This is a genomic window from Oleiphilus sp. HI0061 (genome assembly GCF_001635675.1).
Genome location: NZ_LWFE01001665.1, coordinates 1 through 43,206, shown reverse-complemented (window position 1 = coordinate 43,206; position 43,206 = coordinate 1). Strand labels below are relative to the sequence as shown.

The 43,206-nt window shown below is 44.3% G+C and carries 38 protein-coding genes; 34 read left to right on the top strand and 4 right to left on the bottom strand.

Features of this window, described 5'->3' with window-relative positions:
• Positions 1-55: 55 nt before the first annotated feature.
• Positions 56-1,753, top strand: coding sequence for a hypothetical protein (locus A3735_RS25775; protein ID WP_068634072.1), 1,698 nt, complete (start codon positions 56-58; stop codon positions 1,751-1,753).
• Between the two features lie 25 nt (positions 1,754-1,778).
• A complete protein-coding gene (locus tag A3735_RS25770) occupies positions 1,779-2,447 on the top strand; it encodes a hypothetical protein (protein WP_068634071.1) in 669 nt (222 codons plus the stop codon).
• 3 nt (positions 2,448-2,450) lie between these two features.
• On the opposite strand, the gene A3735_RS25765 is transcribed toward A3735_RS25770, so the two are convergent.
• Positions 2,451-3,413 (bottom strand): YheT family hydrolase, encoded by a 963-nt coding sequence (locus tag A3735_RS25765; protein ID WP_068510646.1) that lies wholly within the window; start codon positions 3,411-3,413, stop codon positions 2,451-2,453.
• A 449-nt stretch (positions 3,414-3,862) separates the two neighbouring features.
• Between A3735_RS25765 and A3735_RS25760 the strand changes: the two genes are divergently transcribed.
• Positions 3,863-4,903, top strand: a complete 1,041-nt coding sequence (locus tag A3735_RS25760; protein WP_068507260.1) for an alpha/beta hydrolase — start codon at positions 3,863-3,865, stop codon at positions 4,901-4,903.
• Positions 4,904-5,003: 100 nt separating this feature from the next.
• On the opposite strand, the gene serA is transcribed toward A3735_RS25760, so the two are convergent.
• Entirely contained in the window at positions 5,004-6,233 is a 1,230-nt protein-coding gene (serA, locus tag A3735_RS25755; RefSeq protein ID WP_068507262.1) for a phosphoglycerate dehydrogenase, read from the bottom strand.
• A gap of 275 nt (positions 6,234-6,508) precedes the next feature.
• Between serA and A3735_RS25750 the strand changes: the two genes are divergently transcribed.
• The 11 genes from A3735_RS25750 to secF all read left to right on the top strand — a co-directional run bounded on the left by A3735_RS25750 (position 6,509) and on the right by secF (position 21,610).
• Positions 6,509-7,906 (top strand): FAD-binding oxidoreductase, encoded by a 1,398-nt coding sequence (locus A3735_RS25750; RefSeq protein WP_068510644.1) that lies wholly within the window; start codon positions 6,509-6,511, stop codon positions 7,904-7,906.
• Positions 7,907-7,926: 20 nt separating this feature from the next.
• Positions 7,927-11,904: an FG-GAP-like repeat-containing protein gene (locus A3735_RS25745; RefSeq protein ID WP_068634070.1), complete on the top strand. Its 3,978-nt coding sequence runs from the start codon at positions 7,927-7,929 to the stop codon at positions 11,902-11,904.
• A gap of 196 nt (positions 11,905-12,100) precedes the next feature.
• Positions 12,101-13,111 (top strand): putative solute-binding protein, encoded by a 1,011-nt coding sequence (locus A3735_RS25740; RefSeq protein WP_068510642.1) that lies wholly within the window; start codon positions 12,101-12,103, stop codon positions 13,109-13,111.
• 49 nt (positions 13,112-13,160) lie between these two features.
• Positions 13,161-13,817 carry a fumarylacetoacetate hydrolase family protein gene (locus tag A3735_RS25735; RefSeq protein ID WP_068553251.1) on the top strand — a complete coding sequence of 219 codons (657 nt, stop codon included), beginning with the start codon at positions 13,161-13,163 and terminating at the stop codon, positions 13,815-13,817.
• A 90-nt stretch (positions 13,818-13,907) separates the two neighbouring features.
• A complete protein-coding gene (gene prmB / locus A3735_RS25730) occupies positions 13,908-14,876 on the top strand; it encodes a 50S ribosomal protein L3 N(5)-glutamine methyltransferase (protein ID WP_068510637.1) in 969 nt (322 codons plus the stop codon).
• A 58-nt stretch (positions 14,877-14,934) separates the two neighbouring features.
• Positions 14,935-16,020: a chorismate synthase gene (aroC, locus tag A3735_RS25725; protein WP_068634069.1), complete on the top strand. Its 1,086-nt coding sequence runs from the start codon at positions 14,935-14,937 to the stop codon at positions 16,018-16,020.
• A gap of 6 nt (positions 16,021-16,026) precedes the next feature.
• Positions 16,027-17,079 (top strand): tRNA preQ1(34) S-adenosylmethionine ribosyltransferase-isomerase QueA, encoded by a 1,053-nt coding sequence (gene queA / locus A3735_RS25720; protein ID WP_068553245.1) that lies wholly within the window; start codon positions 16,027-16,029, stop codon positions 17,077-17,079.
• A 25-nt stretch (positions 17,080-17,104) separates the two neighbouring features.
• Entirely contained in the window at positions 17,105-18,235 is a 1,131-nt protein-coding gene (gene tgt, locus A3735_RS25715; RefSeq protein WP_068510630.1) for a tRNA guanosine(34) transglycosylase Tgt, read from the top strand.
• 163 nt (positions 18,236-18,398) lie between these two features.
• Complete coding sequence (yajC, locus tag A3735_RS25710) at positions 18,399-18,668, top strand: preprotein translocase subunit YajC (protein WP_231872197.1); 270 nt, start codon at positions 18,399-18,401, stop codon at positions 18,666-18,668.
• Between the two features lie 154 nt (positions 18,669-18,822).
• Entirely contained in the window at positions 18,823-20,679 is a 1,857-nt protein-coding gene (gene secD / locus A3735_RS25705) for a protein translocase subunit SecD (protein ID WP_068553243.1), read from the top strand.
• A gap of 10 nt (positions 20,680-20,689) precedes the next feature.
• A complete protein-coding gene (gene secF, locus A3735_RS25700; protein WP_068510624.1) occupies positions 20,690-21,610 on the top strand; it encodes a protein translocase subunit SecF in 921 nt (306 codons plus the stop codon).
• A gap of 87 nt (positions 21,611-21,697) precedes the next feature.
• Here the strand turns inward: secF and A3735_RS25695 are convergent, their stop codons facing one another.
• Positions 21,698-22,492: an inositol monophosphatase family protein gene (locus tag A3735_RS25695; protein ID WP_068510623.1), complete on the bottom strand. Its 795-nt coding sequence runs from the start codon at positions 22,490-22,492 to the stop codon at positions 21,698-21,700.
• Positions 22,493-22,793: 301 nt separating this feature from the next.
• Here A3735_RS25695 and A3735_RS25690 point away from each other — a divergent pair, with 301 nt between their 5' ends.
• From A3735_RS25690 to A3735_RS25595, 20 genes are all read left to right on the top strand, one after another.
• Positions 22,794-23,441, top strand: coding sequence for a TetR/AcrR family transcriptional regulator (locus A3735_RS25690; protein WP_068510621.1), 648 nt, complete (start codon positions 22,794-22,796; stop codon positions 23,439-23,441).
• On the top strand, positions 23,428-24,333 hold the full coding sequence (locus tag A3735_RS25685) for an RNA methyltransferase (RefSeq protein WP_231872195.1): 906 nt from the start codon (positions 23,428-23,430) through the stop codon (positions 24,331-24,333). Before A3735_RS25690 ends, A3735_RS25685 begins: the two co-directional genes overlap by 14 nt.
• A 35-nt stretch (positions 24,334-24,368) precedes the next feature.
• Positions 24,369-25,142, top strand: a complete 774-nt coding sequence (gene cysE, locus A3735_RS25680) for a serine O-acetyltransferase (RefSeq protein ID WP_068510617.1) — start codon at positions 24,369-24,371, stop codon at positions 25,140-25,142.
• Between the two features lie 147 nt (positions 25,143-25,289).
• Positions 25,290-25,793, top strand: a complete 504-nt coding sequence (locus tag A3735_RS25675; RefSeq protein ID WP_068510615.1) for a Fe-S cluster assembly transcription factor — start codon at positions 25,290-25,292, stop codon at positions 25,791-25,793.
• Between the two features lie 128 nt (positions 25,794-25,921).
• Positions 25,922-27,070, top strand: a complete 1,149-nt coding sequence (locus A3735_RS25670; protein WP_068634068.1) for an aminotransferase class V-fold PLP-dependent enzyme — start codon at positions 25,922-25,924, stop codon at positions 27,068-27,070.
• 150 nt (positions 27,071-27,220) lie between these two features.
• Positions 27,221-27,649: a nucleoside-diphosphate kinase gene (gene ndk, locus A3735_RS25665; protein WP_068638899.1), complete on the top strand. Its 429-nt coding sequence runs from the start codon at positions 27,221-27,223 to the stop codon at positions 27,647-27,649.
• Positions 27,650-27,834: 185 nt separating this feature from the next.
• On the top strand, positions 27,835-28,971 hold the full coding sequence (gene rlmN, locus A3735_RS25660; RefSeq protein WP_068510609.1) for a 23S rRNA (adenine(2503)-C(2))-methyltransferase RlmN: 1,137 nt from the start codon (positions 27,835-27,837) through the stop codon (positions 28,969-28,971).
• Between the two features lie 89 nt (positions 28,972-29,060).
• Positions 29,061-29,888, top strand: a complete 828-nt coding sequence (gene pilW / locus A3735_RS25655) for a type IV pilus biogenesis/stability protein PilW (RefSeq protein WP_068554620.1) — start codon at positions 29,061-29,063, stop codon at positions 29,886-29,888.
• The gene (locus A3735_RS25650) at positions 29,885-30,862 is read left to right on the top strand and encodes a RodZ domain-containing protein (RefSeq protein WP_068634067.1); all 978 of its coding nucleotides are present in this window, start codon (positions 29,885-29,887) and stop codon (positions 30,860-30,862) included. Before pilW ends, A3735_RS25650 begins: the two co-directional genes overlap by 4 nt.
• 49 nt (positions 30,863-30,911) lie before the next feature.
• The gene (ispG, locus tag A3735_RS25645) at positions 30,912-32,024 is read left to right on the top strand and encodes a flavodoxin-dependent (E)-4-hydroxy-3-methylbut-2-enyl-diphosphate synthase (protein WP_068634066.1); all 1,113 of its coding nucleotides are present in this window, start codon (positions 30,912-30,914) and stop codon (positions 32,022-32,024) included.
• Between the two features lie 74 nt (positions 32,025-32,098).
• Positions 32,099-33,373 carry a histidine--tRNA ligase gene (gene hisS / locus A3735_RS25640; RefSeq protein WP_082880608.1) on the top strand — a complete coding sequence of 425 codons (1,275 nt, stop codon included), beginning with the start codon at positions 32,099-32,101 and terminating at the stop codon, positions 33,371-33,373.
• Positions 33,374-33,541: 168 nt separating this feature from the next.
• On the top strand, positions 33,542-34,201 hold the full coding sequence (locus A3735_RS25635; protein ID WP_068634064.1) for a tetratricopeptide repeat protein: 660 nt from the start codon (positions 33,542-33,544) through the stop codon (positions 34,199-34,201).
• Positions 34,202-34,361: 160 nt separating this feature from the next.
• The gene (gene bamB / locus A3735_RS25630; protein WP_068634063.1) at positions 34,362-35,606 is read left to right on the top strand and encodes an outer membrane protein assembly factor BamB; all 1,245 of its coding nucleotides are present in this window, start codon (positions 34,362-34,364) and stop codon (positions 35,604-35,606) included.
• Positions 35,607-35,616: 10 nt separating this feature from the next.
• Positions 35,617-37,059, top strand: coding sequence for a ribosome biogenesis GTPase Der (der, locus tag A3735_RS25625; protein ID WP_068510592.1), 1,443 nt, complete (start codon positions 35,617-35,619; stop codon positions 37,057-37,059).
• A 39-nt stretch (positions 37,060-37,098) separates the two neighbouring features.
• A complete protein-coding gene (locus A3735_RS32715) occupies positions 37,099-37,350 on the top strand; it encodes a cysteine-rich CWC family protein (protein ID WP_068510590.1) in 252 nt (83 codons plus the stop codon).
• 278 nt (positions 37,351-37,628) lie between these two features.
• Positions 37,629-38,705, top strand: coding sequence for a Glu/Leu/Phe/Val dehydrogenase dimerization domain-containing protein (locus A3735_RS25615; RefSeq protein ID WP_068510587.1), 1,077 nt, complete (start codon positions 37,629-37,631; stop codon positions 38,703-38,705).
• A gap of 10 nt (positions 38,706-38,715) precedes the next feature.
• Entirely contained in the window at positions 38,716-39,903 is a 1,188-nt protein-coding gene (gene pdhA / locus A3735_RS25610) for a pyruvate dehydrogenase (acetyl-transferring) E1 component subunit alpha (RefSeq protein ID WP_068510584.1), read from the top strand.
• A 1-nt stretch (position 39,904) separates the two neighbouring features.
• A complete protein-coding gene (locus A3735_RS25605; protein WP_068510657.1) occupies positions 39,905-40,966 on the top strand; it encodes an alpha-ketoacid dehydrogenase subunit beta in 1,062 nt (353 codons plus the stop codon).
• A 2-nt stretch (positions 40,967-40,968) separates the two neighbouring features.
• Positions 40,969-42,186 (top strand): dihydrolipoamide acetyltransferase family protein, encoded by a 1,218-nt coding sequence (locus tag A3735_RS25600; RefSeq protein WP_068634062.1) that lies wholly within the window; start codon positions 40,969-40,971, stop codon positions 42,184-42,186.
• A gap of 159 nt (positions 42,187-42,345) precedes the next feature.
• The gene (locus A3735_RS25595; protein ID WP_068510580.1) at positions 42,346-42,762 is read left to right on the top strand and encodes an MAPEG family protein; all 417 of its coding nucleotides are present in this window, start codon (positions 42,346-42,348) and stop codon (positions 42,760-42,762) included.
• 17 nt (positions 42,763-42,779) lie between these two features.
• On the opposite strand, the gene A3735_RS25590 is transcribed toward A3735_RS25595, so the two are convergent.
• Entirely contained in the window at positions 42,780-43,118 is a 339-nt protein-coding gene (locus A3735_RS25590) for a hypothetical protein (RefSeq protein WP_068507198.1), read from the bottom strand.
• Between the last annotated feature and the right edge of the window lie 88 nt (positions 43,119-43,206).

The following is a 43,206-nucleotide window of genomic DNA, read 5'->3' as shown; positions in this document are numbered from 1 at the left end:
TTAAAGCGGTTTTATTTTGAAACTTGATAATTACTCTTTGGACCGGAATTAGCTTATGGCCTTGTCATCTACGAGTCTAAGTTCTATTGAACTGGTTCAGCCGGAAATTGAAGCAACAATTCAACACGCAGAGCAAAGCCTGGAACGATTTCAGGAAAATCGCGACAGTGGAGAAGATCTTCAGAACTGCATCGATTACTTGAACCAATTGCGCGGTATCTTTGTGCTGGTAGAGGTACAGGGCTGCGTGCTGCTATGTCAGGAATCTGTTGCCTTAGCGAATGAAGTGCCTGTTGGTGCAAATGACGACAAAAATGGCCTGTTAACAAACCTAAGTAATGCTATTTTTATCTTGCGCCGTTATACCGAATATTTTTGTCAGAAGAAGCTTGATCATCCAGAGCTTCTTTTGCCGATTATCAATGAGCTTCGAATAGCCAGAAAAACCAAACCCTTTCCAGAGTCACACTTTTTTGACTTACCCAGCGATAGGGCATTTGACCCGAGCACTATATTTGGCCTATCGAGTAGTAATAAACTTGGTGACTTTGAACACCACGCTAAGCGCTTCAGGCATATGTATCAGGTTGGTTTGCTTGACATATTGCGTGACCGAAACAAGCAAATAGCGTTGCGGCTAATCTCTCGTGCCTCCAAAGGTGCAATGAAACTATGTGCTGGTGAGCCATTGGCGCAATTTTGGGCCTTAGTGAATATTGTCGCAGACACCTTGCTTGAACAAGATATGAGTACTCATGACCTTCGCAAGCGCTTGTTTATGAAGGTTGAAAAGTACCTTCGTGAGATGGCATTGGTTGGAACTGTGGTGACCAGTAAATCGGCACCGGAGTCTTTGCATAAAGAGCTTATCTACTTGTTAGCAATTAGTGGTTATTATTCTCAGCAAGTGAATGCAGTACTGGAAGGCTACAAAGTTTCCCTATTGGATTTTGATGAAAAGTCTTTATCGGCAGAAAGCAAGCGGTTGTTTGGCCCGGGTGCAGATGTTCTTAAGTCTTTGTCCAATGCATTGCAAGAAGAGCTAATTCAGCTTAAAGAAAAATTAGATATTCTTGAGCGTGGTGATGCGCCAAGCGATGAGGATATGCAGTTTATAGTGGGTGTCTTTGAACGCCTGAGCAGCACCTTGTCTATGCTCGACCTGAAGAAAATTAGCCTAGCTTGTGATCAGCAGATCGAAGCAATCAAAACTTGGCAAGGCACAGGGACGGATGTTGCCGAACAGGATTTATTTGCTGTAGCTGACGCTGTGTTAGGTATTGAGCAGGCGATTAAGCGCTTTGAAGAAACGGGTATTCAGGGTGAAGTAGAGTTGCAGTCGGCCCATAAAGATGGCGAAACGCCATATTTGAGCGAAGCGACTATCGTTGTTATTGATGAGTCAAAGTCCGGGCTAGGCTTGGCTAAACGATCAATTAGCTCCTACGTTGAATCCCAGGGTGATAAGCTTCACCTGGCAACAGTCTATACTGTCATGGACAGTATCCGTGGTGCAATGAGCATCATTGGTGAGGAGAGGTTAACGTCCTTGTTATTGAAGTGCATGTCCTGTATTCAACAGGAGTTGGTTGACGGTGATACGATGCCTGACCAGACTTTGTTAGAAACTCTGGCTGATGCACTGACTTCATTGGAATACTACATTGAGAGTATGACCAAGGCACAAACCCAGAATGATGCTTTGTTAAAGTTGTCAGAAGAAAGTCTGGCTTCAATTGGGTATGGTACTTAAGCTTATACAAGGGTAGGAGGTAATTATGTTCTTGCCCGTCTTGTCTATTGCTATTCTCGGCGCTCTGCTAATTGTTATTTCTTTCAAGTACCTGTTCCTTCGTACATGGTTCAAGGCATGGCTAAAAGCTACGCTTGCTATTCTAGCTATACTCTCTGCAATGGCCCTTCTTTACAGTTCCTGGGATTTGTACAGTTTTAAAGCACAAACTTCTGCTCAAAAGATAGCAAGCGTTGAAACATTTAGACTTGGACCTCAACGATATAATTTGGTTTTAGAGCTAAACGAACAGCCTCCTCTGCACTTTGAAATAGAAGGGGATGTGTGGCAGCTGGATGCTCGCTTGCTCGTCTGGGGAGATTTCTGGCGCTTTTTAGGGATGGAAGATGCATTTCGTTTTGACCGCTTATCTGGACGTTACCATTCAATAGATGATGAAAGAAATAAGCCCAGGACGCTGTTTAATCTTTGGCAGGCTGACAAGGGCTCAGAAAATACGCTGCCTGTGCTTAGAGATTTTAAGCAATGGCTAACTAGTTATAAGTGGCTGCCAGGGGCGAGCTTGGTTTACGGGAGTGGTACCTTTATTCCTATGAAAGACCGGGCTCGGTTTAGCGTTTATTTGAGTGAGGGTGGTTTGCAGGCTCGAGCGGAGAATGTTCAGGCACACGAGGCAATTGAGAGCTGGCTTTAAGCTTTAAAACCGGCTTAAGCGATTTAAGTATTCAATCGCACGTTCTTCTGACCAGTAGAGTCCTTCTTTGTTAAAGCCCATAAAGCCAACATGACCACCAAAACGTGGTGTTTCTAGCTCGAAGCAAGGGTTGCTCTTCGCTGCTTCATGTGGGAAACATTGCTTTGTGAGGAATGGGTCATCTAACGCGCTGATAAGTAGTGTTGGTGTATTTATCTGTTCTATATACCTGCTAGAACTCGATTTGTACCAGTATTCTTCTGCACTAGCAAAGCCGTTTAATGGTGCAGTGTAGCGCTGGTCAAAGTCGTAAAAGGTTTTCAGTTTTCTAAAACCTGTTAGGTCAACTTCTTGCGGGAAACGAAGCTTTTTTTCTTTAAGTTTTGCTTTAAGGCTGAACAGGAAATTTTTCATGTAAATTTTATTCTGTGGCAGCGCTAACTGTTTTGAGCTGCTAGTTAAATCACATGGAACAGAAAAGGTAACGGCGCCGCTGACTTCTTTGGGAACGTCTTCGGATTCGCGGCCAAGGTATAAAAGTGTCTTATTGCCACCAATGCTAAAGCCAACTAAGCAGACCTCTTCGTAACCTTGTGCTATGGCATGCTTAACAACGTATTGTAAGTCTCCTGTTTGACCGCTGTGGTATGACTGGAGCTTTCTGTTTGGTTCGCCACTGCATGAGCGGAAGTTCCAGGCAAGCACATCCCAGTTGTTCTGGAGCGCAATTTTCGCCATGCCGAGTATGTATGGACGTTTACTATGTCCTTCAAGGCCATGACTAAGCACCACAAGCCTTTTAAGAGGGCTTTGCTTGTTCTTGGCCCAATCCAGGTCGATAAAGTCTTGGTCGGGTGTTTCCAGGCGCTCACGAGTATAAAAGTCAGCTGATACCTTTCTGAAAACTGAAGGATAGACGCTCTGAAGGTGGCCATTTCTGGCCCACCAGGGAGGAAGGTATTCCATTTATTTATCACCCAGCAAAAAATATCTGGTGATTATGCGGCAAAACAGGCCGCTGTTAAATACTAAAAGTCGAGAAGCTGTTGAACGAGGAAGCCAAGCATGATGCCAGTGATGCTCATGGCCAATACGATGTCGATAAAGGTAAAAGGTTTACTTTCTTGTCTCATGATCTACTCTCTTCTTTATTTGCGACACTAATTACTCAGGTAATGAACCAGCAGCTAAGATAAGTTTGCTAGTTCACGGTAGGTCGCAATTTAAAATATCCTTGTAATGTCGTTGTGGTTATATTGTAACTAAATTATTGATGCTTTTTAGGGCTCTAATTTAAAACAATGTTAAATGTGAGTTTATGTATCTGAGCGTTTGTTAATTTTTAACAAAGCTAATAGAAACGTCTAATTGCGTCGTTTACATCTAGATACAAAGTAGTTAATTGAGGAAGTTGAATGAATTGGGATCGTGATCGCTTATTAATGGAGTTAGGTAAGTTTTCGTTTAAGTCGAAAGCTGCAGTTAAGGGGGAAATAGCGCATTACTATGACTTCTATGATATGGCTTTCTATCGTGAGTTCGACGGACTAGAGCAGCGTGCAGGTTGGCTTGATGCAAGTGACTTTCGTATCGTTATGCAAAGCTTTAAACCACTTGATGCTAAAGGTACCGTGTTTGTGTTTCATGGATACTTCGATCATGCCGGAATATATCATCACCTAATTCGCTTTTTAATAAAGTCGGGTTATGCGGTTGTTATCTATGATATGCCTGGACATGGATTATCAAGTGGCAAGCCTGCTTCAATTCAGTGTTTCCAGCAGTATCAAGAGGCGATCGATGCTTGTTTGGCGTCGTGTCGCGCTAATCTACCGCAACCATTCCACTGTGTTGGTCAGAGTACGGGCGGGGCAGTTTTGATTGACCGCTTAATGCATACTGAAACGCACGGTGAAGCTTTTGATAAGGTGGTTTTGCTCGCGCCGCTGGTGCGACCTAAAGGCTGGAGCTTTGTTAAAAAGGCTCACTCTTTGGTTAAACCGTTTTTCAAAGTGTGGCATCGCTCATTCTCACAAAATAGCGCGGATGTGAAATTCCTGAAGTTTCTGAAAGAACATGACCCCTTGCAGTCCAAGTGGTTGGCGGTTGACTGGATTAGTGCCTTACGCGATTGGGTTCCACGAATTGAAAGTGGTAAGAAGCTCAAACGAAAGGTATTGATTATTCAGGGCACTGACGACATGACAGTTGACTGGGAACACAATATCACGGTGCTAAAGAGAGTGTTTAGTGAGGTGAAAATAGCCTATCTAGAGGGTGCGCAGCATCATCTGGTAAATGAGTCGCTTCTCAAAAGGCAGAGCGTGTTTGACGCTTTGCTTAGTGAGTTTAATGCAAATTCCACGACGAGTATTGTTGAGGAAAAAAAGGCAGGCAAAAAAGTGACCAAGAAGGTAACTAAGGTTCGTAATAAAGGCTCAGCATCCAAGGCATAAGCGCTTTTCGTTAGAATTAAGTCTTAATTTAGAAGTAAAAAAGCCGCATTCAAATGAGATGCGGCTTTTTGCTTTTTGCTTTTTGCGGATCGAATTGTTTCTAGAACAGAACTCGACAACGAATCGTTCCGTTGACTGTTTTTAGCTTGTCTTTCGCTAGACCGCTGCACTCTTTATTAACATCAATTACAACATAACCCACGCCTTCGTTGGTTTGAAGGTATTGACCTAGAATGTTGATGTTGTTTTCAGATAGCACTTGGTTGATCTCGGACATAACACCCGGAATGTTCTCATGAATATGAAGAATTCTGTGGTTATCTGGGTGAGATGGTAGCGCAACCTCAGGGAAGTTAACCGAAGTGATAGAAGTACCAGTATCACTATAGGTAGCTAGCTTCTCACCAACTTCGAAACCAATGTTGGCTTGCGCTTCCATTGTGCTACCACCAACGTGAGGCGTTAGGATAACGTTATCAAACTCGCGAAGAGGAGAAATAAATTCTTCGTTGTTTGACTTAGGCTCTACAGGGAATACATCCACTGCGGCGCCCAATACTCGGCCAGACTTAAGTGCTTCACATAATGCGTCAATTACAACAACTGTTCCACGAGCTGCGTTAATGAAGATGCTGCCATCTTTCATTTGAGCAAACTGTTCTGGTCCCATCATGTCTTGTGTTGCACCGGTTTCAGGTACGTGCAGGCTGACAATATCAGACATGCCAAGCAAGTCTTCCATAGAATCAAGTTGCGTTGCATTACCCAAAGGAAGTTTGGTTACTACATCGTAGAAGTAGACCTTCATGCCCAATGATTCAGCAAGAACGCTCAACTGGCTGCCGATGCTGCCGTAGCCAACAATCCCGAGCTTTTTACCGCGAATTTCGTAGCTATTGGTAGCTGATTTTAGCCAGCCACCGCGGTGAGCAAGAGCATTCTTCTCAGGTACGCCACGAAGTAGTAGAATTGCTTCGGCAAGTACTAGTTCGGCAACACTTCGAGTATTTGAGTAAGGAGCGTTAAAAACAGCGATACCGTGTTTGGTAGCTGCTTTAAGGTCGACCTGATTGGTACCAATACAGAAACAACCAACTGCGATTAGCTTTTTAGCGGCTTGAAATACTTCCTCAGTCAATTGAGTGCGTGAACGAATACCGACGAAGTGAGCATCTGCGATCTTTTCGATCAACTCATCTTGAGCCAAAGAAGTTTTCAAATATTCAATGTTGGTATAACCTGCCTTTTTAAGTGTTTCCACAGCAGATTCATGTACACCTTCTAAAAGCAAAAACCTGATTTTACCTTTATCTAAAGACGTCGTAGTCATATTCGCAAAAAACCTTTTATCTAAGAATCAAAATACACTGTTAACAACAGATTATTTCAAGAATTTGTGTCTGGAAAAGCCGCGTATGATAACATATTCCGCTTTTTAGTCGTTCAAAATATTAAAACTCTTTTTAATTCTAGCTATATCAATTGTTTAGTTGCAATAGCTAGAATTAAATTTAACATTAAGCGCTGTTATTTCTTGCCTTTTAGCTAACTAGCCTTGGAAGTAAGAGTACAGTTATTAACAGATTTAGGTGGATTGATAAGCTTATGGCTTCGGAAACTCAGATAATTGATGCGTTAAAAGCAGTGGTAGAAGACGGGAAAGTTCGTACTGATGCGGAGACTCTAGAGTCTCATGGTAAGGATTGGACGAAAATATATGCGCCTAAGCCTCTAGCGATTGTATTCCCCAAAACAACTGAAGAAGTTCAGGCAATTGTTAAGCTAGCGAATGAGCACGAGTTTGCACTAGTACCTTCTGGCGGACGAACCGGTTTAAGTGCGGGGGCTGTGGCAAGCAATGGTGAAGTGGTCGTTTCTTTCGATTACATGAATCAGATCGTTGATTTCAGCGCCAGTGATCAGGCTGTACGTTGTCAGGCTGGTGTTGTTACACAGCAGTTGCAAAACTTCGCCGAAGAGAACGGTTTGTACTATCCGGTTGACTTTGCATCGGCCGGTTCTAGTCAGCTAGGAGGTAACCTATCGACTAATGCGGGCGGTATTAAAGTTATCAAATACGGCATGAGCCGTGATTGGGTCTTGGGTTTAACCGTGGTAACAGGTGCTGGCGAAATTCTTGAACTAAACCGAGACTTGTTGAAAAACAATACCGGATATGATTTGCGTCACTTGTTTATTGGTGCTGAAGGAACACTTGGTTTTATCACTGAAGCAACAATGAAACTAACGCGTCAACCGAACAATCTGACTGCTTTGGTTCTGGGTCTATCAGATATTGGTAACACCATGGATGTCTTGAAAGCATTCCAAGCAAAGCTGGACTTGACTGCCTATGAGTTTTTCTCGCACGAAGCGATGGGGCATGTCTTAGCGCACAACGATGTGCCTGCACCCTTTGAAACTGAAGCGCCTTTCTATGCATTGTTGGAGTTCGAATCGACGTCTGACCAGGTAATGGATGACGCAATGGCTTTATTTGAAACCTGTGTTGAAGAAGGGTGGGTTTTGGATGGTGTGATCAGCCAGAGTGAAACCCAGCTCAATAACTTATGGCGTTTGCGTGAAGGTATCTCAGAGTCGATTTCTGTGCGTACTCCGTACAAAAACGATATTTCGGTCGTGGTCTCTAAAGTTCCTGAGTTTCTAAATGAGATCAATTCAGTGGTGACTGAGCATTACCCGGATTTTGAAATTATCTGGTTTGGTCATATCGGTGATGGCAATCTGCATTTGAATATTCTTAAGCCTGAAGATTTAAGCAATGAAGAGTTCTTCTCGAAGTGCATTCAGGTAAATAAGTGGGTTTTTGATATTGTCGCAAAATACAATGGTAGTATCTCGGCAGAGCACGGCGTCGGAATGGTCAAGAAAGATTACCTGGGTTATTCGCGTTCGCCTGTTGAGATCGAAATGATGAAAGGCGTTAAGCGTGTCTTTGATCCAAAAGGCTTGATGAATCCTGGAAAGATTTTCGATCTGTAGCCTCTTTAATTAGATGGTGAATGTACGGTAATGAGAACAATATGCGGGTAGTCGATAAAAGGGGATTTCTTTGCTCTCTCATTCTGCTCGCCTTTATCTCATTGTTGTTCTTGTCCCAGTCGCGGCTTCCAGCGCTGGATGAAAAAGCTCAGATGGGCCAGCGCAACCATCTTAGTTCTCTCGCCTTTGATGTCATTTACCCGCTTAGTGCTGAGCAAGGGCATGCAGAGCGTATTCTCTATAGCTCGCTTAACTGGGCATATACCAACTGGCAAGGAATGACCTTTGGTTTTCTATTTGCTGCAGCTGTACTGACTTTAATATCTTTCCTTTCAATAAACTTGCCTAAAGTCGCAGATGGGCGAAATCCTTATAAACAAGCGTTTATTGGTGCCTTGCTCGGAACTCCTTTGGGTGTTTGCGCCAACTGTTCTACGCCCATTGCTTTTGGTTTATACCGGGGAGGCCTTCCTACTCCCACCGCTTTATCGATGCTGAGTAGTTCGCCAAGCTTTAATTTTATCGTGGTTGCGATGTCACTAAGCTTGCTGCCCATAGAGCTAGTTGCCATTAAGTACATCTTGATCGTATTTTTTGTCTTACTGGTAATTCCCTTTTTAAGTGCTCGTTTTCATGGCGAGGGTGGTAAGTTTAAAGGTAGTGGTATTGATCTCCCGCTAAATGCCTGTGCAATTACGCAACAAACTAGGGGGCTTCAGTTTGTCTTTGAATTTACCAAAGCATATTTGGGGCATTTAGGGTTTATCTTAAAAGGGGCGCTGCCTCTTATGCTTTTAGCTGGGGGGCTTGCTGCGCTTGTAGCAGAATTTGTTTCACTAGATAACTTAAATGGGTCGTGGACCTTAATAATACTAATTGTGGTGGCCTTGTGCGCTGCTTTTTTTCCGGTTCCTATTGCCTTCGATGTTGTTATCTCAGTTGGCTTGTTGGCAGCGGGGGTTGATATTGCCTATGTTGGCGCAGCCTTTTTTGCTTTAGGCGTTTTTAGTATTTATCCCGCGACGATGGTTGCACGAGATATCTCTCTGAAATTGAGCCTTGCCTTATTATTGAGTGTGTCTGTTTTAGCGTTACTGGCTGGTCTGACCGTCAGCGCATATACCGAGCAATCACAGGGCGCTAAGTTGCTATCGGTAACAGAAAAACTATCTCAGCTAGCGATGACTAATGATGCGGCTGAAAAGGAAGCAATAGAGCTTCACGGTTTACCGGAATATTCGGCACGCCCCCTGATGCGAAAAGCTGCCCGTGCCTGCCATGTTCTTGGTGAGTCTCGTCAGTATGACTGCTTTGAACGCTTCGTTGTTGAGCTATTATCGAAGCAATTTAGTGCGAGTGCCTGTGATTATCTGGAGGATGCAGCGAGCTATCGCCAGCGCTGTATGGAGGCATTTGATTATCTTAAAGTCAGGAAAGGCGCCTTAACAAACGAAAGTGTGGATCAGTGTAATAGTTTACCTACGCAATATAGGCAGCGCTGTCGTTATGACTATTTTTTCGAGAAGACACTTGAGCAACAAAGCTTATCGCCATGCTTGTCTTTAAATTCTCAAGAAGGTCAGCGCCAGTGTTTAGTTGAGAGCTTAGCGCTAAATACAGAACTTTATCCGGGCTATGCGCTATGCGCTTCACTTGAAGGTTCTGGAGCCGTAGAAGATTTGACGGCATTTTGCCTCAATGAACATAAGCTTATACGTCAGAATATATTGCTAGTACAGCAAGGAGACTTGAATGCTTGTTCAGGTTTGGAAAGCTCAGTCGCTGTGCAGCGATGTCAGGCGCTGCTAATCAATCACAAGCTAGAGCAGGGTGCAGATAAGTCATTCTGCACGCAGTTGAATGAGCCTGTTATTAAAGCGGCATGCGACGACTTTTCACGTTACTTTCAGGGCATCAATGTCGGTGATTCAGAAGCGTGCTCACTGATTAGTAATACAGCTCTTAAAGCACGATGTAACGAAGAGGCGATTCAAGCTTATTTAGCAGAGCTATTGTCAGATCTGAGCTATCAGTATTTAAATGAACAGCATGATCAGCTTGCGGGAGCGTTGCATAGTGAAGGTGAAGAGGTAGAGGCCTTACTAGCGAAAACCAAAGGGCTAGATTTAGTCGATACGCACCATCTTAAGTCGGAGCTTGGTCGGGACTTTGTGCTTAAGTCTTACGCTTTAAAAGGCCAAAATAGCGATGATTCTGTTGTTGGCTTTGAGCAGACTAAAGCCGCTTCTATTGGTCTGGAAAGTGCGCCTGCGATGAAAGCTGTCGAATTATTTGAGCCCTTCAGCTATGGCCGGGGTATTGCAACGGGGGATACGAACCAGGATCTATGGCCAGACCTGGCAATTGCTTATTCCGACCGCATACGACTTTATCAGAATATGGGGGGGCGCTTTGCTAAGCGAAAAACGCTAGAGTTTGGAAGTGAACTAAGCCCAGTATTGGTCAGTTTTGTTGATTTGGATGCAGATAGCTATCCTGACTTGTTTGTGTCGTTTTATGGTGCTGGTAATAGAATCTATTGGAACCAGGGCGGTAGCTTTGATCAAGGTCGCTATCAGGAGCTGATGCTTGAAAACAGTCAACTAGTGATGTCAGCGGCATTTCAGGATGTTGATCAGGATGGTGATATTGATATGGCTTTGGGTAGCTGGTTTGCTGGCGACTTAAGACATTTTAATCCGCACCGTTCCCAAAATTATTATATTGAGAATGCTGCCATCAAGAAGCATTCATCCAATAATACTCGCCGAGATTTTAAGCCACATGCATTACCTGGAGCGCAAGGGGAGACCTTGTCAGTACTTTTCTCGGATATTGATCGAGATGGTAAGCCGGAGTTGCTCGTGGGAAATGATATGGATGCCCCCGATATTATATATCGCTGGAAATCGGGGCGTTTCCAAGTAGCTAAAGCCGATAGTAACCTGCCAGCTTACAGTGCATTTAACACGATGAGTATCGCCAGTGGCGACCTCAATCGAGACCAGCTAATTGATTACTTTAGTGTTGATATGTCTTTTGGCCAAGAGGGTGGTTTGGACTATTGTCAGCAGGCTGGCATTGCAGACTTACAGGCGTGTAGAGCTTTGCTTTCACTTGATCAGGCTGTCAAATCTGGGCAAGTTGGTACCTGTCAATATTTGGCTGAGAGCAAGAGAAAACAAGACTGTCTTCAGGCGCAGCTTATTCAACTGGCCAGGCAATCAAGGCAAGACGATATTTGTAGTCTCATGACTCAGGAAAACAAAGTGGCTGAGTCTTTATGCCGAGCTGCCAGTAAAGTAATTCCCCCAAAGCAAGCTATCAACTATTCACTATACCCTAAGGGTGTTCAGCGCAATGTCTTGTCTATGTCCTCGATGGGCGGCTGGCAAGAACTTGCTGAAGACTGGGCTGTATCAGAAAGTTATTGGAGTTGGCACAGCAAGATAGCAGACTTGAATAATGATGGCTGGAACGATATTTATGTTGGCAACGGTTATATGTTTGGTGGAGCAGGGCGGCGTACCCAGACCAATGTTTTGTATATGAATAAGCATGGCGAAGGAATGTACCGAGCAGAAGCGGAAATGGGCTTGGAAGATTATCTAAATACCCCGAGCTTTGTGACGGTTGATTTTGACCGGGATGGTGATCTCGATATCATCTCCCAACGAGTTGCTGCCGACCATGGCGTCTTCATCAATCAGACTCGAGAGCCGGGTATATTGATCGATCTAAGACTTAATGGGCAAACGGTATTGGGCTCCAGCGTGCAATTGCTCGGTCATTCTCTTGAAGATGAAAGCGCGGCGCAGTTATCTCAGCAAGTTCTTGGAGGTGGTTTTCTTAGTTTTGATGAGCCTCTTGCTCATTTTGGTATGGCAGAAAAACAAAGCTATCAGCAGCTTCAGATAAAGTGGCTCAGTGGTAGCAGAGAAAAACTAGATTTCCTCTTTCTCCCTGCGCGTTATTACCTAATCGAGTTTGATAAGTAGCGATTCTAGAACAGTCTATTCCGGTTGAGTGCATGACTAATTGTTCCAAATTAGGTGAAAATCACAGTGTCTGAAATTGAAATGTGAATAATATTCAGATACTGTCTCGTTCTCGGTTTTTTGCTGTTCCATTTTGTCGTTCAAATTTCTGGATGGGTAAAGACCTTGTTCTATTGAAAATAATAAAGGAAGTACCATGAGTTCACGAATAACCCGACTATTCTTCTTTACGCTGATACTTGTCGCAAGCGCTCTGCCAGCGAATGCCAGTAATTTAACGCCGGTTAAATTTTGTGTCTGGGACCCTGTTGGTGCTAATGGGCCGTTTATTTCTTTTTTGAAGGAAACAAAGCTCAAGGCAATAAGTTGGGGGATTGATTTGCAAATGGAAGCCTATACGGATGAGAAAGTTGCTTCGAATGACTTCCGTTCAGGCGAATGCAGTGCCGTTTTATTAACCAATATTCTAGCAAAAGACTTCGTGCCTTTTACCGGGGCTTTTGGTGCTCCAGGCGCTATTCGTACTTTAAAAGAATTGAAAACATTGTCGAAATCCTTATCGAGTAAGAAAGCAGAGAAGTTGATTTCCAATGGCAAGTACCAGATGGCTGGGTTGTTTCCAATTGGCGAGATTTATACCTTTGTTCGAGATAAGAGTAATGTGGATATATCAGCAATTAGCGGCAAAAAAGTGTCTATTTTGAATGCTGATGTAGCCAGTGAGCGATTTGCCCAAGTGGTTGGTGCATCGCCGGTACACACTTCGTTGGCTACTTGGGGTGGGCAATTCAATAATGGCAACGTTGACGTAATGTTTGCGCCCGCGTTGGCTTACAACACGTTTGAGTTATACAAAGGTTTGGGCGAAACTGGCGGAATTGTTGACTTCAATATTCTTTATGCTGTGATGGAAATGGTCGTCAATACTGAAACAGCCCCAGCAAATTTTGCTCACAATATGCGCCAGCATGCGCTATCTCGATTTAATGAACTCGAGAATACAGTTAAGCAGGCACACAGTGAAATTCCACAGAAGTACTGGGTGAGTCTCGATGATGTAAGAAAGTCAGAGTATGAAAACCTTTCTAAGAAGATTCGTTTAGCCTTAAGAGATGAAAAAGCCTACGACGCAAAAGCTATCTCAATATTGTGGAAGATCCGTTGTAAATTTAATCCATCTGCGACAGAATGCGCGACTCCGGAGTAGTTGCGCAGAACACTGCTCCTAGAGACCTTGTAGCTTAGTAGGAGTAGTGATGCCTTATACAGCAAAATTTGTTGATGGAAGTTTATTCGAATCACCTATCACAAAAGTCGTTTGTGTCGGGCGTAATTACGCAGAACATGCCAAAGAGCTTAATAACCCCATACCTTCTGAGCCGATTCTGTTTATTAAACCAGGGTCGGCTGTCGTCTCTTTAAGTGAACCTTTCACTATTCCAGACACAGATTGCCACTATGAGGCAGAGATTGCCGTATTGATCGGAGAGACGCTATCTAATGCAAATGCCGAACAAGCGGAGCAAGGAATTGAAGGCTTAGGTTTGGCGCTTGATCTAACGCGGCGTGAGCTGCAGTCAAAGTTGAAAGAAAAATCCCACCCTTGGGAAGTCGCCAAAAGCTTTGATGGTGCTTGCCCGCTCAGTGAATTTGTTCCGTTAGGGAACTGTACAGCCTTAAACCAGCTTGAGTTTACCTTGAGTATCAATGGAGAGTTGCGACAGCATGGTAAGAGTAGCGATATGTTGAACCCGATCGCGCCACTTATTGCGCATATGAGTACCTTTTTCACGCTCAACCCAGGTGACGTTGTTCTTACCGGAACGCCGAAGGGGGTGGGGCAGCTACACAAAGGGGATCAGTTGTCGCTAAAGTTTGGCAAGAATTTAGCTTTTGATACTAAGGCAATCTAAATTTAGCTGCTGACTTCGGTGTCTCCCATTCCCCCAGCTGCCGATTCTCTATATAATTGCGGGCTTTTTCGATATTAGGAATTAGCCCGCGTGCCTCAGACTCAAACCCGTTCTTCTGAACTTGCTAGCAGTGCATCAAGTAGTGAGTCAAATTTGCAGACGATAGCTGATTTTATTCGTTACACTTTTTCGAGTTTGAATCGTGAACAGGTTTATTGTGGCCATGGTACTGACAACAACTGGGATGAGGCAGTCAGCCTGGTTCTTCAGTTATTAGATCTGCCTTGGGATTTTTCGACTGAACTATGGTCTTGTCGTCTGGCAGACGAAGAGAAGGCGCTTATCTTAGATGCGATTAAGCGCAGAACAAAAGGCCGAGAGCCACTGGCTTATATCACCAAACAAGCTTGGTTTTGTGGTTTGCGCTTCAATGTCGATGAGCGAGTGCTCATACCTCGCTCTCCGATTGCCGAACTCATCGGGCATCATATGGAACCTTGGCTATTAAATGAGCCTGAGCGAGTGCTTGATTTATGTACCGGAAGTGGTTGCATCGGCATCGCTGCCGCTTTGGAGTTTGAAGAGGCGCAGGTGGATTTGTTTGATATATCAGTCGATGCCCTGGCCGTGGCAAAGTCGAATATTGAATTGTATGAATTAAATGACCGGGTTCAGGCGTTTTCCTCTGATCTTTTCAGTGCTTTGAGCGATCCTTCGCAGTTCTCGGATGGTGAACATGTTCGTTACGATTTAATTTTGTCGAATCCGCCTTATGTTGATCAAAATGATTTTGACAGCATGCCCGAAGAGTATAGTGCTGAGCCTGTGTTAGGCTTGGTTGCAGGGCCTGACGGGCTGGATATTGTCAGACGAATTCTATCGGAAGGTGCGAAGCACTTAAGCGATGATGGCTTAATGATTGTTGAGGTTGGAAATAGTTGGGAAGCGCTAGAAGAGGCTTATCCTGATTTTCCCTTTACTTGGGTTGAGTTCGAACAGGGTGGGCACGGCGTGTTTGTGATTCGCGCACAAGAATTAAGAAACTACCCTTGGGTATAGAATTGAATATTATTGTTGAACGCTCAAAAGCGTTTAACTAGAGAAAGAGGCAGATAGTATGTCGGGTAATACGTTTGGAAAGCTTTTTACAGTCACTTCTTTTGGTGAGAGCCATGGAAAAGCGATAGGCTGTATTGTTGATGGTTGCCCTCCGGGGATAGAGCTTAGTGAAGAAGATTTACAGGTCGACCTGGATCGTCGGAAGCCGGGCACATCGCGCTACACTACGCAGCGTAAAGAGGCTGATGAAGTTGAGATCCTCTCTGGTATCTTTGAGGGGAAAACAACGGGTACGCCCATAGGTTTGTTGATTAAGAATACGGATCAGCGCTCAAAAGATTACTCGAATATCGCAACGACCTTTAGACCAGCGCATGCTGATTATGCTTACAACCAGAAATATGGCTTCAGGGATTACCGCGGGGGCGGTCGTTCTTCTGCTCGAGAAACAGCAATGCGTGTTGCAGCGGGTGCTATCGCCAAGAAATACTTGAAGCAATCGTTTGGTATTGAAATCAACGGTTACCTGTCTCAGCTGGGTCCAATTAAAGTTGAAAAAGTGGATATGTCTATCGTCAATGACAATCCATTTTTCTGCCCTGATGCCGGTAAAGTCGGTGAGATGGAAGATTATATGAAAGCGCTGAATAAAGAGGGTAACTCTATTGGCGCGAAAATTTCTGTTGTTGCACGCAATGTACCACCTGGTTTGGGTGAGCCAATCTTTGACCGGCTAGATGCCGAGCTGGCGCATGCCTTTATGAGTATCAATGCCGTAAAAGGTGTGGAAATTGGTGCAGGTTTTGATTGTATTGAGCAAAAGGGCACAGAGCATAGAGACGAGATGACGCCGGAAGGGTTTCTTTCGAATCACGCGGGCGGTGTCTTAGGCGGTATTTCAACAGGGCAGGATATTGTTGCGCATATGGCTTTGAAGCCGACCTCAAGCATTCATTTGCCGGGTAAAAGTATCGATACAGCAGGCAATCAGATTGAAGTATCAACCAAAGGCCGTCACGACCCATGCGTGGGTATTCGTGCTACGCCCATTGCTGAAGCGATGATGGCAATGGTTTTGTTGGATCACCTAATGCGCCATCGTGCTCAAAATGCTGACGTTGTCTGTGAAACACCGAGAATCTAAGACGGTATGAAAGTTTCTGATTTTGATTTTGACTTGCCGCCCGAGCTAATTGCTAACTACCCGACAGAAGAGCGAAGCCAAAGCCGTTTGTTGGTGGTCGAAGGTAGTGAGGGGAAACTAGCTCATCGATCCTTTGCTGATGTTTATGAGCTGGTTAATGAAAACGACTTACTGGTATTCAATGATACCAAGGTTGTTCCAGCGCGTTTGTTTGCGAAGAAAGAAAGTGGCGGCAAACTGGAAATTCTTTTTGAGCGAATGATTGATAGTCATACGTTTTTAGCGCATGTCAGGTCTAGCCGTTCCCCTAAAGAAGGTAGCAAGATTCTTGTTGATACCGACGATGGTAGCACGCAAGTAATCGAAATGAAGGGGCGACAGAATGCACTGTTTATTCTTGAGACCGAGTCTTTAGAGGTTTTTGATCTGCTTGAAAAGTACGGCCACATTCCTTTACCTCCGTATATTGAGCGTGGTGATGAGGATATGGATCAGGATCGTTATCAAACTGTCTATGCCGATAAGCCAGGCGCGGCAGCAGCGCCTACGGCAGGCTTGCACTTTGATGATGAGCTTATTGAAAGGCTTAAAGCAAAAGGCGTTGATACAGCTTTTGTTACCTTGCATGTTGGTGCTGGAACCTTCCAGCCAGTAAAGGTTGACGATATTAAAGACCACGAAATGCATTCGGAATGGATTGAAGTGACTCAAGACGTGGTTGATAAAGTGACTGCGACTCGTCGAAAAGGTGGTCGTGTTATTTGCGTCGGCACAACTAGTGTTCGTAGTCTTGAATCTGCCAGCCAGTCAGGCGAGCTTAAGGCTTTTACCGGTGATACTGAGATATTTATTTTCCCAGGTTATGAGTTTAAAAGTGTCGATGCACTGATTACTAACTTTCATTTGCCGAAATCGACCCTATTAATGTTGGTATCTGCATTTTCAGGCCAGGCAAATATCTTAAATGCTTATGAGCAGGCTGTTGCAAATAAGTATCGCTTTTTCAGTTATGGTGATGCGATGTTTCTAAATCCCTCTAGCGGGAATATTTCGGAGTAATACATTGAGTGAATCGAATTGTTGTATGTCCTTTAAGGTCAGCCAGACAGATGGCTTGGCTCGACGTGGAGAAATTGACTTTCCACGTGGGAAAATACAGACCCCTGCGTTTATGCCGGTTGGCACTTACGGTACGGTAAAAGGCATGCTACCTAAGGATATCGAAGAGATTGGCGCGGATATTATTCTCGGAAATACTTTTCATCTAATGCTAAGACCGGGCACCGACATTGTTGAGAAACATGGTACTTTGCATGACTTTATCCAATGGGATAAACCAATTCTGACTGATTCTGGAGGTTTTCAGGTTTTTAGCCTCGGAGATATGCGTAAGATCAGCGAGAAGGGTGTAACATTCAAGTCCCCTATCAATGGTTCTAAAGTAGAGCTGACGCCTGAAATCTCAATGGAAGTTCAGCGTAAGCTTGGTTCAGATATCGTTATGATTTTTGACGAATGTACGCCTTACCCTGCAACGGAAGAAGAAGCACGTAGTTCAATGGAGCTATCGATGCGCTGGGCTGAACGTAGTAAACAGGCTCACGGTGATAACCCTTCAGCTTTATTTGGCATTGTGCAGGGCGGAATGTATGAGCACTTGCGTGATGAAAGCCTGGAAGGCTTAGCCAATATTGGCTTCGATGGTTATGCCATTGGTGGCTTATCTGTTGGTGAACCGAAAGAAGAAATGATGAAGGTGCTTGATCATATCGGCTATAAAATGCCTGAAGATAAGCCTCGTTATTTAATGGGAGTAGGGAAGCCTGAAGACTTGGTTGAGTCTGTTCGTCGCGGTATCGATATGTTTGACTGCGTAATGCCGACAAGAAATGCTCGCAACGGCCATTTGTTTACTTCAACGGGTGTTATCAAGATAAGAAATTCAGCTCATAAAGAAGACCCATCTCCGCTCGATGAACAATGTGACTGCTATACCTGTAAGAACTTTAGTCGTAGCTATCTTCATCATTTAGATAAGTGTAAAGAGATGCTAGGCGCGCAACTCAACACAATTCATAACCTAAGATATTATCAGAACTTAATGAGTGGATTGCGTCAGGCCATCGAACAAGGTAAATTGTCGGCCTTTGTTGATACCTTCTATGCCCAAAGAGGCGAAACAACACCAGAATTAACAGCTGGCGCAGCAGAATAAAGTGTTGCTCAGTTAAAAAATTTTACTGCTAACTATTAGAACTAAACAAGGGGAACCCTTAATGAAATTAATCGCTAAAATTGGTCTGTTTCTGACTTTCTGCATGTACTCTGCGCTTAGCCTGGCTGAAGGCGCGCCTGTTTCACCTCAAGGCCCAAGTGCAATGATGCAGTTGGTATTCTTTGGTGGCTTTATCCTGATTTTTTACTTCTTGATGTGGAGGCCACAGTCAAAGCGTGCCAAAGAGCATAGAAATCTGGTTTCTGAATTAAGCAAAGGTGACGAGATTGTGACGAATGGCGGTATCGCTGGTAAGGTCACAAAAGTTTCAGAAGAGTTTGTTAAGGTTGAAGTTTCTGAGGGTGTTGAAATGAACATTCAGAAAGTAGCAGTTGCCTCAGCATTACCAAAAGGCACCTTAAAAGGTATCTAAATCAGTGTTAGTCGCTCACAAAGGGTGAGCGACTAGGCTAATCGAGATGTTTTTACGTTTGTTTAGGCTTTGTTCGCGTAACAGGGTCTGCGTCGTGATATAACACCTGCACACTCAATTACTTTGAATAATACCGAAAGGATCTGGAGCTAAGATGCTCAATACATACCCCGCGTGGAAATATATTCTCATACTGATCACCCTGGCATTGGGTGCAGTGTACTCATTACCTAATCTCTATCCTGATGACTTTGCTGTGCAGGTGACCGGAACGCAAAGCTCGCTAAAAGCAGACGATGCTCTACAGAAGCGGGTCGTTAGCGTATTAGAGAAAAATAATGTTGTTGTTAAGCATGCGGAGTTAAATGGTAATAACCTTTTGGTTCGTTTCTATGACAACGAAGCTCAATTATCTGCAAAAGAAGTCCTAAGCGATGTTTTGGGTAGTGATTATATTGCGGCGCTAAATATGGCACCAAGCACACCTGATTGGCTTAAGTCTATGGGTGCTGGACCTATGAAACTTGGTCTAGATTTGCGAGGTGGTGTTCACTTCTTACTCGAAGTTGATATGGATAAAGCTTTGAGTCAAAAGCTTCAAGTCTCAATGAGTGATATTAAAACAGCGATGCGTAGTGAAAAAATTCGCTATCGTTCGGTATTGGTTGAAGGCACTGATGGCCTCAAGGTTAAGTTCAAGTCTGAAAAGGAATTGGACAAAGCGGTTTCGCTTGCCGCATCAGAATATCGTCAGTTTACACGTACAACAATCGAAGAAGATGAAAGCTTCTTCTTATTGCTAAAACTATCTGAAGCGCGAATTAAAGAGATTGAAGATTATGCTGTTCAACAAAACCTGATTACGCTTAGAAATCGTGTTAACGAACTGGGTGTTGCTGAGCCTTTGGTTCAGCGTCAGGGGCGTAACCGTATCGTGGTTGAGCTCCCTGGTGTTCAGGATACGGCGGCAGCAAAACGTATTATTGGTAAAACAGCAAACCTGGAGTTTCGTCTAGAGGCTAAGTCGAGCGCTTCTAGCCGAGAAATGCAGCAGTTTGACTTCAAGAGTGAGAAAGGACGTACCGCTTACCTGGAAAAAGATATTATCGTCACGGGAAGCAATGTATCGAATGCTCGTGCGAGTTTTGATGAAAACGGAGTGGCACAGGTTAATATCGACCTTGACGGTAAGGGCGGTAAGTTGATGCTTGAAGTGACCAAGCGAAACTTAAAGCGCCGCATGGGTGTTTTATTTATCGAGCAGAAGTCTGAGCTAATTAAGAAAATAGTCGACGGTGAAGAAGTAACAGAGCGTCGTAACCGTGAGATTCGCCAGATTATTAACTTGGCAACGATACAGGGGGCGTTTGGTAACAGCTTCCGTATTACCGGTCTGGACTCAGCCACCGAAGCTGCTGAACTGGCATTGCTTCTTAGAGCGGGTTCGCTTGCAGCGCCAATTTACTTTGTTGAAGAGCGTACAGTTGGGCCTAGCCTGGGGCAGGCAAATATCGACGCGGGTTTGATGTCCGTTCAAATCGGTTTCGCTTTGGTCTTATTGTTTATGCTTGTTTACTACCGGGCATTTGGTGTTGTCGCGAATATTGCTCTAGCAATAAACGTCATTCTATTGTGTGCATTAATGTCGATGATCTCTGCCACACTTACCCTGCCAGGCATCGCTGGTATTGTACTGACTGTCGGTATGGCGGTTGATGCAAACGTGTTGATCTTTGCTCGTATCCGCGAGGAGCTGGCAAACGGTCTTTCTCCTCAGCAAGCTATTCATGCCGGCTATAGTCGAGCATTTGTAGCGATTTTCGATGCAAATATAACCACGTTGATTGCTGCGGTTATCTTGTTTGCGGTAGGAACTGGCCCGGTTAAAGGTTTTGCGGTGACATTGTCACTCGGTATTATGACTTCGCTCTTCACTTCTGTCGTACTGACGCGAGCGATTGTTAACTTGGCCTATGGCGGCCGTCAGCTGAAGAAAATTTCGATAGGGTAAGGTGCTCAGGATGAACAATACAATAGATTTTATGGGCAAACGTAAGATTGCCGCGGCATTCTCGATCATCTTATTGCTTGCCTCAATTACTTCGCTTGGTGTGAAAGGTCTGGCTTTGGGTTTGGATTTTACAGGGGGGACGCTGGTAGAGGTTGAATACCAAGAAGCGCCGAACCTTGAAGAAGTGCGTGAGCAGTTGCTTGCAGCGGGTTATGAGAAATTAGTTGTACAAAACTTTGGTGCAGCAACATCTGTGTTGGTTCGCTTGTCTGAGTCGTTTAACGATAAGGTTGGTGCGCAAGTCGCGAGCACCTTGTCTGCGAATGGTGTGCAGCTAGAGCTGACCAGAGCTGAATTTGTTGGCGCACAGGTTGGTGAAGAGTTAAGAGAGCAGGGCGGCATTGGCTTGCTGTTGGCCTTGGGTTTGGTCATGTTCTATGTTGCTGTCAGGTTTCAGTTCAAGTTCTCGGTAGGTGCTGTATCGGCTTTGATACATGATGTCATTATCGTTATTGGTGCTTTTTCCATTCTGGGTTGGGATTTCGACTTAACCGTATTGGCTGCTCTACTAGCGGTAATTGGTTATTCCTTGAATGACACGATTGTTGTATCCGACCGTATTAGGGAAAACTTCAGAAAGTTAAGAAAGTCAGAGCCTGATGAAGTCATTAACATTTCGTTGACACAAACTTTATCTCGAACCTTGGTTACATCGGCGACGACTTTGTTAGTGCTGTTTGCCTTGTACTTTCTTGGTGGTGAAATGATTAACGGCTTTGCTAAGGCGCTTTTGATTGGTGTGTTAGTGGGTACGTATTCATCTATTTATGTTGCTAGTAATGTCTTGTTGTCGATGGGTGTGAGCAAAGAAGATTTGATTGCTCCAGTTGTCGAGGACGAGGAAGGAAACGCTATTGATGACCAACCTTAAAGTCAGGTAGTCAAATACTAGCCATAAAAAAGGGAGCAGAAGCTCCCTTTTTTATGGCTAGTATTTAGCGCTCTCAAACGCGCTACCTTAGAGGCGTGTTTGAAAAGTATTAAAGCGCTGGACCAATGCTTTAAAGAGCTTTGGATTGGCAACGATGATTTTGTCTTCTTTATCGCTAAATACACCGCCGTTTAGTGTACCTGTCAGTGCGCCAGACTCCTGGCATAGCAGCAGAGCTGCTTCAAGCTCTTTAGCGTTTACCTTGGTTAGTATTGCTGCATCAATTTGGCCAGCGGCAACCATGGCGACATCAAGAGCATCGCAATTGCTAACCTGCATTTGACCGACATTGCTTCCCACTTCACTAATAAAGTCAGCAATGACGTGAGATTCGGCAGGTGAGTCGAATTGATTTATGGTATTGATTGCAACCGTCGCTTCAGCTAGCGATTTAGGAGAGGTACAACGAATTCTTCTGCCATTAAGTGCTGCTCCGCTTCCACGGCTTGCTGTGTATTCATCACCATTTGTCGGGTTAACAAGTAAGGCGTTTTGAGATTTTCCTGAAGACTTATGAACAAGTGAAAAAGCCGTTGCTGGGATTTTTCGTAGCAGGTTGTAGGGCGCGTGAAAGCCGTTAACTTGCCAGCTATCTTCTTTTACGTCGCTAGGTGTTTCATCGGGTGCGATAATGAAGTGGGTTGGGTTGGCTTTCTTTAGGCTATCAAAGAAGGTTTGAAATAAAGTAGATTCAAGATGGCTGACCAGCTTTTCATTAGCATTAGGGTCAGATTGGTTTGGATCATTTTTATCGATACTTTGATTAATATATTCGCATGCTTGACGAGAAGCGCGCAAAGCAATATTTAAAATAGGCTTCATAGTTACCACTTACATATAAAAAGTGAATGACAAAAGAACGAATTGATAAAGAGCGTATGGTGCAGTCCAGCGTACTGGAGACCAAGTGGGGCGGATCATAGCAAAAAAATGTGACAGAGGCACGCGAATATAGAAATCTCCAAGGTGCTATTCAGAGGGTCCCGGTGAGCAAATCTTGATTAGGTACTCCCATCTAGATTAAAACGGCGTTAAACTAGCGCTCTAGTTGGTGAATTTTCAGAGTGTGTACATCTAGCAGCCTGGTCACCTTATAATTTATTCGCAATTATATGGAACAACTTTGCAAGATAAAACAAATGACAGTCGTCGCAGGCCGACTCAGGCAAGAAGTAAAAAGCGTGTCGACGCAATTCTGAATGCAGCAAAATCCTTAATTTCTGAAAAGGGCAGCGCCCAACTTAAAATTCACGAAATTTCGGAGCGTGCTGGTGTTACCCCAGCTTCTATATATCAGTACTTTCCTAGTAAAAATGCGATTACCTTAGCGCTAGCTCAGGATACCTTTGATCAATCATTTAGCTCTTTGTCTGAAGCCTTGCCGGTGACGCGCTCAAAAGAAGAGGCATGCTTTGTGTTGCAAGAGGTTATTGAGAGCTACTATCAAGAATACCTTTCTGAGCCTGCCATGATGGATATCTGGGTAAGTGTTTCGGCAGACAAATCCTTACAGGATTTGGATATCGAAGATAGTCGCCGCGTAACGAAGCTAATTGTTGATTGTATTAAGCAATACTACGATGAACAGTATTGGGAAAAGTTACAACAGGTTGGTTTCCTACTTTCGCATATGGCAGGCTCTGCTGTTCGCATGGCTTTGTCGGTGCCTGCAAAAGAGGGGAGAGCGTTGATAGATTCCTTTAAGAGTCTGGTAAATCCAGCTTCTTTAGATAGTATGATATTTTTGGATATTGCCAGTGACTCAAAATAATATAGCGCTTAGTCGTGAAGAAAAACTGAGTGACCTGGTGACAGTTGTATTGGTTAGAACTAGTCATCCGGGAAATGTCGGTGCAGTTGCTCGTGCAATGAAAAATATGGGCTTAAGTCGCCTGGTCTTGGTCTCGCCATCAGAAGCCTATGAAAAAGATGAGCATGGTGAAATTGTTTATTTGTCTCCCTTAAATACTCACGATGCGATTAGGCGAGCTTCAGGGGCTGAAGATATTCTGGCAAAAGCAATGGTCTGCACTTCGCTTGATGAGGCTTTGGCTGGTAGTCAGATAGTGATTGGTGCTAGTGCCCGCAGTCGTAAAATGACTTGGCCGCTTATGAACCCTAGAGACTGTGCTTCCTTAGTGCTTGACAAGGTTTTAGCAGATGAAAACATCGACTCTAATGAGTGTGGCAGTTCGGTGTCGCTTATATTCGGTAATGAGGCGAGTGGCTTGAGTAATGAGGAACTGCACCGCTGTCATTATCATGTAAATATTCCAGCAGTAGAGAGTTTTTCCTCACTAAATTTAGCCATGGCGGTTCAGTTACTTAGCTATGAGCTGCGAATGGCTTTGCTATATCGACCAGATTGTTTGACCGAAAGCGTTGATAAATCTGTAACTGCCCCCAAACACCATTCATTGGCCAGTGTTTCCTCTCAAGATGAATCTTGGGATGAGCCGCTAGCAACTGTGTCCGAAGTTGAAGGGTATTTTAGTCATCTAGAAAAAACGCTAATAGAAGTAGGCTTTCATGACCCGGATAATCCTCGTCAGTTGATGACAAGGTTGCGGCGCTTATATCAGCGAGTTCACCTAGATAAGATGGAAGTTAATATATTACGCGGCATATTGACGGCAACGCTCAAGTTTGGTCGAAAAAAATAGAAGCTCCATATTTTCGGGGCTAGATAGGAAATTTTATGTTTGAAGGCTTGAAAGACGATATTCAGAGTGTATTTGATCGTGATCCTGCAGCAAGAAACACCTTTGAGGTGTTAACGAATTATCCTGGTTTACATGCCTTGCTGCTACATCGACTAGCCCATAAGCTCTGGCTCAGAAATTTTCGTTGGCTTGGGCGCTCCCTTTCAACTTTTAGTCGCTGGCTCACGGGAATAGAAATCCACCCGGGGGCACAAATAGGTAAGCGCTTTTTTATCGATCATGGCATGGGTGTAGTGATTGGCGAAACCGCAGTAATTGGAGATGATGTTACCCTTTACCAGGGGGTTACCTTGGGGGGCACAAGTTGGAACAAAGGTAAGCGTCACCCAACGCTTCAGGATGGTGTGGTGGTTGGCGCGGGTGCCAAGGTACTTGGGCCCTTTGATGTAGGGCAAAATGCTAAGATTGGTTCAAATGCAGTTGTTACTAAAGAAGTCCCGGCTGAAGCAACCGTAGTTGGAATCCCGGGACGAATTATTCTCAAATCAGTTCCTGAAACGGCTACCCCGGATGACAGTAAGCGTAAGAAAATGGAAGAGAACTTTGGCTTTGATGCTTATGGCTTAAGTGATGAGATGCCCGACCCGGTTGCGCGTTCGATTAGAAGTATGCTGGATCATATGCATATGGTTGATGAACGGATGAATGAAATGTGCAAATCCTTACGTAAGCTTGATGACGGTTATAACAAAGAGGCTGTACCTTCTATTGATGAAGATGACATGTGCTGTTTTAAAGATATTAAGTAATAGTTCGATTTGGTGAAGGGCTAATGTCTCAATTATTGGGGAGAGGCTTGAGAATACTTGATTAAATTACTCAGGTAATAGATAATTTTTCAGCAATGCATCGCTCCGATGCTGACTATAAACACTTCAAGAGACATGAATTAAGCAATGCGCCTAACCACAAAAGGTAGATATGCAGTCACTGCAATGCTTGATCTTGCGCTGCATGCTTGTCATAACCCGGTTGCCTTAGCAGATATCTCGCTTAGGCAGGGTATCTCTCTTTCTTATTTGGAACAGCTGTTTTCGAAACTTAGACAACGTAAGCTGGTTAGAAGTATACGTGGTCCGGGAGGCGGTTATCAGCTAAATGTTGAGGCTGCTGATATTTCAGTTGCCGCCGTTATTGATGCTGTTGATGAGTCAATTGATACAACTCGTTGCGGCGCCAAAAGCCGTGAGGGTGTGGAGGAAAAAGCTGAGAAAGGCGGTTGTCAGGACGGCGAGCAGTGCCTCACTCATCATTTATGGATGGATCTTAGCCAGCAAATACATAGTTTTCTAAATTCTATAAGTCTTCAAGACCTTATGAACAAACGAGAGGTTCAGGTTACTGCTATTCGTCAGAATGAAGCGGCAGAACTTATTAACTCAAGTTTATTAGATATATAGCATTCTGCGGGCTCTTTTCTATTGCAGTAGTTGTGCTTGTCGGTCAATTTACGTTCATGGTAATCAGAACTTCCTCTCTATATAATACGCGCAAAATTTAGTCTGTATTATTTTGTGAACCCTAATCTATGAATAAGCCTATTTACCTCGATTATGCGGCGACTACTCCTGTTGATTTGCGTGTAGCTGAAAAAATGTCCAAGTTTCTGACGATGGACGGTGTCTTTGCCAATCCAGCCTCCCGTTCTCATATATATGGTTGGCAAGCAGAAGCCGCTGTCGAGCATGGGCGAAAGCAAGTTGCCAGCTTATTATGCGCGGATACGCGAGAGATTGTCTGGACCTCTGGTGCGACAGAAGCGAATAACTTAGCAATTAAAGGTGCGGTGTTGGCGCGTAAGTCGCAGGGTAAGCATATTGTTACATCGATGACTGAGCACAAGGCAGTTATTGATAGCGTCAAGTTCTTAGAGTCGCAGGGTTATTCGGTGACTTGGTTGAAGCCTCGCGTCAGTGGGGGAATCTCAGTTGATGATGTAGCGCAGGCACTTCGCCCTGATACGGTTTTGGTCTCCTTGATGCATGTGAACAATGAAACTGGTGCGATTAATGATGTCTATGAAATCTCCAGACTTACGGAATCGAAGGGGATTCTTTTTCATATCGATGCTGCGCAGAGTGCAGGAAAACTAAAAGTAGACACGAACGAATTACGTGCCGATATGATTTCAATGTGTGCTCACAAAATCTATGGTCCGAAAGGTATTGGTGCCTTATATGTACGGCGCAAAGCTGATTTCACTCTTCCAGCGCAAATACATGGTGGTGGCCATGAGCGAGGAATGCGTTCTGGTACTTTACCTTCGCACCAGATCGTTGCGATGGGAGAGGCCTTCGAGATTGCAGCGGCATCAATGACGGAAGAACAGGTCAGTATCTCTGATCTTAAATCCCTGTTTATGGAACGTATTTCGGGCTTGGGTTGTGTGCGTGTAAACGGTCAGTTCGAGCATTCGATTTCAGGTATTTTAAATCTGTCATTTGAGGGCTTGGATGGGCAGGTCTTGCTTTCTGCTCTGCCACAGTTAGCGATTTCGTCAGGCTCCGCGTGCACCTCGGCTAGCATGTCTCCATCGCATGTGTTGACAGCTATGGGCTTGTCTGACGAATTGGCATTGAGCGCCTTGCGTTTTTCCTTTGGTCGTTTCACAACTAAAGATGAAGTGCTGAAGGCCGCTGAGATGCTCTGCTCGGCAGTCACGCGAATGAAGGGCTAGAGTTCGCTAGTTTATTGGGCTAAAAGGCTGCTAGAGTTCTTTGTTTTAATATTTTTTAATGGCGTTATTGGTGAGTGTCTTTTTTCTGCTTTGCCCTGTATAATCCCGCCACAATTTTTTAACTTTTAAACTTACTTTGGAGNTAAGCTCATGGCGGTAGAACGCACTCTTTCAATCATCAAACCTGATGCAGTAGCAAAANATGTAATTGGTAAAATCTACAGCCGTTTTGAAAAAGCTGGACTAAAGATTGTTGCTTCAAAAATGATCCACATGGATGATGAAAAAGCTGGCGGTTTCTACGCTGAGCACAAAGAACGTCCTTTCTATGGTGACTTGGTTTCATTCATGACGTCTGGACCGGTTGTTGTTCAGGTTCTAGAAGGTGAAAACGCAGTTCTTGCTCACCGTGACCTAATGGGTGCAACAAACCCTAAAGAAGCAGCAGAAGGTACAATCCGTGCAGACTTCGCAGAGTCTATCGATGCGAACGCAGTACACGGTTCTGATTCAACTGAATCAGCAGCTCGTGAAGTATCTTACTTCTTCGCAGATGCAGAGATTTGCCCACGCGGCTAAGGCTACATTAGCCTAAAGCAAGCAGGATACCATTCCCTGTAGCGCCTCAAATAGACGCTCAGAGAAAGGATCCTGCTTTTTGTCGTTATTATAGCCGGATTAATAACGAGTAGACTTCGCTCAATAATTTGAATGATTGGGTGAATAAACATGCAGTTCGGCAGTATTTTTACGCGAGAGAATTTATGAGCGCAGATGTAACACCAGAAACCAAAAAAGTTAATTTGTTGGGTCTTCCACGGCAAAAAATGCTGGATTTCCTGGAGGGGATCGGTGAGAAACCGTTTCGTGCCAAACAAATCATGCAATGGATTCATCAATATGGTGTGCATAACTTCGACGAAATGACCAATATCAGCAAAGCGCTGCGTGAAAAACTTTCAAAGATCGCAACGATTGAAGGGCCAGATATTATCTATCAGGATATCTCGTCAGATGGAACTCGTAAGTGGGTGATGCAGATGCCTGGCGGTAGTAGTATCGAGACGGTGCTTATTCCTGAAGGTGACCGTGGAACCTTGTGTATTTCTTCTCAAATCGGTTGCGCTCTGGATTGTAGTTTTTGTTCTACTGGTAAGCAGGGTTTTAATCGTAACTTGTCTACAGAAGAGATTGTTGGCCAGATTTGGAATGCTATTGCCTCCTTTGAAGAACTCGACCGGGTAAAAGATCGTCCCGTAACAAATGTTGTGTTTATGGGTATGGGCGAGCCGCTGTTAAATTTTGACAATGTCATGGATGCTGTAGACATCATGATGGATGATTTCGCTTACAGCATTTCCAAGAAGCGTCTGACAATCAGTACTGCTGGTGTCGTGCCAGCAATGGATCGAATGGGCGAATTTACCGATGCCTCGATTGCAATATCCTTGCATGCACCAAACGATGAGCTTAGAAACGAACTGGTGCCGGTGAACAAGAAGTATCCGATTAAGATGCTGCTTTCATCGCTAAAAAGCTATCTGGATCAGCTTTCGGATAAACGAAAAGCGACCATCGAATATACCCTAATTGCAGGAGTGAATGATCGAAAGATTCATGCAGATCAATTGATCGAGATTTTGCGTGGAATTCCCTGTAAGATCAACCTTATACCTTTTAATCCTTTCCCAGGCTCAGGGTATAAAAAGCCCTCAAACAACGAGGTCCGATGTTTTCAGGATTGGTTGATTGCGGGTGGTTATATCACGACCGTTAGAACAACGCGTGGTGATGATATTGATGCGGCTTGTGGGCAGCTTGTCGGTCAGGTTGAAGATCGAACGAGACGCAGTGCGCGCTACGCGGATGCAGCAAATACAATTGCTGCAAAACAGCTATAAAATATATTGGTTTGGTTAATTTTTATAGAAAAAGAGACCGCAATGAAAGCGGCTCGTATAAAAAATAGAAAAAGGCAGATTAAATTCGCATGCTGTTTTTGAATAAACAATACAGATTCTTATTGAAGGGCTGGCTGATAGTCTTCTGCCTTCTCTTGCAAGCTTGTGTGACGACGACCAATAGTTCGCTAACTGATAAGGCCGATCCGGTTGTCGCAGTAGGGCGTTATGTGACGCTTGGTCTTGAGTACATTAAGCGGGATGACCTGCATCGAGCTCGAAAGCACCTGAACAGAGCGTTGGAGATATCACCACTGGATGCCCCAGCTAACGCAGCTATGGGCTTGGTTTACCACCAGGAAGGGGAGACAGTTGCTGCTGAGAATTACTTTAAACAGAGTTTGGAAACCGACCCAAGCTATACGCGTGGAAGAAGTTATTACGGCGCGTTTTTGTATTCAGTTGACAGAATTGAGGCGGCGCTTGAACAGTTTAAACTAGCATCTGAAGATACGCGTTATGAAGGCCGTTCACAAATATTCTCTAATATCGCTTTATGCCAACTTAAACTAGGTAATAGTGCTGAAGCAATTGAAGCTTATACCAGTACTTTGCGCTTGGATCGTAGTAATGGTCGTGCGCTATCTGGTGTAACGGAGCTGCTGATCCAGTCCAACGATTTTGAAAGAGCTCAGCATTATTATAATCGCCTCGTACGGTTGATTCGTGAGCGCGGTATGCAACACTCAGCTCAGAGTTTATGGCTGGGAATCAGGATTGCCAATTATTATGATAGTTCTCAGCAAGTGATTACTTTGGCAGGCTTACTCGAGCAAATGTATCCCGATACTGAAGAAAACCAGCTTGCCAAGAGTTTACTTGGAAAAAAAATAACGCTAAATGGTGCTAGTCGATGAGTAAGGAAACAGCTGATATTTCGTCAAGCCCAGGCTTAATTCTCCGGACTGCACGAGAAGAGTTAAAATTTTCTATCGACCATGTTGCACATGATCTTCACCTAAGGGCAAGTGTTGTGCAGTCAATGGAGAATGAAGATTATGACGACTTCAGTAGCGATGTTTTCTTAAAAGGTTATTTTCGCTCTTATTGTCGTTTGGTTAACTTGCATGAAGAGCGAATGGTTGAGCTGCTTGAGGTTCAGTTACGTACTCGCAAGAATGAAATCGAGAATGTAGCCTTAAGCGCTAAAAAAGCCGAGAAAGCCAAGTTCCGAAAGAAACTGATCAGTGTAATGTTTGCATTGGCTTTAGTTGCTGGTTTGAGCGTGTATGTTTTAGGGTATTTACTGGTGGAAGATAAGCCTCTACAAGAGGGCAGCCCCTTACCTGAAAGTACGACTTCGGCGCCTAGTGATCAATCACTCAGTACTGAAACTGAAGGCCAACAGCTTATGCTTAATAAGCCAAAATCTGAAGCTCAGGACACGCTCGAAGACTCTCCCAAATCAGCGCTTCCAACTGCTACAAACGCAGCACAGACTCTGGCAAATGAAAAGATTGTGATCAAGGCTGTGCCAGAAGAAACTGAGGGAAATACTTCCACAGCTTCGCTTGAAGACGCGCCAAACATAGTTGAACCCGGTACTGATAGCGATAAGCCTCCAGTTGTTGAGGAGAAACAGTTTTTTAATGCAAGTTTTACTGCCGAGTTTAGTGGCGATTGCTGGTTCAAATTTACCAATGCAGAAGGTAAAACTGTATTTGCTGCTTTAAAACGTGCAGGCAATAAAGTCAATTATACGGGGCCAGCTCCTTTTACAATGGTTCTGGGCGATGCCAAGCAGGTTCAGGTTGAGTTTGAAGGGAAGGCGGTTGATTTAATACCGCATACTGCCAAGAACGGCAGGGCTCAATTGACCTTAAGCCCATAATGCTAATGATTTGTTATGAGTGGCCTTCTCAGGTCAAAGGATTAAATGAATGAAGTTTGAATCGCCTATAAAACGCAGAAAATCCAAGAAGATATGGGTTGGAGATGTGGCTGTCGGTGGCGATGCACCTGTTGCTGTGCAAAGTATGACCAATACTGACACCTGTGATGTTGACGCGACGGTAGCCCAAATAAAGGCATTGCAGGACGCAGGTGCCGATATCGTGCGTGTTTCGGTTCCTAGCATGGAAGCGGCAGAAGCATTCAAAGAAATTAAGAAGAAGACCTCTATTCCACTTGTTGCTGACATTCACTTTGATTACAAAATAGCCCTAAAAGTAGCCGAATACGGCGTGGATTGTCTGCGTATTAACCCTGGTAATATAGGTAAAGAGGACCGTATTAAAGCAGTAATTGACTGTGCTAAAGAGAAAAATATCCCGATTCGTATCGGAGTTAATGCGGGCTCATTAGAAAAAGATTTGCAAAAGAAGTATGGCGAGCCAACCCCTGAAGCCTTGGTGGAGTCGGCAATGCGTCATGTTAATATCCTGCGGGCTCATGATTTCGATAACTTTAAGGTCAGCCTTAAAGCTTCAGATGTTTTTATGACAGTTGCTGCGTATCGAATGATTGCTGATCAAATTGAACAGCCTTTGCATTTGGGTATTACCGAAGCCGGGGGTTTTCGATCAGGTGCGGTTAAGTCTGCCGTGGGTTTGGGGATGTTATTAATGGATGGCATTGGCGATACGATTCGAGTGTCGCTTGCTGCCGACCCTATTGAAGAAATCAAAGTTGGTTTTGATATTCTTAAAAGTTTAAAGATTCGCTCAAAGGGTATTAATTTTATTGCCTGCCCAAGCTGCTCTCGACAAAACTTTGATGTTGTTCAGACAATGAATGAATTGGAAGAGCGCTTAGAAGACGTCACGACGCCATTGGATGTCGCGATAATTGGCTGTGTTGTAAACGGTCCGGGTGAGGCTAAAGAAGTAGACGTTGGTCTGACCGGTGGCTCGCCGAATAATTTACTTTACCTTGATGGAAAGCCGGACCATAAATTAGCTAACACAACACTTGTTGATGATTTAGAGCGAAACATCAGGTCCAAGATCGCAGCCAAAGAGGCCCAGGAGTCTCAGGTGATTGCAAAAGCATAGAATTTAACACTGTAATTTTTCCTCTTGCTTGCTAAGTGAGCTCGAGAGAAGTTCTAGATAATAAGGATTAAACCTTGGCAAAAATACAAGCTATCCGTGGAATGAATGATTTGTTACCCGGGCAATCTGCAGTTTGGCAGTACTTGGAAGGGCATATAAAAGGTGTGCTCCAAAGTTATGGCTATCAAGAAATTCGCATGCCTATTGTCGAGCAGACAGAACTATTTAAACGCTCTATCGGAGAAGTTACCGATATCGTTGAAAAAGAAATGTATACCTTTGAAGATAGAAACGGTGACAGTTTAACCCTGCGCCCTGAAGGAACTGCATGCTGCGTTCGAGCAGCCGAGCAGCATGGTCTATTGTTCAACCAGACTCAGCGCTTGTGGTATACAGGGCCGATGTTCAGACATGAGCGTCCACAAAAAGGAAGATATCGCCAATTCCATCAGGTCGGTGTTGAGTGTTTTGGTTTTAAAGGGCCTGATATTGATGCTGAGTTGATCATGATGACTGCTCGCTTGTGGAAGCAGCTTGGTTTATCTGAACATGTGGTGTTAGAGATAAACTCTTTAGGCTTGCCTGAAGAGCGCAAGGCCTTTAAAGATGCATTAGTTGCTTATCTTGAAGGTTATGCTGATCAGCTTGACGAAGATAGTCTGCGTAGGATGAAAACCAATCCTCTAAGAATCCTGGATAGCAAAAATACTAAGACCCAAGAGATTCTCGCGAATGCGCCAAGTCTGTTCGATTTCTATGGAGACGAGTCTAAGGATGACTTTAACGAGCTGTTGTCGCTGCTGGATCATGCAGATATCAAGTATCGTGTTAATCATGGCTTAGTACGAGGTTTGGATTATTATTCGAAAATGGTCTTTGAGTGGGTGACAGATGCCTTAGGTGCTCAAGGCACGGTATGTGCTGGTGGGCGCTACGATGGTCTGGTTGCTCAGCTTGGCGGAAGGCCAACTCCGGGAGTTGGTTTTGCAATGGGGGTAGAGCGTTTAGTGCTACTGCTTGAAGAGCTGAAGCTTGTCCCTGAGTCGGTAAGCGAGCATGTCGATATTTTTATTGTGGCGGCAGGAGAAGGTACTTTACATAAAGCCTTTGAAGTTGCTGAGTTGCTTAGAAGTGAAACTTCCTTGAGAGTACTGCAGAATGCAGGCGGTGGTAGTTTCAAGAGTCAGATGAAAAAAGCTGATAAGTCTGGCGCACCTCTTGGTATCATTATTGGCGAACAGGAGCTGGAAAATGATACGTTGGTAGTCAAACGACTAAAAGGTGAGGGTGGGCAAAAGCTGGTTAGTTTTGCAGAGCTCTTAACAGAAGTGAATTCTGCATTTAGTTAAAGCTTGGGAGTTGCCGGGAATTTGGCTGTATTGCCAAAAAGTAAGCAACACTAGCTGTTTTTAATGCTGCGAACTCGACCGAGTCGGTTATAATGCAGCGCAATACAATGATAACGAAGGTGCCCTGTAAGGGTGCCAAGACAAAAACAAGGTAGACAGGAGCAAGACGTGGACAACCTTTCAACAGAAGATGAACAACTGGCGGCATTGAAAAAGTGGTGGAGCGATAACGGTAATTCACTATTGATGGGTATTGGTGCAGCGCTGGTTATTGTGTTTGGCTGGAAGGCTTACCAGAACAATGTGATTCAGGAAAAAACAGCAGCGTCTTTGCAGTATCAACAATTGGTAACAGTCGCTACGCAAAACGATTTTGATAGTGAAGACGAAGCGGAAACAGTCAGCTACTTGGCAGAGCAACTGAAAGATGAGTTTGAGGGCACTGAATACGCTTTGTATGCTGCGATGTTTATGGCAAAAGACCTGGTAGAAGACAAAAACTACGAAGGTGCAGCAGAGCAGCTAAATTGGGTTTTATCAAAAACAGAAGATGTTCGTCTTCAACATATTGTCACCGCTCGTTTAGCTCGTATTTTATCTGCGCAAGAAAAGCATGACGATGCTTTGGCCTTGCTTAAGCCAAGTGAAGAGGCGTTTAAAGCGAGCTACCTTGAAATAGAGGGTGACATTAAAAAGCGACAAGGTGATATCCCTGGCGCTATCGAGGCATACAAGAATGCTTTCGAACTTATTAAAGAAGAGCCTCAGGCGCAACCTTTGTTGGCGGTTAAGCTGTCAGACTTAGGTATCGATCCTAAGACCCTATAATCAATTTTGCCCCTTTTTGTCAGCCAGCATTGCCTAGGCTGAAAACTACAAAGGGGCGAGAATTTATCTTTCAAAGGCAGCTAAGCTCTGCCTTTTTTGTTTTTATATAGTGTTTGAAGTAATCATACAGAACGCTAAGTTGCATTAGGGATTTCATAGCATGGCGCTAGAGAAAATACATCGGTGGTGTAAAAAGGTCGCCTTTCTTGGCCTTTTGTCTTGTTTGCTAGCTGCTTGTAGTAGTTCGCCAGTAAATCAGCCTGCAGAGCTTGATATCGACTTCAAAGACCAAATTAACTTTAAACGTATATGGAAGAAGTCGGTAGGAGAAGGTGATCAAGAACTAAAGCTTCAGCTTTCACCTATCCTTAGAGATGATAAGATTTACTCAGTCGATACTGAAGGCTTACTTAGTGCTATAGATCGTTTATCCGGTAAGACTCTCTGGAGTCATGAGCTGGATGAGACTATTAGCAGCGGCTTAGCAGTTGACCGAGATAGCCTCTATGTTGTGACGTTTTCTGGTTATTTAGTGTCACTACAACTTGAAAATGGCCAAGAGAATTGGCGCTCTCCGCTAAGCAGTGAAGCAACGGCTCCGCCAGCAGTAAACGGAGAACTGGTGATCGTTCAAACTATTGATGGCAAAGTTGCTGCTTTCGGGGCACAAGATGGCAAGCAACGCTGGCGTCATGATAGTGTTGTGCCGATACTTTCCTTACGAGGTACTGCCAAACCTTTAGTATCGAGGAAGTATACGGTGACTAGCTTCGCCAATGGTGAGTTGCTCACATTGAGGAACGACATTGGTTTGCCTCTCTGGAAAGCAACACTTGCTCTACCAAAAGGGCGCACAGAACTAGAGCGTTTGGTCGACTCGGATGGTCAGCCTTTGCTTGATGGTGATACCCTTTATGCAGCCGCTTACCAAGGTAAAATATTTGCTTTAAGTGCGCTCGATGGGCAGGAAATTTGGTCTAAAGAAATTTCATCTTTTAACAAGCTCGCGTTAGGCTTTGGCAAGCTCTTTGTTACCACGGATAAAGGTGAGATTATTGCGCTTGATAAGCAAAGTGGAAAGGAGTTGTGGCGAAATGAAGAGTTCTTATATCGTCGTTTAGGCTCACCAGTGGTCTTTGACCAGTTTGTGATGGCCGCTGATTTCGAGGGCTATATCCATGTGCTATCAGTGCTGGATGGAAAAGTACTTGCACGGAAATACCCTGACAGTGATGGTGTCATGGGTGAGATGATTGTAAAGGGCGACCGGCTATATGTTTATGCACGTTCTGGTGACATAGTATCGTATCAGTTGAATTCGAAGGTAAAGGACCTTAGACCCTTGGGTTCGAGGTTTAGAAATAGAAGACTTTTCGAAGAGTCGTCTAACGAATATAGAGATTAAAGGTAGATAGATGGTTCCTGTAATAGCGCTAGTAGGTCGTCCTAATGTAGGTAAATCTACCTTATTCAATCGTTTGACCAAAACAAAAGATGCAATTGTCGCAGACTACGCAGGCTTAACTCGGGATCGTAAGTACGGCTCTGGAGTGGCGTTGGATAAGAAGTTCATTACTATCGATACCGGTGGTATAAGTGGTGATGAAGTCGGGATCGATGCTGTCATGGCTGAGCAGTCCTTGTTGGCAATAGAAGAGGCTGATCTAATCTTCTTTGTTGTGGATGGCCGGGATGGATTGACCCCTATTGATGAAGAGATAGCTCGTCATATCCGACAAACGGGAAAACCTTATACCCTGGTTGTTAATAAAATTGATGGCCTTAATGCTGATACTGTTGCCAATGATTTCTACTCGCTGGGTATGGAGAAGCTGCGCTTAACCGCAGCCTCTCATAACCGCGGTGTTAAATCGCTGATCGAAGATGCAATGGAGGACTTCCCGGAACAAATCGAGGAAGATGATGAAGCAAATGGTTGTAAAATTGGTATTATCGGACGACCAAATGTTGGTAAGTCTACCTTGGTTAATCGACTGCTTGGTGAAGACCGTGTTGTTGTTTATGATCAACCTGGTACCACGAGAGATAGCGTCTATATTCCTTACGAACGCCGAGAAAAGCCCTATACCTTGATCGATACGGCAGGTGTGCGCCGTAGGAAAAATGTTAAAGAGGCGGTAGAGAAATTCTCCATCATCAAGACCTTGCAAGCGATACAAGATGCCAACGTTGTTGTTGTCGTTATCGATGCCAGAGAAGGTGTCGTTGAGCAGGATCTTCACCTGATTGGCTTTGCTATGGATGCCGGGCGAGCGCTGGTATTGGCGGTCAATAAGTGGGATGGAATGACCCAAGATGACAAAAAATCAGTAAAGAGAGAGTTGGATAGACGTTTAGTTTTCCTTGACTATGCTCCAATTCATTTCATCTCAGCCAAACATGGAACCGGGGTGGGGGATTTATATAAGTCTATCGACCAGGGTTATAAATCTGCTTTCGATAAGTGGCCGACCAAACGTTTGACAGAGTTGCTTTCAGATTTAGTATCTGATCACCAACCACCAATTGTTCGTGGCCGACGGGTCAAGCTTCGTCATGCTCACCAGGGGGGATCAAATCCGCCTATCATCGTAGTGCATGGATCTAAGACTGATGACCTGCCAGATAGCTACAAACGTTATCTAGAGAAGAGCTTCAGGAAAGTACTTAAGATTAAAGGTACACCAATTCGTTTTGAATTTAAGTCGAGTGATAACCCTTTCGCTAGTCCGACTAACAAAATGAATGAGAAGCAGAGAGCTAAAAAAGCCCGTATTACCAAATCCAGAGAATTTGGTAACCGCCGTGGTAAAAACTCAACACGTAAGAGTAAAGGAAAGGGCAGTACTTCTCGTTAATTGATTTTAACGAGGGCTTGCCTAGGTGTTTAGCTTTCTATGACTGAACTGCATCCCCCTAAAGAAGATATTTGCCCCAGATGTGGCAAAGCAAACCTATGCTTGAATGTCATTAAAAAAGACCTTTCAACGGGGGCTATGATACCACCTAATACTGTTAGTATTCGGGAAGAGCCTTGTTGGTGCGCCTCCGTTAACTTGAACTCTAATCAACGTGCTGAAGCATCAAAATTTGGTAATGGTTTATGTTGTTTGTGCGCAAGCTGCATTGCTGAAATTCAAGCGATATAGCTGCCCTATTACCACTTTAAAAAAAGAAAAAGCCTATTTCCCCCTGTATGTGATCTCGTAAATATTTGTTACTTTCCCTTCACAGAGCCTTTTAAGTCGCTTTATACTCGAACTGTAGTGTGCAAAAAATAAACAGTTTTTGCATCACACCAAAATTTATATTTGCGCGTTCCCTCTATCGACGCGAGGTTACCACCTCTTACGACTTGTTTGAGTAGTCGTGGTCATAAGCCAGTATATATTCAAACAATCGTAAGTTATTCTGAGAGGATAGCATCATGTTTGAATTACTGGATCAACACCAGGTCAATGAGCTGCACGTTAGGTACGATGTTAGTAGCGGTCTCAGGGCATTCATTGCCATCCACAATACTGCACTGGGTCCTGCACTGGGCGGCTGCCGTTTTATTAAATACCCAAGTGAATCACACGCCCTTCAAGATGCGCTGAACTTAGCTAAAGGCATGAGCTACAAAGCTGCCTTGGCAGAGCTTCCTCAAGGCGGTGGCAAGTCGGTCATCATGGTTCCTGATCGTCACTTTGATCGAAGGTCATTATTTAGTGAGTTCGGGCGCTTTGTTGAATCCTTAAACGGTCGGTATATTACTGCGATTGACTCCGGCACCAGTGCGAGAGAAATGGATATTATTCAGACTGTGACATCGCATGTTACCAGTACGAGTGATGCTGGTAACCCGTCAAGTTATACCGCTGCTGGTGTATTTGAAGGAATAAAGGCAAGCGTCAATTTCAAGTTAGGAACAGAAAGCTTAAAAGGTCTACGTATTGCTATTCAGGGAATTGGCAATGTTGGTTACGAACTTGGTTTGCTGCTCGCAGAATCTGGTGCAGAGATTGTTGTGGCTGATATTAATAGAGAAAGGGTTGAGTCCGCCTTAAGAGAGTTTGCAAGTCACGCAGTCAGCCCTGAGCAGATTGTTCAGGAGCCATGCGTTGTCTTTGCCCCCTGCGGTTTAAGTAATGTCATCAATGAGTCTTCCCTTGAACGTTTGAGCTGCCGAATAATTGCCGGGTCAGCAAACGTTCAATTAGCGAAACCTGAGCTTGGGCAGCGCCTGCATGAAAAGGGAATATTGTACGCTCCCGATTACGTGATTAACTCTGGAGGTTTGATTTATGCCTCGCTAACCCACAGTGAGTCTTTGCGTTCGGACTTTGAGCTGGTTTCAAGAAATGAAGTTTTACAGGCCAGAATACATGAAAAAATATTGCAGATAGGTCGAACCTTAGAAGAGGTTTATCAAGGCTCAAGCTCAAAAGGCAGGGCAACAAGTGTTGTTGCCGACCAGCTAGCCGAAGAAAAATTGACTCGTCTTCAAGACTTTGCAGCATAGAGGAGGCGGTATGAAATCTTATACTTTTGAAGAAAACCTTAGGTTTGATGTAAGTTTTTCGAAATTTCTTGGCGATGACGGGCAGCTTAAGCAGTCTTTACCGGATTCTCTACTGCTCAAAGAAGAAATGCTAAAAGCTTATGAAACGATGGTTTTGATCAGAGCTTTTGACCATAAGGCTATCGCTTTACAACGAACTGGCAAGCTTGGAACTTACCCTTCAGTTCTAGGCCAGGAAGCAATTGGTACGGCCATTGGTATGGCGCTCAGCCCAGATGATATTTTTGCGCCTTATTACCGCGACTTCGCTACCCAATATTTGCGAGGGGTGTCTTTAAAAGAGATGTTGATGTATTGGGGAGGCTTGGAACGTGGTAGTGATTATAAATCATGCCCAAATGATTTCCCTGTTTGTGTGCCAATAGCGACACAATATGGCCACGCTGCCGGTGCAGCTGTTGCTCTGAAAACCAAAGGCATACATCAAGCATCTCTTGTTACGTGTGGTGAGGGCGCGACCTCGAAAGGCGACTTTCTCGAAACACTAAATCTGGCAGGGGCGTGGCAACTACCCTTGGTAATGGTTGTAAATAACAATCAATGGGCTATTTCGACCCCCCGCGATATTCAGTGCGGCGCGCAAACGATTGCCCAAAAAGCGATTGGCGCCGGGATTGAGGGACTGGTTGTTGATGGTAACGACTATTTTGCCGTGCGTCATGCAGTCAATATAGCACTGGAGAAAGCCTACGCAGGTAAAGGTGCAACGCTTATTGAAGCGGTGAGTTATCGCTTAGGGGATCATACTACCGCCGATGATGCTTCACGTTATCGCAGTGATTCTGAGCTGAAGTCAGCCTGGGACAAGGAGCCTATTTCAAGACTAAAAACTTTTTTACTGTCTAAAGGATACTGGTCGGAATCCAAGGAGAAAGAACTTCTCATACGAATTAAGAAGAAAATTAGTGAGGCTGTTGAAGCCTATCTTATAGAGGAGGATGACGTACCTGAGGCGATGTTTGATTATCTCTTCGAAACACTACCTGAGCCACTGCTTGACCAATACGCGCAGGTCAAATTGCTTGGTATGAAAAACACTAAAAAAATAAGCCCGCAATGTGAAGGGACAAGGTTTGAAAATACCGACGCTCAGGATAAGTTGAAGCCAGTTGATATGGAGGGGCATAGCCATGAATGATATGAATCTTACTAAAGCAATAGATGACTGTGCTCCTGAAAGTGTTGGCGCATCGAAGGTTTGTATTATTGAGGCCGTTAATATGGCATTGCATCGCGCAATGGCAGAAAGTGAAGAAGTGGTTGTGCTTGGCGAAGATGTTGCCGTTAATGGCGGTGTTTTTCGCGCAACGGAGGGCTTACGAGAAGCATTTGGTGTGCGTCGGGTTATGGATACACCACTAGCTGAAACGATGATTGCAGGCATGACTATAGGAATGGCAGCTCAAGGCCTGCGTCCGGTTGCAGAAATACAGTTTATGGGCTTCATTTATGCTGCAATGGAGCACTTGGTTAGCCATGCTTCACGTATGCGTAATCGCACACGTGGGCGCCTTTCTTGCCCAATGGTTATTCGCGCCCCCTATGGCGGGGGAATTCATGCACCCGAACATCATAGTGAAAGTACCGAGGCAATGTTTGCACATATTCCGGGTATTCGGGTTATACAGCCTAGCTCTCCAAAAAGGGCTTATGGACTGCTTTTGTCAGCGATTCGTTCCAATGACCCTGTTATATTTTTGGAGCCAAAACGCATTTATCGTTTATTTCATAGTGAGGTAAAGGATGATGGTGAAGGCTTGCCATTGGATAAGTCCTTTCTATTGCGTCAAGGAAGGGATATGACTTTAGTCTCATGGGGGGCGAGCATAAATGAAACTATGCAAGCGGCAAGTTTATTGGCTAGGGATGGGATTGAGTGTGAGGTGATAGACGTTGCCAGTATTTCTCCTATAGACCACGATACTATTATCCAGTCGGTTCAAAAAACTGGTCGCTGCATAGTTATTCATGAGGCGCCAAGAAGCTGTGGGCTGGGTGCGGAGATTGCAGCAACGCTTTCTGAAAGAGCCTTCCCTTACTTAAGGGAACCCGTGGCGAGAATCACTGGTTATGACACGGTAATGCCATATTTTCGTAACGAATCAAACTACCTGCCCGGCGTAGAGCAAATAACCGAATTGGCAGCGGTGATGTGCAGGGCCGCAACACCGGTTGACGCAGACGGAAACAAGGAGGCTTAGCTATGAGCAAATTTTATCTACCTGATCTCGGTGAAGGCCTCCAGGGTGCAGAAATTATTGAGTGGAAGATTAAGCCTGGCGATATGGTCTTGGTTGATCAGTTGATTTTAGTTGTCGAAACGGCAAAAGCTATTGTGGAAATTCCATCTCCTGTGGAAGCTAGAATCGGGAAAATTCACTGTAAAGCGGGCGACATGGTTGATGTGGGTTCAGTGTTATTAGAATACACTGAGAAGGAAAATGCTGAGTCCCCGATAGGTAAAGATACTTCGATATCGGAGTATCTAGGCGTCTCTCAAAATGTGCAAAAGAGCGTATCGGTCGTTGGAAGTTTGCAAACTGCAGAAGGTGAAAAGGATGTCGATCAATATGAGGATATGATTGTTGATCATGCCAGCCCGCCTGACAGTGCGCTTTTAAAGCAGAAACAGACTTTAAATGCGCCGCCTTCTGTCAGGGTCTTTGCAGAAAAAATAGGCCTGACAGAACAGCTCAGTGAAAAGTCTTATGGGATGCTTACAGAGAAAGGAATTCTGGAAGCTCATTACAAGAAGAATGAGCTGAAAGGAAGTTCTCCTGGGAGATGTGGTGATTCAATCACTAAATTAACAGGTGCCAGGAAAGTCATGGCGCAAACGATGAGTAAATCTCATGAACACATTCCAGCCGTAACGCTGTTCGATGATGCCAATATTTGTACTTGGAAGAAAAGTGAGGACATCACGCTCCGATGTATTAAGGCACTTGTCTTTGCGTGTATGAAGGAGCCAATACTCAATGCCTGGTTTGATGAGGAAGCTTTAGGTATTCAGTTATTCGAAGATATTCATTTAGGTGTGGCGGTTAATTCCGCGCAGGGTTTATACGTTCCGGTGATTCGAAAGGTGCAAACTCTAGACGATGCTAGAATCAGAAAAATCATGAAGAAACAGATTCAATCAGTTCATGACCGTACGATTAAGCCTCAAAAGCTACTTGGTGCAACGATTAGTCTAAGCAACTTTGGCTCGTTAAGCGGGCGTTACGCTACACCTATAATTGTTCCGCCACAGGTTTCGATCATGGGTGTGGGGAAAATTCGTGATGAGCCTGTCGTTGAAAACGGACAGATAAAGGTTGGTCGAGTTATGCCTATATCGCTGAGCTTTGATCATCGCGCAGCCAGCGGTGCAGAGGCGGCCAGGTTTATGCAGGCTTTTATCGAGTCGTTAGAGTCTTAAGGGCTCTCTGGTGCTTTGTTTCTCTGAGTGATCTACAGAGTTTCAAGTCTATACAAGTGATTGACCAAGGTCTCGCTTTATGTGAATGTGGTCTTGCGTTTGTGCATTAGTCAATACCGCACAATAGATAGGTACTCCACAACAATAGACGAGACTTTTATGGATACAGTTAGAATTATCTATCCCGCTATCGCGATGTTTTTATTAACCTCTTTTTTAGTTTTTAAACTAGGGTTAACACGCTTTGCGGCAATTAAACGCGGTGAAGTTAGTATGAAGTACTATCGTTCATACAATGAAGGGCAGGAGCCGCAAAGGCTCCATATTCTCACTCGCCATATTCATAACCACTTTGAGGTACCACCCTTATTTTATGTTGGGGTTATACTCACTTATATCACGGATAGCGTTGGTCTTGTGTCAGTTGTCGCTGCTTGGTTGTATGTGGCTTTGCGGCTAGTACATTCTTTTGTCCACTTGGGTAACAACAATGTCAGCCTAAGGTTTGCGAGCTTTGCTGCGAGTATGATGGCTTTAGCAGTGTTGTGGCTCGCCATGTTGTTTGCGTTGGTATAGTACTCGTAAGCACTTGTTTATCTGTCACATCGCAGTAACTTGAAGCGTTGTTTTCCCTCAAGAATCTCTGACTCTGGCCAGATCGCATTTGCCTTTTGCTCAAATGCTGCGTTCTGTGCCAGAATTTGAAGTTCTTCACTTATGGCTTTATCACTTCGTGTAATAAAAGCGTTTTCTGTCGGTACACTCGCTTCAAATGTATTGATCAATTCGCAGTTCTCGTCATTGGCAAAGATGATGTGCTTGGCTCCAGGGTTTAGTTCAATAAATGAGCAGCCAGAGAGCGCTGTACCGAGTATGAGTGCAGTAAACTTTGAAGACCGTTTGACTGAGGGGTAGCTATATTTAAGCAGCATCGTTATCGTCCTTTATTGTGACTAACGCATAGCTGACTGAAGGCATTTCCTTGCATCCATTTATACGTTTTTGGTTGAGTTTCATTCT

What these genes read in the sequence shown, in the direction of transcription:
- A3735_RS25770 (WP_068634071.1), top strand. Translation starts at nt 1,779, where the DNA reads ATGTTCTTGCCCGTCTTGTCTATTGCTATTCTCGGCGCTCTGCTAATT.
- A3735_RS25760 (WP_068507260.1), top strand. Translation starts at nt 3,863, where the DNA reads ATGAATTGGGATCGTGATCGCTTATTAATGGAGTTAGGTAAGTTTTCG.
- secD (WP_068553243.1), top strand. Translation starts at nt 18,823, where the DNA reads ATGCTCAATACATACCCCGCGTGGAAATATATTCTCATACTGATCACC.
- serA (WP_068507262.1), bottom strand. Translation starts at nt 6,233, where the DNA reads ATGACTACGACGTCTTTAGATAAAGGTAAAATCAGGTTTTTGCTTTTA.
- secF (WP_068510624.1), top strand. Translation starts at nt 20,690, where the DNA reads ATGAACAATACAATAGATTTTATGGGCAAACGTAAGATTGCCGCGGCA.
- A3735_RS25670 (WP_068634068.1), top strand. Translation starts at nt 25,922, where the DNA reads ATGAATAAGCCTATTTACCTCGATTATGCGGCGACTACTCCTGTTGAT.
- A3735_RS25695 (WP_068510623.1), bottom strand. Translation starts at nt 22,492, where the DNA reads ATGAAGCCTATTTTAAATATTGCTTTGCGCGCTTCTCGTCAAGCATGC.
- A3735_RS32715 (WP_068510590.1), top strand. Translation starts at nt 37,099, where the DNA reads ATGACTGAACTGCATCCCCCTAAAGAAGATATTTGCCCCAGATGTGGC.
- A3735_RS25605 (WP_068510657.1), top strand. Translation starts at nt 39,905, where the DNA reads ATGAATCTTACTAAAGCAATAGATGACTGTGCTCCTGAAAGTGTTGGC.
- A3735_RS25775 (WP_068634072.1), top strand. Translation starts at nt 56, where the DNA reads ATGGCCTTGTCATCTACGAGTCTAAGTTCTATTGAACTGGTTCAGCCG.
- pilW (WP_068554620.1), top strand. Translation starts at nt 29,061, where the DNA reads ATGCTGTTTTTGAATAAACAATACAGATTCTTATTGAAGGGCTGGCTG.
- A3735_RS25600 (WP_068634062.1), top strand. Translation starts at nt 40,969, where the DNA reads ATGAGCAAATTTTATCTACCTGATCTCGGTGAAGGCCTCCAGGGTGCA.
- A3735_RS25675 (WP_068510615.1), top strand. Translation starts at nt 25,290, where the DNA reads ATGCGCCTAACCACAAAAGGTAGATATGCAGTCACTGCAATGCTTGAT.
- aroC (WP_068634069.1), top strand. Translation starts at nt 14,935, where the DNA reads ATGTCGGGTAATACGTTTGGAAAGCTTTTTACAGTCACTTCTTTTGGT.
- A3735_RS25595 (WP_068510580.1), top strand. Translation starts at nt 42,346, where the DNA reads ATGGATACAGTTAGAATTATCTATCCCGCTATCGCGATGTTTTTATTA.
- A3735_RS25650 (WP_068634067.1), top strand. Translation starts at nt 29,885, where the DNA reads ATGAGTAAGGAAACAGCTGATATTTCGTCAAGCCCAGGCTTAATTCTC.
- A3735_RS25745 (WP_068634070.1), top strand. Translation starts at nt 7,927, where the DNA reads ATGTACGGTAATGAGAACAATATGCGGGTAGTCGATAAAAGGGGATTT.
- der (WP_068510592.1), top strand. Translation starts at nt 35,617, where the DNA reads ATGGTTCCTGTAATAGCGCTAGTAGGTCGTCCTAATGTAGGTAAATCT.
- A3735_RS25590 (WP_068507198.1), bottom strand. Translation starts at nt 43,118, where the DNA reads ATGCTGCTTAAATATAGCTACCCCTCAGTCAAACGGTCTTCAAAGTTT.
- A3735_RS25735 (WP_068553251.1), top strand. Translation starts at nt 13,161, where the DNA reads ATGCCTTATACAGCAAAATTTGTTGATGGAAGTTTATTCGAATCACCT.
- A3735_RS25740 (WP_068510642.1), top strand. Translation starts at nt 12,101, where the DNA reads ATGAGTTCACGAATAACCCGACTATTCTTCTTTACGCTGATACTTGTC.
- A3735_RS25765 (WP_068510646.1), bottom strand. Translation starts at nt 3,413, where the DNA reads ATGGAATACCTTCCTCCCTGGTGGGCCAGAAATGGCCACCTTCAGAGC.
- yajC (WP_231872197.1), top strand. Translation starts at nt 18,399, where the DNA reads ATGATGCAGTTGGTATTCTTTGGTGGCTTTATCCTGATTTTTTACTTC.
- tgt (WP_068510630.1), top strand. Translation starts at nt 17,105, where the DNA reads ATGTCCTTTAAGGTCAGCCAGACAGATGGCTTGGCTCGACGTGGAGAA.
- ispG (WP_068634066.1), top strand. Translation starts at nt 30,912, where the DNA reads ATGAAGTTTGAATCGCCTATAAAACGCAGAAAATCCAAGAAGATATGG.
- rlmN (WP_068510609.1), top strand. Translation starts at nt 27,835, where the DNA reads ATGAGCGCAGATGTAACACCAGAAACCAAAAAAGTTAATTTGTTGGGT.
- pdhA (WP_068510584.1), top strand. Translation starts at nt 38,716, where the DNA reads ATGAAATCTTATACTTTTGAAGAAAACCTTAGGTTTGATGTAAGTTTT.
- bamB (WP_068634063.1), top strand. Translation starts at nt 34,362, where the DNA reads ATGGCGCTAGAGAAAATACATCGGTGGTGTAAAAAGGTCGCCTTTCTT.
- A3735_RS25750 (WP_068510644.1), top strand. Translation starts at nt 6,509, where the DNA reads ATGGCTTCGGAAACTCAGATAATTGATGCGTTAAAAGCAGTGGTAGAA.
- queA (WP_068553245.1), top strand. Translation starts at nt 16,027, where the DNA reads ATGAAAGTTTCTGATTTTGATTTTGACTTGCCGCCCGAGCTAATTGCT.
- cysE (WP_068510617.1), top strand. Translation starts at nt 24,369, where the DNA reads ATGTTTGAAGGCTTGAAAGACGATATTCAGAGTGTATTTGATCGTGAT.
- A3735_RS25615 (WP_068510587.1), top strand. Translation starts at nt 37,629, where the DNA reads ATGTTTGAATTACTGGATCAACACCAGGTCAATGAGCTGCACGTTAGG.